Raw genomic sequence first — 57,139 nt, forward strand, 5'->3', positions numbered from 1 at the left:
GGCATCACACGCGCAAACCAATAACAAGCCTATGGCAACGGACAAAAGCGAAAACACGGTCACCAGCATCTATGAGCGCATCTACCGCGCCATCCTGGACAACCGGCTCAAGCCCGGCACCAAGCTGGTGGAAGAACGCCTGGCCGAGATCTTCGAGGTCAGCCGCCCGCGCATCCGCGAAGTCCTGGCGCGCCTCGCGCACGAGCAGATCGTGGACCTGTTTCCGCAACGCGGCGCCTACGTCGCCAAGCCCTCGATCGACAAGGCGCGGGATGTCTTCGAAGCCCGCCGGCTGATCGAACCCGCCCTCGTGCGCCGCCTGACCCAGAATCTCACCCCGGAAAAACTTGCCCGCCTGCGCGAGCACGTCGTGCGGGAGCACGAGGCCCGCAAGCGCGACGACAAACGGGCCATCATCCGGCTCAGCGGCGAATTCCACATTCTGCTGAGCGAGCTCGCGGGCAATGGCGAATTGGCGCGCACCATGCGCGAACTGTCCACGCTGACCTGTCTCGTCATCTTCCTGTACAACCTGCCCACCGCCACCAGCTGCCGCGACGACGAGCACGAGCTGATCACCGAGGCCATCGCCGCCCGCGACGCCCCGCGCGCCGAGGCGCTGACCCTGCATCACCTGGACCACATCGAGCAAAGCGTAAAACTGGACGCCGTGGAAGAGTCCGAGGCCCTGGAAGACGTCTTCAAGTTCTGACGCCGGCCCATGAAAAACCCCGGCGGGGCGCCATTCAGCGTCCCTGCCGGGGTTTTTTGCAACCCGCCGCCCGAATAATCAGCAGCCCTGCATTTCCAGCTTGCGGCGGCGCACGTTGCCGGCGCGCTGCAGCAGGACCAGCGTCAGGCCGGCCGCGGCGATGACGGCGCCGGCGATCGGCACGGCGGCGTAGCCCAGCCCGGCGGAGATCACCGCGCCGCCGGCAGCCGCGCCCACGGCATTGCCCAGGTTGAAGGCGCCGACGTTCACGGAAGAGGCCAGGCCGGGCGCGTCCTTGGCGGCGCGCATCACGCCCATCTGCAGCGGGGGCACCACCGCGAAGGTCGCCACGCCGAAGATCAGGAGGGCGACCGCCGCGCCGACCTGCGTGGAGGCGATCCAGGGAAAGGCCAGCAGGTCGGCGATGACCAGCGCCAGGAAGGCGATCAGCGTGCCGTCCAGCGAACGGTCCGCCATGCGGCCGCCCAGCCCGTTGCCCAGCGTGAAGCCCAGGCCCACCAGCACCAGCATGCCGGTGATGAAGGCGGGCGAGGCGCCCGTGATGTCGGCCAGGGTCGGAGCAATGTAGGTGTACAGCGTGAACATCGCGCCCGCGCCCAGCACGGTCGTCAGCAAGGCCGTCAGCACGAGCGGGCTCTTCAGCACGGACAGTTCGTGGCCCACGTTGGGGCGGCTGCCGGGTTCACCCGCCGGCAGCGCGCGCCACAGGGCCAGCATGGCGATCAGGCCCAGCCCCGCGGTGGCGGCGAACGACATGCGCCAGCCGATGGCCTGCCCCAGCCAGGTGGCGGCGGGCACCCCGCCCACGTTGGCGATGGTCAGGCCCATGAACATGGTCGCGACGGCGCTCGCCTGCTTGTGGCGCGGCACCACGCTGGCGGCGACGAGCGACCCCAGGCCGAAGAACGCGCCGTGGTTCAGGCTGGTCACCAGGCGGGCCAGCAGCAGCGTCGTGTAGTTGGGCGACAGCGCCGACAGCACGTTGCCGATGGTGAAGATGGCCATCAGCAGGATCAGCGCCTTGCGCTTGGACCAGCGCGAAAAGGCCAGGGTCATCAGCGGCGCGCCGACCATCACGCCTATCGCGTAGGCGCTGATCAGCATCCCGGCGCTGGGAATGGAGACATTCACGCCTTCTGCGATGACGGGCAACAGGCCCATGGGCGAAAACTCGGTCACGCCGATGCCGAAGGCGCCAACCGCGAGCGCCAGCAGTGGCAGGCCGGCCTTCACCGGTTGAGTATCTTGGGGGTTCATGCGGATTCCTCGGTTCGAAAGCGCCGACCGGGGTTCAACGGCGCGCCTGCAAAAGAGACTGGCGCTTGGGGAGGGCCCGATCGAAAGACAGGTGGCCAGTATGCCGGGTTCATCCTTGCGGAAATAGGGGTAAACCAGCGAAACACTTTTGACTGGGAATCACGAATACCCCAGCAACCGCTCCGTTTCTCGGGCCAGGGCGACCAGCCTGGGGCCGATGTCGGCCGCGCGCTCGCGGTAAGGCCCGTCGTTGACGGGCACGCCGCAATTGAAGACATAGAGCAGCGATTGGTGAGGCCGGCTCAGCGGAGCGGCGAAGCCATAGGCATCCGGACGCCATTGCAGGTTATTGCCGCAATAGCCCTTGCGCTCCAGGTCGCGGCGGGCGGCCGCCAGCATAGGGAAATGGGCCTCGTAGTGGGCGGGGTCGGCGATGCGCAACTGGTTCAGCACCGCCGCGCGCTCCTCATCGGAAGCCCTGGCCAGCCAGGCCTTGCCGGCGGCGCTGGACAGCAGGGGCAGCGAGGCCCCGATATCGGGGCGGGTCTGCAGGGTCTCGTTGGACCGGGCCGTTTCCACATAAACCATTTGCAGGCGGTCGCGCACCACCAGCGACACCGCTCCGCGCGCGTGGTCGGCAAGCTGCTTCATCAACGGACGCGCCAACTGGCGGATCTGCATGCTGGCCAGCAAGGGATAACTCAAGGCCAGCACCGACGCGCCCAGCCGGTAGCGCGCGGGCTCGCCTTCGCGCTGCAGGAAACCCAGCTCGACCAAGGTATGGGTCAGGCGGGCAACGGTGCTGCGCGACAGGCCGGTCTGCTGCGCGAAATCCCTGTTGGCCAGCACGGGCCGGTCCGCCCGGAAGCAGGCCAGGATATCGATGCCGCGCGCCAGCGTGGTGGTGAATTCGCGGTCGCGTTCATGCCCCATCGCCGCGCTCCAGCATTTTCTCGACGCGCGCGGCCAGGGTCAGCAGGCGTGGCGCGATGCGCCCGCGCAGGTCGCCGGGGCGCAGCCGCGCCACCGGCACGCCGCAATTGAAGACCAGCGCCTGGCCGTCGACCCGCAGGCGCATCGGCACCGCCACCGCATGCACGTCCGAATGCCAGTCGCCCTGCCCGACACAGTATCCGTGCTCGGCGTAGTCGCGCCGCGCCTGCGCCCAGTCCGGCGCATAGCGGCGCCAGGCCGCCGGATCCTGCCGCCGCAAGGTGTCCAGCACGGACTCGGCCTCGCCGCCCGCGCCTTGCGCCAGCCACGCGCGGCCCATCGCGGAGGGCAACAAGGGCAACAAGGCGCCGATGTCCGGCCGGAAAGACACGGCATCGTGTCCGCGGCAGGTTTCCAGGTAGACCATGTTCAGCCCGTGGTGCATCCCCAGCGACGCGGAGCCGCCCGCCGCGTCGGCCAGACGCTTCATCAGCGGACGCGCCAGCTGGCGGACCTTGATGCTGGCCAGCAGCGGGTAGCTCAGCGACAGCACGGCCGGCCCCAGGCGGTAACGGCGCAGGCCGCCATCGTAGCGCAGCAGCCCGCGCTGCATCAGCGTGGTGGTGAGCCGGGAGATCGTGGCCTTGGACAGGCCCGTGCGGTCCGCCAGTTCGCGGTTGCTGAGCGCGGGCTCGCCGTGGCGGAAGGCCTGCAGCACCGATAGCCCATGCGCCAGCGTGGTGGCGAAGGCGGGATCGGCATGGCGCTGGCCCGGGCGGGAAGTCATGGTCGCGGTCCTGGTGGCGGGGCCGCCGGAAAGCGCGGCCCGTAACGCCGATGATAGAGCAGCAGCCGCCGGCCAGCCGCAAGCGTCGTTCAAGATACCGAAACAGTTGTCTCGCATCCGCCGGCCTTTTGCTAGCCTGGATTCAACACGGCGCCAACACGGACAAGAATGGCACGGCGCCCCACGACACGGAGACCAGCCATGATCCGGGACCCCGACGGATTCCCCCAATTCCTCGACTCGCTGCGCCGCTACGTGCGCGAACGACTGGCGCCCCGCGAGGCCGAAGTCGCGCGATTGGACGAGGTGCCGCAGGATCTGGTGGCCGACATGGCCGCCCGGGGCCTGTTCGGCTATTCGATCCCCGAACAGTACGGCGGCGCGGGCATGACGACCGAGGAACTGGTCCTGGCTGCCATGGAACTGTCGCAATGCTCGGTGGCGTTCCGCGCCCGGGTCGGCACCAATACCGGCATCGGCTCCGAGGCGCTGGTGGCCGACGGCACCGAGGAACAGAAGGCCCGCTACCTGCCGCGCCTGGCCTCCGGAGAACTGACCGGCTGCTTCGCGCTGACCGAGCCGCAGGCCGGATCCGACGCCACCGCGCTGCGCACGACCGCGGTGCGCGACGGCGGCCACTACGTGCTGAACGGCGAAAAGTGCTTCATCACGAACGCGCCGCTGGCGGGCTTGTTCACGGTCATGGCGCGCACCGATCCCGACGCGCCGGGCGCCAAGGGCATCACCGCCTTCATCGTGGAACGCGGCGCGCCGGGCCTGTCCACGGGGCAACCCTACGACAAGATGGGCCAGGCTGGATCGCCCGTGTCTTCGGTGCATTTCCAGGACTGCCGCGTGCCGGCCGCGAACATCATCGGCGGCAGCGAGGGCATGGGATTCAAGACCGCCATGAAGGTCTTGAACAAGCAGCGCATCCATCTGGCGGCGCTGTGCATCGGCCCGGCGATCCGCATGCTGGACGACACGCTGCGCTTCGTGGCCGAGCGCCGGCAGTTCGGCAAGCCGCTGATGGATTTCCAGCTGATCCAGGCCATGGTGGCCGACTGCCAGACCGACATCCAGGCGGCGCGCGCGCTGGTGCTGCAGACCGCCCGCGAACGCGACGAAGGCCGCGACGTGACGCTGAACGCGTCGATCTGCAAGTACTTCTCGTCGGAGATGTGCGGCCGCGTGGCCGATCGCTGCGTGCAGATGCACGGCGGCTACGGCTACATCGCCGACCACGGCATCGAGCGCTTCTACCGCGACGTGCGCCTGTTCCGCCTGTACGAGGGCACCAGCCAGATCCACCAGTTGACCATCGCCCGCCATACGCTGACCCAGGCGGGTTACACGCCCGGCCGCTAGGCCAGCCACACCGGGACCGCAGCCCCGAGAAGCCGGCGGCCCGCCAGACCAAAGGAGACTTCCATGCTGCACAAGCACTTGCCGAAATGGATCGCGGCCATGGCCGCCGCGTTCACTTGCGCGGCGCTGCCGCCCCAGGCCGCGGCCGCCTATCCCGACAAGCCCGTGAGGCTGATCGTTCCGTTCGCGCCGGGCGGCTCCACCGACATTCTCGGACGCCTGCTCGCCGAAGCGCTGCATCCGATCCTGGGCCAGCCCGTCATCGTGGAGAACAAGCCCGGCGCCGGCGGCAACATCGGCGGGGACTTCGTGGCCCGGGCCGCGCCCGACGGCTACACGCTGCTTCTGGCGGCCGCCGGCCCCACCGTCATCAATCCCAGCCTGTACGCCAATATGCCGTTCAATCCGGCCAAGGATCTGGCGCCCATCAGCTGCCTGGAACGCGAGCACAACCTGATGGTGGTGACGAAATCCATGCCGGTGAAGAACCTGCAGGAATTCCTGCAATACGCGCGCAGCCATCCCGGCAAGCTGTCTTTCGGCTCCCCGGGCAACGGCTCGCCCGCGCAACTGGCCGGCGAACTGCTCAAGCAGCAGGCCGGGCTGCAGGCGGAACACGTGCCGTACAAGGGCACGGGGCCCGCCATCACCGACCTGGTGGCCGGCCATATCGACTTCATGATCGACAACATGCCGGCGCTGCTGCCGCAGGTCAAGGCCGGCAGCCTGCGCGCGCTGGCCGTGCCCAGCGACCAGCGCGCCACGGCCGCGCCCGATATCCCCACCTTCGACGAAGCCGGCCAGAAGGGCTTCGTGGTGATGGCATGGAAGGGCTTGATGGCGCCCGCCGGCACCGACGCCGCGGTCATCGAGCGGCTGCATGCGGCAGTGGTCAAGGCGCTGCGGGACCCGACGCTGCGCGCCCGTTTCCAGGAACTGGGCGCCGAGCCGCTGGGCAGTTCCCCGGCCGAATTCGCCAAGCAGATCGCGGATGAAACCGCCTGGTGGGGCAAGCTGGTGCAGTCCACCGGCACCCGCATCCAATAGGCGCGAGGCCTGGAGACAGCCATGCATTCCTTCGTCCGTACCCTGCGCGCCCTATGCGCGCTCGCCCTGGCCGGGATGGCCGGCGCGGCAGCCGCCGCCTATCCCGACAAGCCGGTCCGCCTGATCGTGCCCTATGCCGCCGGCGGCGGCACCGACACCGCGGCGCGCATGATCGCCCGCAAGCTCGCTCCCCTGCTCGGCCAGCCCGTGGTAGTGGAGAACAAGCCCGGCGGCGCCACGCAGATCGGCACCGCCTATGTCGCGTCCGCCGCCCCCGACGGCTACACACTGCTGATGGGCACGGCCAACCTGGCGACCAACAGCGTGCTGTACGCCAAGCTGCCCTATGACGTGACGCGCGACCTGGCCCCGGTGGTCTGGGCCACCGATGTGCCGGTCTACCTGCTGCTGCCGGCCGCCAGCCCCTGGCGTACGCTGGACGATCTGAAACGCGCCGCAGCCCAGCAGCAGGGCCTGACGTTCGCCACCGCCGGCACGGGCAGCATTCCGCACCTCGCGGGCGAACAGTTCTCGCGCCAGACGGGCATCGCGCTTCGGCACATTCCCTACAAGGGCAGCAGCGAGGCCGCTACCGCGCTGGTGGGCGGCCAGGTCCAGATGAGCTTCGACAACCTCCCGCCGGTGTACGCGCAGGTCAAGGCGGGCCGGCTGCGCGCCGTGGCCATCGCCGCGCAGGCGCGCAACCCCGAGCTGCCCGACGTGCCCACGCTGGCGGAACTCGGCGTGCCGCTGTCGGCCTCGTCCTGGTGGGGCGTCATGGCGCCGGCCGGCACGCCGAAGGATGTCATCGCCCAGTTGAACCGCCAGGTCAACGCCGTGCTGGCCGATCCCGAGGTGCGCGGCTATTTCACCGGCCTGGGGATGCAGCCCACGGGCGGCGCGCCCGAAGCCTTCGGCCGGCACATCGCGCAGGAAACCGACCGCTGGCGCGCCGTGGTGAAGCAGGCCGGCGTGAAGATCGAGGAATAGGCCATGAATGGCAAGCAGCAAGACACCGCCGACGTCCCGGAACTGTGCGAGCGCATGCGCCGCTTCGTGGACGAGGTCGCGATACCCGCCGAATCGCCCGGCATCGCGCGCGACGTGGCCGGGCTGGACCGTTGCGTGGCCCGCCTGCGCGCACAGGCCCGCGAAGCCGGGCTGTACGCGCCGCAGCTCCCCCGGGATTGGGGCGGACTGGGCCTGGGCTGGCGCGCGCTGGCCCTGGTGCTGGAAGAGGCCGGGCGCGGCTTCCTGGGGCCTGCCGCGCTGAACTGCGCCGCGCCCGATCAACCCAACATGCTGACGCTGCTGCGGCTGGCCAGCCCCGCCCAGCAGGAACGCTTCCTGGCGCCGCTGGTGCGCGGCGAGCAACGCGCCTGTTTCGCGATGACCGAGCCCGCTCCCGGCGCGGGTTCCGATCCCTCCATGCTGCAAACGCGTGCCGGACGCCGCGGCGGCCGATGGGTGTTGAACGGGCACAAGCAGTTCATCAGCGGCGGCGTGGGCGCGGATTTCGCGCTGGTGCTGGCGCGGGCGGAAGAAGGCGCCACCCTGTTCCTGGTGCCCTCGGACACGCCGGGCTACCGCGTCGTGCGCGATATCGGCATGGTCACCGGCTACCAGATCGGCGGCCACGCCGAGATCCTGCTCGAAGGCTGCGAGGTCGGCGACGACGCTGTGCTGGGCGAGCCCGGCCGCGGTCTCGAATACGCGCAACTGCGGCTGGAGCCCGCGCGCCTGTCCCATTGCATGCGCTACATCGGCCGCGCCCGCCGCGCCCTGGAAACCGCGCAGGCCTATGTCGTGAGGCGCGATTCATTCGGCTCGCGGCTGGCGGACCTGCAGCAGATCCAGGCGATGGTGGCCGATTCCCACATCGATCTGCACGCCAGCCGCCTCATGACGCTGGATTGCGCCAGCCGCATGGATGAAGGCCTGCCCGTGAAACAGCACAGCGCCATGGCCAAGGTCTTCGTGTCCGAGGCGGTGAACCGGGTGGCGGACCGGGCCGTGCAGATGATGGGCGCCTGCGGGCTGTCGGAAGACACGCCCGTGGCCATGATCTGGCAGGAACTGCGCCCCTTCCGCATCTACGACGGCGCCAATGAGCTGCATCGCGCCACCTTGGCGCGCCGGCTGCTGGCGCGCGTCTGACACTCCAAGGGAGAAGACCACGATGGACAATCCGACTTTCCAGGCCTACCGCCTGCACGCCGGCGCGGCGGACGCGCCTCCGCAGGGCCGCTTCGAGACCCTGGGCGTGGACGATCTGTCCGAGGGCGACACGCTCATCAAGGTGGCCTACGCGGGCCTCAATTACAAGGACGCGCTGGCCCAGGCCGGCCGTGGCGGCATCATCCGCGCCTACCCGCGCATCGGCGGCATCGATCTCTCGGGCACCGTGGTGCATTCGGCCGATCCGGCGCTGGCGCCGGGCCAGGAGGTCGTCGTGCACGGCTTCGGCATCGGCGTGGACTGCGATGGCGGCTACGCCGAATACGCGCGGGTCCCGCACGGCTGGGTGCTGCCCCTGCCCGCCGGCATCGGCCTGCGCGACGCCGCGGTGCTGGGCGCGGCCGGCTACACGGCCGCGCTGTCGCTGCACTGGATGGAACACTGCGGGCTGACGCCGGAGCAAGGCGAGGTGCTGGTCACCGGCGCGACCGGCGGCGTCGCGGGCATCGCCATCGACATCCTGAGCCAGCGTGGATACCGCGTATGCGCCATGTCCGGCAAGCCGGACGCGGAAGGCTATCTGCGGTCGCTGGGCGCACAGGAAGTGATCGCGCCGCCCGACCCGTCGGCCGCCATCAAGCCGCTGATGAGCGCCCGCTGGGCCGGCGTCGTCGATTCGGTGGGCGGCAAGGTGCTGGCCCATGCGCTGGCGAGCCTGCGCCCGGACGGCGTCGCCGCGGCCTTCGGCAACGCGGGCGGCGCGGAGCTGCCGTCCTCCGTCATCCCCTTCATCCTGCGCGGCGTCAAGCTGCTGGGCATCAACGCCAACAGCCCCATGCCCCTGCGCCGCCAGGTATGGAACAAGCTGGCCGCCGAATACCGCCCGGCGCGCCTGGACCTGATTTCCCGCGTCATCGAACCCTCGGCCCTGCCGCAGGCGCTGGCCGCCATGCTCGAACGCGGCAGTATCGGCCGCAGCGTGGCGCGCTTTTCCTGAATTCCTTTGCCCACATCATGACCCAGCTTCCCGACTCCTCCCTGTCCCGCCTTTTCGACCCGCAAGGCATCGCCATCGTGGGCGCCTCCGCCACGCCGGGCAAGATCGGCGCCATGCCCGTCACGCTGCTGCGCCAGCATGGCTACGAAGGCCGCATCGTTCCCGTCAATCCGCGGGCGGACGCCATCCAGGGCCTGCCCGCGGCGCCTGCCCTTGACGCGCTGGACGAGGACATCGACCTGGCCATCCTGGCCGTGCCCGCGGCCCATGCCGCGCAGGCGCTGGAACGCGCGCGCCCCGGCCAGCTCGGCGCGGCGGTGGTCTTCACCTCGGGCTTCTCCGAAACCGGCGCATCAGGCGCCGCGCAGCAGGAACGGCTCTGCACGATCGCCCGCGAGCGCGGCATCCGCCTGCTCGGCCCGAACTGCCTGGGCTTCATGAACGTGCGGCGCAAGGTCTACGCCACGTTCTCGCCGGCGCCCGCCAACGGCATCGTGCCGGCGGGAGGCATCGGCATGGTGTCGCAGAGCGGCGCGTTCGGCGCCTATGCCTACAGCATGGCGCGCGAGCGCGGCCTGGGCCTATCGCACTGGATCAGCACGGGCAACGAAGCCGACATCGACGTGGCGGACTGCATCGAATGGCTGGCCCACGACGCCGACACGCGCGTCATCATGGCCTACATGGAAGGCTGCCGCGACGGCGCCAAGCTGCGCCGCGCCCTGGCCGCGGCTCGCGCCGCCGGCAAGCCCGTCGTCGTCACGAAGATCGGGCGCACCCAGGCCGGGGCGCAGGCCGCCGCCTCGCACACCGCCGCGCTGGCCGGCGACGACGCCGTCTATGACGCGCTGTTCCGCCAGTACGGCGCCCTGCGCGCCCGCAGCATCGAAGACTTCTTCAACCTGGGCTACGCGCTGGACACCTGGAAGCGCCCTCCCGCCGGCAAGCGCCTGGGCATCTTCACCATCTCGGGCGGCGTGGGCGCCCTGATGGCCGACGAGGCCCAGGACGCCGGACTGGCCCTGCCGGAGCCCGCCGCCGCCGCCCAGGCTCGCCTGCTGGAACGCGTGCCTTTCGCCAGCGCCCGCAATCCCGTGGACGTCACCGGCCAGGCCGTGTCGGAACCCGGGCTGCTGCTGACGACGGCCGACGACATCCTGGCGGATGGCCGCTACGACGCGCTGGCGGTGTTCCTGGCCGCCGCCGGTTCGTCCGAAGCGCTGTGGCCCGCCTTCGAGGCCTTCGCGCGCGAGATGCAGGCCCGCCACCCCGGCGTGCCGCTGGCCATCAGCGCCCTGTTCCCGCCCGCCCGCCGCCGCGAACTGGAGCGCCTGGGCTGCCTGGTGTTCCCCGACCCCAGCGCCGCCATCCGAACCATAGGCGCCGTGGCCGGCCTGGCGGACCGGGCGGACGCGGACGCCAGCGCCATCGCTCCCGCGGCCCCGCCGGACGACGCCCCGCCCCTGCTGGATGCCTACAACGAGGTCCAGGCCATGGCGCTGCTGCGCCACGCCGGGCTTGCCGCCACGCCCTGCACGCTTGCCGCCGATGCCGGCGCGGCGGTGCGCGCCGCCGCCGCCCTGGACGGCCCGGTGGCGTTGAAAGTGGTGTCGCCCGACATCGTGCACAAAAGCGACGTGGGCGGCGTCAAGCTCAACGTCTTGGGCGAAGACGCGCTGCGGCGCGCCTATGCGGACATCATGGATGCGGCGCGCAGGCACTGCCCCGGGGCCCGCATCGACGGCGTGCTGGTCGCGCCCATGGCGCCCAAGGGCGTGGAGTGCATCGCCGGCGTGCATTGCGACCCGGTTTTCGGACCGGTGGTCATGTTCGGGCTGGGCGGCGTCTTCGTCGAGGTACTGAAGGACGTGAGCTTCCGCCTGGCGCCCTTCGGCCGCGGCGAAGCCCTGGCGATGATCCGCGAGATCAAGGGCTACGCGCTGCTGCAAGGCGCGCGCGGCGCGCCGCCCTGCGATATCGACGCCCTGGCCGACGCGCTGGCGGCGCTATCGCGCTTCGCCCACGCCCGGCGCGCGGACGTCAGCGCGGTGGAGATCAACCCCCTGCTTGCGCTGCCCGACGGCCAGGGCGCGCTGGCGCTGGACGCGGTGGTGATACGGAGCGGAAGTTAAGGCCACTGCGCCGGCGGCAGGCCCTGCGGGCAATCGGGGAGCTCAATCCAGCACGGTCCTGCCCACATTCCAATGCAGGGGCTTCGCCCCCGCCACGGGCGCCTGCCAGACCGAAATGCCCGTATTGAAGAGACTGCCCAGGTAGGCGGTGCGCAGCCCGGGCCCGCCAAACGCGATGCTGGAGATATTGCGCAAGCCATAGTGCTTGCCCGTGCTGATTTCCTCGAAGCCGAACGCGTTGGCGGCGAAGGCCCGTTCCGCCGCATCGATGGCGCCGTCGTCGCAGTCTTCGATGTGCACGGTGCAATGGCCGCGCCGGTCCACCTGCAGCACGCGGTTGCTGACGACGCTGGTCAGCCAGATGCCGCCCTCCTCGTCGAACTCCAGGCCGTCCGGCCAGGTGCCGCGCCCGAATTCGCACACGAGCTCCCGCTTGCCCAGGGCGGGACCTGGCAGGATCTCGAAGCGCGACAGGCGGCGGGCGATGGTCTCGTTCACGTACAGCCAGCGGCCCGTGGGATCTACCCGCAACTCATTGCTGAAGCCCAGCCCGCGCGCCACGATCTCGACTCGGCCGCTGCCCGGACGCATCACGCCGATCATGGCGTCCGCGTTGCCCGTATGGAAGGCCAGGCTGCGCGGCTCCCGCTGTGTGCACAGCGACAGCCAGACGTTGCCATGCTCGTCCGGGAACAGGAAGTTGAGCGGCGAGCGCGGCAGGCCCTGCTCTTCGGTCAGGAAGGGTTCTAGCTGGCCGGGCGCGACCAGCTTCCATGCGCCGCCGCGCGGGCCGACATTGGCGATCAGAAAGGTGCCGTCATCCAGCAGCGCAATGCCGTTGGCCACGAACTCTTGCGCCGGCCATTGCACGGCGGGCTGGCCGCCCGGGTCCCGGTCCACGCGCACCACGCCGCGCTGGCGGTCGCAGGCATAGAGGCGCCCGTCGGCAAGCGCGATCACCGATTCGGGCCGGTTCAGATGGTTGCCGATGAGCGGCAGGGGCTGCTGCAGGACTGTCATGTCGGGGGGTTCTCCTGGTGAACGCGGGCCGCGGCTCTCCGCGGCGCGCAACGATCCGCGCTACTCGATCTGGACGCGGGAGTTGCGCACGATGCCGCCCCAGCGCTGGTATTCGCTTTGCAGGAAGGCGCGGTATTCCTCGGTCTTCATGATCTGGGGCACGATGTACTGGGCGCGCAGGTTCTCCTGGACGGTGGCGTCGCGCATCACATTGCCGAGCTCGTCGTTCAGGCGCGCCAGGATGGGCGCGGGGATGTTGGCCGGGCCCAGCAAGCCCACGGCGCTGCGCAGGTCCAGGTCCATCCCCTGCTCCTTCAGCGTGGGCAGATCCGGCAAGGTGGCATAGCGCTCGGGCGAGCCCAGGCCCAGCATCCGGATCTTGCCGTCCTTCACATAACCGTCGGTGATCTGCATGGGCAGGATGGCGGCGTCGACCTGCCCCGAGGCCAGCCCCAGCAGCTCCGGCGCGGTGCCCTGGTACGGCACGTGCAGGATGTCCAGCCCATTCTCGGCCTTGAAGTTCTCCATCACCAGCTGCGCCGTGCTGCCGATGCCCCAGGTGCCATAGGTGTATTTGCGCGGAGACTTGCGGACCAGCGCCATGAACTCCTGCGCGCTGCGCGCCGGAAGGGACGGATGCACGGCCAGCCCGAACTGGAAATAGCCGATGGGCGCCACCGGCGAAAAATCCCGCAGCGCATCGTAGGGCGACTGCTTGTACAACTGCGGGAAGATGAAGTGCGAATCCGCAGTGGCGTACACCACGGTATAGCCGTCGGGCTTGCTGCGCGCCGCCTGGGCGCTGCCTATGGTGCCGGTGGCGCCGCCGCGGTTCTCCACGACAATGGGCTGGCCCACCCGGTCGCTCAGCTTGGTGGTCAGCATGCGCACCACGATGTCCCCGCCGCCCCCCGCGGCCCAGGGCACGATGAACGTGAGGGGATGGGACGGAAAAGTGCCCGCGCCGGCGCTGGCCCGGGCGGCCCCGGCGGCGAGCGAACCGGCGATGGAACCGGTCATCCAGGGCGCCAGGGCCAGGCCGCGCACGACCCGCCGGCGCGCCTCCATGAATGCGCGATGTGTCATGTCTCTCTCCATGCCCCGCATGGCCCGCGGGATTCTTATGGCGGAACAGGCTCGACGCCGCACGCGGCCGGCCGCTACCGTGGCAGCAATAATCGCGCAATTCCCAGCGCGGATGGCATCGTAAATTCTCGGGCCGCTATGGCAAACGGCGATGGCTTGCCGGCCCCCGGCGGCTGGATGCGTCCGGCGCGGGTCAAGCCTGGGGCGCGCGCAGGATGGCCTCGATGCGCGCGGCCTTGTCCGCGTCGATGCCACCCGCCGCCAGCGCCAGCGACACGCTGCGCAGGCACAGTTCGCGATAGAGCCGCGCCGTATCGCCGTCCAGTTCGCCCAGGGCGGCCACGTGCTTCTCGATGGTGCCCGCGTCGCCGCGCGATACCGGACCCGGCATGCCCCTGGCCAGCCCCGCGGCCTCGATGGAGGCCAGCGTGCCCCGCACCATGGGCAGGAGCGCCGGCAGGGCCTGCGCCTCGGTCGCGCCCCAAGACTGCCAGATGCGCACGGCCTCGCCCAGCACCACGTTGATGTGCTGGGAGGCGTGCCCCGCCGCGGCGTGGTACCTGGCCCGCATGCCCGGAGGCAGCTGGTTGGCGGCGCAGCCCAGGCGCTCGACCAGCCCCAGCAGGATGCGGCTGAGCTCGCCTTGCGCTTCTATCGTGATCGTGGAACCGGGCAGTGACCTGGCGGCCGCGGCCGGGTCGGCGAAGGTCTGCATGGGATGGAAGCCGCCGACCATGGCGCCGTCGGCGGCGGCCTTGGCCAGCGCCGAGACGTCCGTGGCACCGCTGCAATGCACGACGCCCTGGCCCTCGCGCCACTGGAGCTCGTCCGCGATCGCCTGGATGGCGCCGTCGGGCGTGGTGATGAACACCAGGTCGCATTCGTCGGCCAGCCGCTGCGCCGGATACCGGGCGCAATCCGCGATGGGCGCCGCCAGCTCGGCCGCGCGCGCGGCGCCGCGGCTGGCCACCGCATGCACCCGGCAGCCGGCCGCGTCCAGGCTCCACGCCAGGGCGCGGCCCAGGCGGCCCGCACCGATGAAACCGATCTTGAGTGCAGCAATGGAGGTTCGCGTGTGGGGCATGGCGGGCTCGGCAGGGTTCGGCAAGACGTCAAGCCCAAAGGTTAACGCCTGCGCCCGCCCGGACCCCTTTTTATTTTTTCCAGGCGCCATCGCCTGGCGCGAAGGCCGTGGAAAAAACAAGGGCCCCTGGCGCGATGCCAGGGACCCTTGCGCGCGGCCTGCTTGCCGCTTACTTCAGCAGCAGCGCGTTCAGGCGCTTCACGAACGCGGCCGGGTCGGCGATCTGCGCGCCTTCAGCGAGCAGGGCCTGGTCCAGCAGCAGGCGGGCCCATTGGTCGAACTCGCCGTCTTCAGCCGCGCGGATGCGCGCCAGCAGCGGGTGCTCGGGGTTGATCTCGAGCACGGGTTTCACATTGGGCGCTTCCTGGCCGGCGGCCTTCAGCATGCGCAGCAGGTGCGGGCTCAGTTCGTTCTGGCCCACCACCACGCAGGCCGGCGAATCCACCAGCCGCAGCGTCACGCGCACTTCCTTGACCTGGTCCTCCAGCGTCTTCTGCAGGCGCTCGACCAGCGGCTTGAAGTCTTCGGCCACCTCGGCCTGGTGCTTCTTTTCTTCCTCGTCGGCCAGCTCGGCCAGGTCCAGGCCGCCCTTGGCCACCGACACCAGCGACTTGCCGTCGAATTCGCGCAGGTAGGACAGCATCCATTCGTCCACGCGATCCGACAGCAGCAGCACTTCGATGCCCTTCTTGCGGAAGATCTCAAGGTGCGGGCTGTTGCTGGCCGCGGCGAAGGTGTCCGCCGTGACGTAGTAGATCTTGTCCTGGCCTTCCTTCATGCGCGACACGTAGTCGGCGAAGGACACGGTCTGGGCCTGGTCGCCGGTGTTCGTGGACGCGAAGCGCATCAGCTTGGCGATGCGCTCCAGGTTGGCGTGGTCTTCGCCCGCGCCTTCCTTCAGCACCTGGCCGAATTCCGACCAGAACGTGGCGTAGTCTTCCGGCTTGTTCTCGGCCATGTCTTCCAGCAGCGACAGGATGCGCTTGGCCGAGCCTTCGCGGATCGCGCGCACGTCGCGGCTTTCCTGCAGGATCTCGCGCGACACGTTCAGCGGCAGGTCCGCCGAATCGATCACGCCGCGCACGAAACGCAGGTACGACGGCAGCAGCTGATCGGCGTCGTCCATGATGAAGACGCGCTTCACGTACAGCTTCACGCCGCGACGGCCGTCGCGGTCCCAGAGGTCCATCGGCGCATGCTTGGGCACGTACAGCAGCTGGGTGTATTCGCTGCGGCCTTCCACGCGGTTGTGCGTCCACGCAAGCGGATCGTCGTAGTCATGCGACACCGTCTTGTAGAACTCGCGGTATTGCTCTTCGGTAACGTCGGACTTGCTGCGGGCCCACAGCGCGTTGGCCTGGTTCACCGTTTCCAACTCGTCCGTCTTGACCTGCTCGCCCTTCTCCTGGTCCCACTCTTCCTTGGCCATGCGGATGGGCAGGGAGATATGGTCCGAGTAGCGGCGCAGGATCTCGCGCAGCTTCCAGCCGTTGAGCAGCTCGTCTTCGTCGGCGCGCAGATGCAGCGTCACGTCGGTGCCGCGCGTGGCCTTCTCGGCCGCGGCGATGGTGAACTCGCCCTGGCCGTCGGATTCCCACTGGATCGCTTCCGTGGCGCCGGCGCGGCGGCTCACCACCGTCACCTTGTCCGCGACGATGAACGAGGAATAGAAACCCACCCCGAACTGGCCGATCAGCTGCGCGTCCTTCTGCTTGTCGCCCGTCAGCTGCGAGAAGAATTCGCGGGTGCCGGAGCGGGCGATGGTGCCCAGGTTGGCCACCGCTTCTTCGCGCGACAGGCCGATGCCGTTGTCCGAGATCGTGATCGTGCGGGCGGCCTTGTCGTAGCTGACGGTGATCGCCAGCTCGCCGTCGCCGCCCAGCAGCTCCGGACGGTCGATGGCTTCGAAGCGAAGTTTGTCGCAGGCATCCGATGCATTCGACACCAGCTCGCGCAGGAAGATTTCCTTGTTGCTGTACAGCGAATGGATCATCAGGTGCAGCAACTGCTTCACCTCGGCCTGGAATCCCAGGGTTTCGGACGTGGAAGGCGTGGCGGTTTGGCTCATGGTTCTACGTGGCTAGGTAAATAAATTAGGGACGGTTATTGGCCGCCGGGACGTTCAGCCCGCGCGGCGGCCGGGAAACCCTATTGATGTGGGGGCCAATCGCGCGCATTTCAAGACCCGGCCGACCGCCGGCAGCCGCCGCCCGGCCTCAGAAGATCGAGAAGACCCTGCGGTAGCGCGTCTTGGCCTCCAGCACGGTCTCGCTCTGCGGCACCGCCAGCTTGCCGTCCCGGATCAGCTTGCGGATATCGGCGGCCTTGATCTGCCGCGTCTCTTGCGAGCGCAGCAGGAAATCCGCCGCGGCGCGGTCCATGATTTTGTAGATCGGGTGGAAAACCAGCTGCGAGGGGCCCAGCTCATCGAGGTAATAGAGCGCCTCGCCCTTCTGCCAGACCGTGCCGAAGTTGTGATACACCGCGCCGCGCTTTTGCCATTCTCCGTCCGGCGCGCCCTCCAGCCGGTTGACCAGCGTAGAACGGGACACCAGCCCGCCGCCGCTGCCCCGCGAGGAGCGAGCCCAGACTTCCCTGGCCTGCAGGAACAGCGCCTGCCTGCCGTCCGTATACACGTAAGGCGACAGCGCGGTGTACGTTCCCGAGGCGTAGGGATCGTCGCCGGCCCGCTCCACCTGCCGCGTCTGCGTGTTGTAGAAATACATGCCGTCCTTGCCGCGGAACAGCGCCTGGTACACGTGCCGGCCCTGCTCGCTCAGCAAGCGGTACGGCGCATGCGCCGCATCGAAGGGCTGCGCGCCCACGTACACCATGCCGTCGCGCGGATCGTAGAGATAGGGCTGGCGGTACAGATCTCCCACCATGAAGGTATACAGCCCGGGATCGTCCGACAGCGGCAGCAACTGCTCGTGGAAATACACGCTCCGGCCATCGGCGAAGAAATCGTCGCTGGCCCGCACGTCGCCATCCCTGCCCGCGGGCAGGCGGCGCAGCGAGACCGGATCCGCCTGCGCCATTTCCTGGGCCCGGTAGAACACGCGCGCCCCATCGGTGGCCAGGTCGCGGTCCAGCAGCGCCCGGTAGGGCTGGGCGCTGGCCGGCAGGGCAGCGAACGGATACAGGTAAGTCTGCGGCTTGGGGCCGGCGTCCGCCCGGAACAGGACCTTCTGCCAGAACTCGTCCAGCCTGCCCAGCTCCTGGTTGAGCACGCTGTGCATCGAACAATAATAGGTGACGGCCCCGTCGGTGAAATAGCTATTTCCCAGGTAGCGCGCCGACGCCGGCTGCATGTCCGGCAGGATCCGGTTGCCGCAATACACATTGCGCCGGTCCCTGGCCGCCTGCCTGCCATCGAAAGCCCCCGTATCGAACGCCTCGAAACTGGCCGGGTCGGCCTCCGCCACCCGGTAATAGCCGTTGCTGGGAACGGCGGCATAAACGCCGTCCTGATAGTTCTTGTAGATGCTGCTGCCGTAGGACTGCCCGCGATCGACGGCCGCGAAATCGTCGTCGTCCATCAGCCAGAACAGCAGGAACAGCGGCAGCGCGGAGAAGACCAGGACCAGCGCGATCACAATCCATTTGGCGCGTTTTTGCATGGCGGGGGGCCCGGCAGGCCCATTATTGGCGACACGGGATTCTAACGAGGCCCCGGCCGCCACCGGGGCGCCGCCCGGGACGCGCGGGGCCTTCCCCGCTAAAATCCCGCACTTTCCTCTCCCATCCCGCCCCGGCCGGCCATTCCGCCATGCAACCCGCCTCCCTGACTCAACCCGCGCCCCAAGGCGCCTCCGACGCCGACGAACCCAGCTACGACCTGGTCTACGGCCCCGACGACCGACCCGCCCCGCCCGTCGCCTTCGTCGCCGCCCTGCAGCACCTGCTGGCCATCCTGGTCCCCATCGTCACCCCGGGCCTGCTCATCTGCCAGGCCCTGGACGTCTCCAGCCGCGACACCACCCTGATCGTCTCGATGTCGCTGGTCATCTCCGGCATCGCCACCTACGTCCAGTGCAAGCGCTTCGGCCCCCTGGGCGCCGGCCTGCTGATCGTGCAGGGCACCAGCTTCAACTTCGTCGGACCGCTCATCGCCGGCGGCTCCGTCATGGTCAAGCAAGGCACCCCGGTCGAGACCGTGATGGCCGCGATCTTCGGCGTCGTCATCGCCGGATCCTTCATCGAAATGGGCATCAGCCGCATCCTGCCCTTCGTCAAGCGCCTGATCACCCCGCTGGTCACCGGCATCGTCGTCCTGCTCATCGGCCTGACCCTGATCAAGGTCGGCCTCATCAGCATGGGCGGCGGCTACAGCGCCATGGGCAACGGCACCTTCGCCAGCGCCGAAAACCTGACCCTGTCCGGACTGGTCCTGGGCACCATCATCCTGCTGAACCGCGTGCCCGTCGTCTGGGTCCGCAGCACCGCCCTGGTCCTCGCCCTGGCCGTCGGCTACATCGCCGCCGCCGCCATGGGCCGCCTGGACTTCACCGGCGCCCGCGAAGCCTCCCTGTTCCAGATCCCCACGCCGCTGCACTTCGGCCTGGGCTTCTCGTGGTCGCTGTTCGTGCCCATGCTGATCATCTACCTGGTCACCTCGCTGGAAGCCATCGGCGACGTCACCGCCACCAGCAAGGTCTCCAAGGAACCCGTCGAAGGCCCCCTCTGGATGCAGCGCATCAAGGGCGGCGTGCTCGTCAACGGCGCCAACTCGCTCCTGGCCGGCGTCTTCAACACCTTCCCCAGCTCCGTCTTCGCGCAGAACAACGGCGTCATCCAGCTGACCGGCATCGCCAGCCGCCACGTCGGCATCTGGATCGCCGGCATGCTGATCCTGCTGGGCCTCTTCCCGCCCGTCGCCGGCATCCTGCAAGCCGTGCCCGAACCCGTCCTGGGCGGCGCCGCCATGGTCATGTTCGGCGCGGTCGCCGCGTCCGGCATCAACATCCTGGCCGGCATCCAGCTCGACCGCCGCGCGCTCCTCATCATCGCCGTCTCCCTGGCCCTGGGCCTGGGCGTCTCGCAAGTGCCCGAGATCCTCTCGCACCTGCCCCACGCCGTGAAGAACGTGCTGGAATCCGGCGTGGCCACCGGCGGCATCTGCGCGCTGGTCATGAACTGGTTCCTGCCCGAGAAGTAGTAAGCCCCGGCCCGGCAAGGGGCGGATCCGCCCTTGCCTGACAATTTTCCGCAGACCGCATATAATCGCCGTCTTCGCTTCTCCCGCGACCGTCATCTGGACGCGTCCGCGACCTCCTAGCCCGGGTGGTGAAATTGGTAGACGCAGGGGACTCAAAATCCCCCGCCGCAAGGCGTGCCGGTTCGATTCCGGCCCCGGGCACCATCTCCAAATCTTCTGATAATTCAAGCCATTAGAAGATTTCGCAGTACAAGCCCCGCACCGGGGGATTTTCCTAAAATTGTGGTCAGGTACAGTTTCGGTACAGTGATGCGGCGCTAGCCCCATACGGAGTACTCATGGCTACGATCGTTAAGACTTCCTCGGGCACTTGGAAAGCCCTCATCCGCAAGACAGGCTGGCCGGCCACGGCCAAGACGTTCCGCACCAAGCGCGACGCCGAAGACTGGGCGCGCCGTACCGAAGACGAAATGGTACGCGGCGTATACATCCAGCGGGCGCCGGCCGAGCGCATGACCGTCGAAGCGGCGCTGACCCGCTACCTCAAGGAAGTCACGCCCACCAAGCGGGCCTCGACCCAAGCCGGCGAACACAAGAAAGCACAGGTCATCATCCGCCATCTTGGCAAGTACTCGCTGGCCGCCCTGAACGCCGAGATCGTGGCGCAGTTCCGTGACATGCGACTGGCCGGCGACCCGGACAAGCATGGCAAGCTACGGCCTCGCAGTAACAACACGGTACGCTTGGAACTGGCGCTGCTGGGCCACCTGTTCACCGTCGCGATCAAAGAATGGGGCATCGGCCTGCCCTTCAATCCAGTGTCCAACATTCGCCGCCCTGCCCCCGGCTCGGGCCGCAACCGGCGATTGACTCCCGAAGAACAGACCCGCCTGCTGCAAGCCGTCGATAAGCACTCGAACCCGATGTTCGGATGGATCGTCCGTATTGCCGTCCAGACCGGCATGCGGCTGTCTGAAATTGCCACGCTGCGCATTCGGCAAGTGGACATCGAGCGGCGCGTCGTCCGGCTGGAACATACCAAGAACTCTTCGCCTCGCACCGTCCCACTGACTGCCGAGGCAACGCGCGTGTTCACTGAGGCACTGACCAACCCCTTGCGACCTGCCGAAACCGAACTGGTGTTCTTCGGCGAACCCGGCCGGGACGGCATACGACGCCCCTACCTGTTCGACAAAGCATGGACCGAAGCCAAGCGAGCAGCGGGCCTTGAAGACTTCCGCTTTCACGACCTGCGACACGAGGCTGTCAGCCGGTTCGTGGAAGCCGGCTTGAGCGATCAGGAGGTGTCGGCCATCAGCGGCCACAAGTCGATGCAGATGCTCAAGCGCTATACGCATCTGCGGGCCGAAGACCTAGTGCAGAAGCTGGACCGCCTCGCGCGGCGCACGCCGTCCGCTTCTAAACAACGAAGTGAAGCCGACTCCCAAACAGAGAACAACGCATAATCGCTCCATCGCGTTGCCATAATGAATAACCGATTGTCTTAACCTACGGAGGAAGCTAGTTTTGCATACCGCTATCAAGATCGTCGCCATCAGCAGCTTTGCCCTTACCCTTGCCGCGTGCGGCAGCGCCAAGGACGCTAACAAGAGCAACTTCAGCAAGGCCATACAGGCATACCTGGATACTCAGAAGGGCCTGTGCGCTGCGGTTCCTGCAAAGGGCTTGCCGTTCACCCTGGCGAATCAAGACATGCTGGGCGGTCAGAACAAGAAGCGCGCCGACGCGCTGGTCGATGCCGGGCTGCTGACGAAGCGAGACACCGAAGTCAAAGCCATGTTTGGCAACAAGATGGAGCCGGCCACCGAGTACCAAATCACTGACACCGGCAAGAAATTCCTCGTCGCCAATGGTGCCAATACGATGGCTGGACAAGATGCCTTTTGCACCGGCAAGTACACCGTTGTGGAAGTGAGCAACTTCACTGAACCCAGCGACATGATGGGCGTAAAGGTGTCGCAGGTGAACTACCGCTACAAGGTAGAAGGTGCAGATGACTGGGCCAAATCGGAAAGCATGCGTGCCAATTACAAGAATTTTGCGGAACAGACTCAGGGAGATATACAGGGTAAGGCGGCTGTCATTCTGACCAACGATGGATGGATGCACGAGCGCCTGTTCAAGCGCGGATAATAACCCTGAGCCAGCTGTAAAACGAAAGGCCTTTCACCTTGAGTGAAGGGCCTTCTCTTTGGGGCTACGCCAATCTGCGAGGCGGTTGGGGGGCGCGGAACCACCCAAACTGGTCAGCGAATGATTTATATGGAAATAAGCACATAACACCTTAATTAAGCCGACCCGCGAAGCGGGTTCGGCTTGAATAAATTGTTAGGCTGCATCTCGTGACCTTTCGATAGCTGCGATTGATTGAGCTACGTCGCTGCGGGAAGTAAATGCGCCCGACCAGGCTTCCTTGAACCATGCGTTTAATGCACCAATGTCGGTGCGGAAGCCAGTGATTAGCTTGCGCCTTGCGTAGGAATGCAGCGTTTGATCTTTGATGACGAATCTCAGCCGAACGAACACAGACTCATATGCTACGTAGATACTCATTGCCCAGAGAAGAGGAATGAATGCAATGTTGTAGATGACCGGTAGTATGAAATCACGCAACGTATCTAGATGGGCGATTGTGTCAAAACTTGTTAGAACCTTATAGCTTTCAAATACCAGAAATCCTAGGCCCATGACAATCAAAACTCCGTTGAGAAATTTGTGGGCGGGGGCATATTTATCATCGCTTTGTGCTACGGCCAGCAAGCCGCCAAGCAGCGCTGTAAATGGAACAAAGATGAGCTCGCCAAGCAGTGGAAGCTTGAAAAGATTGATAAAGAAATCTAGAAGCAGAGACAACTTGAAGTTCTTCGCAACAGCGGTTTTAAGCAAACTTGGATTTCTGCTGATTTCAGGGGTGTCCGCGAGGGCCGGAATACCGGCGACAACGAGCCATAGTGCCGTGATCTTGAATTGCTTGAGCGTCCACAAATCAAAGTGACGCAATATTACCGTCACGGCCACCAGATATGCTATTGCGAGAAAGAAAGCTATTACGATTGGGCGAGCAGTCGCCGCCGAAAGTACGCTTCCGAAGCTCTTGCGTACGCCTGGCTTTGTCAGGCACCAAACAATAAAAATACCGAGCCAAATCGCTGTTGCGAGTTCCCGTGAATCCAAACTTTTGAGGATTTCGATCACTTTCTATGCAACCTGACGAACAAGCCAAGCCGCCGCCGAAGGCGCTCGGCTTGAGCTAATGGTGAGGTAAATGCGGTGAACGTGCATTTTCTAGTCTTCAGGATGTTGTGGATCCCCAAGTCCAGTCTTGCCCTCCCACAACAACGAAAATCTCAGAGCGCAAGCCGCGAGCCTTGAAAGCGGCCTGCACCTTTGTGCGAACATGGTCTCGAACAGATGCTGCGCTCTCGCCGTTGTATGAGCCAAGAACCGTTGTTGTAGGAATAACAGTTTCACCTCCACTGCTATTTGCCTGTGCGCGCTTGAGGCCGAGCGCCTCAAGATCAGAATATGCATTTTGATAGTCCGTGCTGGATGCATTTTTCAGGTCAAAAGTGCAAACGACTCCGTAAGCCATTGATTTTTCCTTTTATTGAAACCCACTTGCACTGGGGTAAACCTAACGCACAAGGTATGCGGCTTGCGTAGCAAGTCCGCTTGACCGCCGGGTTAGGTGTTGAGATCTTCAACCCGGCGGGACGAAACTGAATGATAGCTGTAGGCGCTATGCTTGAGAAAGCCGCGACGCTTCAAGCCAAAACCTTTGCGCGAAGCGAATGAAACAGACCGAAAAAGCTAAGGGTTGAGAAGGTGCGGAGCGTGCCCGGACTTGCACCAGGATATGCGGTTATGAGCCGGACGACTCTACTGTCACAGCCTCCGCGAAAAATCTTCCACTGTCTCTTAAAACCTCAAGATCTACGGATGCCAGGACTGTCCGCTCTTGGCCGAACTCGGTCTTATGTCTTCCTGAGCGAATCAGCCCCACCTACGCGGCGACCGAGTGGCGTGGCCACCACTTAAGCGTGTGCAAATCCAGCAACGTGAACCGCCCCGCATCCTGCCATCCACCTGTATCGATGTAGTAAACGTTGCCAAGCTGTGCAGGCTTGCGTAGCGTCATATGTCCATGGACTACCGCACGTACATTGCGGACAGGCTGGGAATACTGCATTCGATAGCGGTCTACGGACCATAGGCAGGCATCCTCATCCTCCGGGCTGAAAGTAGCGCCATGAATGGCCTGCCAATCGTCATAGGGGAAGTCGGCGTGAACCATACCCACTACACCACTCGGCGTTTCCACCTCGATAGCCAGCGGCAAGGCTCTCAAGCAGGCCGCAATGCGTTCACGAACATCGCCGGCACAGGCATCCAACCATCCGCCGCCGTGCACGCGATGATCGACGTCCGGAATCGGATTGCCCATCGCCCGTCGCCACGTCATCAGGTCGTGATTCCCACAGATCGCGTGAAACCACGGGCGCTCCAACCATTTCAGAACATCGGCTGACTCAGGACCTCGGTCCACAAGGTCCCCCACGGAAAACAATCGGTCCTTTTCTGGCGAGAACCTTACGGCAGCCAGCGCGACCTCAAGGCGACCAAAATGACCGTGGATGTCACCCACCGCAAAATCACGGCCGCTGGCATTCAATTGAAAGCGCCGGACTCGGACATTACCGGACGTCATTCCAAGGTTCCATATAGCTCCCTAACGACTTGTCATGCATGTCCCATGATACTTGGCTCTTCACGACCGCGTGACACGTAATCCGCTGATCCTAGTGCCATCACTTCGAATGCGAGCCAACAGCGTGAGCATGCTCACATCGTTGGTAATTTTCCACAAAATTTTCCCCTGTCCGCCGACGCTTCAGACGCGGAAATCAGAGCACATCTCTGACCGCGCCTAAGCCCATGATTTCTAGATTTATTTTGCTTGATCGCTTCATCGCAAAAAAACCAATGTGCCATATCTTGGCATTTGGCGATGCCTAATCTTGGTTTTCATAGACACCCTATTTTGGTCTTTAAAATCAATGACTTAAGTTTGACAGTCATGCCTTCACGGTAAAGACTGGCATTACCTACGGTGAACTTGTGAGGCATAGGAATGACTACTGGAGAATATTTGTTGGGACGGTTTGGGCCGTTGATGAGCATCGTTGACGTTGCCACCTTGCTAGGCCGATCTCCGGATGGCGTCCGCATGGCGCTTTATACCGATACCGACTTTTCACGCAAGCTGAAACCAGCCATGCTGCGGGTCGGCCGCCGCGTTTATTTTCGGACGATGCAGGTCACAGAAGCCCTGAATCTGGAACAGCCGGCAGACGATGAAATCACGCCCGCAGAGGTCGCTACGCGAGGGCCGCGCGCATGAGTCGGCAAAGAACCATCAACGACCAGATATGGCGCTCAAATCGCCTGTCAGGCTGCACGGTCGAAGACCGCTATGCGCTGTTCTATTTCCTGACATCGCCATTCAGCAATGTCATCGGCGCCTATGAAATCGTCATTCGCGTTGCAGCCTCAGAAATGGGCTGGGACCCCGATTCACAACTAATGCCAGTGATGCGTCGTCTCATCGATGCTGGCATCTTGGATTTTGACCCGCAGGCGAATTACATTTGGATCAAAGATTGGTGGGACCACAATTCCGCCAAGATGGCAGTGGCAACAACCCTTAGGAAAAAGACACTCGAGCAAATAGCGGCACTGCCCCAAGGCTGGCGTGACGCTTACGTGAATGACTTTATCGATCGACTGCCTACCGAGGATCCGCTGCGCAATACGGTAGCCAAAGCCCTTGGATACGGTCCATATAGGCTATCGACACCCTATGCGGGCCCAGACGACGGCCGGACGTCCATTCCGGCCGAAGCAAAAGACATCCATAGAAATCAATCGATTAGCAACGGGCATACCCCAGCGACAGCCTATCACCAGGGTATGGGCAGGGGGCCGGGTAACACTACTACTAACACTAACCCTATCTATAACCCTACTACTACAACGAGAACCGACGACGATCTTCAGTACCCTACCGCGCTGGTCCCCGCTGAGAAACTGTCGATCCAAAACTTGCTTACCGACGTCCAATCAGCTGATGCGCAAGCATTGCTTGACGAACTGGACGGGGCCATCAAGACACCCGGAACCATCAGAAAGACGAAGGTCGCCTATTTCAAAGGAATCCTTGAACGCCACCGCACAGGGGGATTCGTGCCGTCTGCTGGCATCCCGATAGCGACCAGAAGAGAACGCCTGGCAGCGACCCAAGATATGTCGCGCGCTTCGGAATCAGCACCACTCAGCAAAGCTGAATCCCAAGCCCGGCTTCAAGAAATCAAAGCCCAACTGGAGCTGCATACGAGGATGCCGAAATGACGCGCAAGACCACACTCAGCATCCGCCTGGATGGTGATCTGAAGCAGCGTTGGCAGGCACTTTGTCTTCGACAAGGCAGCACGCCCAGCGACGGCCTGCGGCAGATCATTGTCCGCCTTCTCAACGGTTCGGCAACGGACGCTTCGCCCACTCCATCAAAACACGAGCAGCCTGATACTTCGCGTCGCCGCTTGGAACTCCGCCTGACCGAGACGGAATATGCCCGTATCGAAGCACTAGCCTTGCAGCAGGGCATGTCAGCCAATCGCTGGGTCATCCACCTGATACGGGCCAATCTCAGCGGCGAACCACAGTTCGGCATGACAGAGCTACGGACGCTGGGCGAATCGAATTCACGGCTGCTGGCCATCGGTCGCAACCTGAACCAGATCGCCCGGCATATGAACGCAGGACGCGCGCTGGAGACGGTGGTAACCGCTGAGCGTATCGACACACTGACCCGTCATATCAAAACCCACACCGCGCGGGTGGCAGACATCATGCGCGCCAACATTGACCGCTGGAGGCTGGAATGAGTCTGGTCATCGATGGAATTTTGAAGGACTGGGGCGAACGCATCTATACCAAGCCCGTGACCAGCCAAGGCATTAAGCGCACGGTGACGCGATCACGTACTTCGCCGCCCTCCAAGCCTCTGCTGCTGACCGGCAGCGCTCGGGTCCGTGACAAGTTGATGCTGACCACTCGCAAAGCGCCCGAAGTCATGGTGAAGATCTCCGGCGGCGGCAAAGGCATCGCGCAGGTGAAAGCGCACCTCGACTACATATCGCGCAACGGCCTGGTAGCGTTGGAGAATGAAGACGGTGAAGTCATCCTTGGCCGTGAGGCCGTGCAGGACGTGCGCGACGAATGGAAAAGCGGCCAGTACGGGTTGCCTGATAACGGCTCGCGCCGTGAAACGTTCAATATCGTGCTGTCCATGCCACCCGGCACCGATCGACGCGCCGTGAATGACGCTATCCGTGCATTCGCGAAAACGGAGTTCGGCGCCAACCACGCGTATGTCTTCGCCATCCATGACGACGAAGCCCATCCCCACGGCCACCTTTGCGTTAAGGCGCTCGGTCTCGACGGTAGCCGGCTCAACCCACGAAAGGCGGACCTGCAACGATGGAGGGAACGCTTCGCCGAGGCGCTGCGTGAACAAGGCATCGAGGCCAATGCCACACCGCGTAGGGCACGGTCTAACACGCACACTACGGTCAAGCAGGCGACGCGACATGCCGCCAAGCGCGGCAAGAGCACTAAGGCGGCCGAGCGGGAACAACGCAAGCTTTCCGGCGTTTCACGTACCATCAGGAATGGCTACGGGCACATTGCGAAAGCCTTGGCCGCTGGTGGCATGGAGGACAAATCGCTTGCCCTGGAAATTGTTCGGTTCCTTGATCCCTCGCAGGACAGGACGCTACAGGTCCCACAGCGTAGCCAGCGCAGCACAGAAGTGATCAAGGATGTCCAGCAACAGGACAAGACCAACCATCCAGGTAAAGGCGACCTGAGCCGTTGATTGATTGCGCAAGAAGGACCATAAGATGGCTTTACGCTACGACGCGCTGCAAGACTACTGTGATGATCCAGCGCGCACCGGTGATGTGCAGGTCGTTCTGTATGCGCACTACTGGAAGGGCTTTGCCTTGGCCGTGCAGGACGGCACTACAGAGCACCGCGTCATGGACGACAAGGGCCGACCGTACCGGTTCCGAACAGTAGAAATGGCCTTGGCGGAACTGGCGAACATCTCGTACCTGTCTGACCGCATCATCATTGACCGTCGCACGTGGTGGCCGTAATCGGGAAACTACTTTGCATTAACCGTAAGTACAATCAACTTCGGTTGTACCTTTAACCACAACGAACGTTGCACCGCCCTAAGGACGCCTAGCGTACCGGGCGCCGACCCGAAAAGAAGGGTTCCGACCGCCGAGAGCAGATCGGCCGCTTAGTCGCCCCAAGAACGCTTTGTCGTACTGGGCGCGGTCCCTGAACAGACCGACAGACCGGACAGCACGGTCCTACGTTCGCCCTCAACCTCTCAGGAGTGGCGAACATGAAGAAACTATCAGCCTCTTGCATTCTGGCCGTCGGCATTGCCGCGTCGTCGGCCGCCTTCGCACAAATCCCCGTGACAGATGGCGCCTCCATCGCCAAGAGCGTAGAAAACCAGATCGAAACGATGGCGAAGTGGAAGATGCAGTACGACCAGATGGTCAGCCAGATCGACCAGATGAAGCAGCAATACGCTGCGGTCACTGGCGCGCGCGGCATGGGCGAACTGTTCAACAACCCGCAGCTGCGTGACTACCTGCCGCAAGACTGGCAAGGGGTCTATGACCGCGTGAAATCAGGCGGCTATGCCGGCCTGAGCGCGCGCGCTGAAGCCATCTACCACAACAACAAGGTGTATGACGCATGCACCGGCTTTGCCTCGACAGAGCAGCGCACCAATTGCGAAGCGCAAGCCGTCAAAGGCGCGCAAGACAAAGCCTTTGCGCTCGATGCCTACGACGCGGCGAAGAACCGTCTCAGCCAAATCGACCAGTTGATGCGGCAGATCAACCAGACCCAAGACCCGAAAGCCATTGCGGAACTGCAAGGCCGCATCGCAGCCGAGCAGGCCATGATTCAGAACGAACAGACCAAGCTACAGATGTACCAGATGGTCGCGGCAGCCGAAGACCGCCTACAGCAGCAACGACGGAAGGAGATCAACGCAAAGATTGTTGATCAACGGGGCTACCCCACTCTTCAAGTCTTCAACCCGCTTGCACGCTAAGGAGAACATCATGGCTCCGTTCTACGCAATCACTCTGGTTCCAGTGGTAACGCTATGCCTTGCCATCTATCGCTTCTGGGCTTGCGCTCGCCGCCTGAGTCCCGAGTATTACCGAGAGCTTTTGCGGCGTGCGCCGCTGATGAGACCCCTTGATGTCGCGGCTATCGGTATGGCTGCTTTCACGGCCTACTACGCGTCTATGGGCTGGTTTGGATTCACACTGCCGTTCATTGATGAAGAACCGTTGCCGCCTTGGATGAACATCATCCTGTCTGCCGTCACATCCATTGCGTGCATCGGCATCGTTTTGACAAACGCGCCAAATCGCTTCACACAGCCGACATGGGGCGGCATGCGCGAAAGCGTCGTACGAACCCTTGCAGCGTTACGCATCATTGAGGCCGCCGAAGTGGCCCACGCACTCGACATCATCAACGCACGTGAGGCACACAAATGAAAAAAATCCTCTTCCCTTTCTTCATCGCGCTCACGCTGGCAGCTTGCGGGGACAACACCCCCATTCGAACCGTCGATTGGTACAAGGCGCATGCCCCCGAACGCAACGCGATGATCGCGAAATGCGAAGCCAGTCCTGGCGAGCTCGCCGCATCCGCCAACTGCGTCAACGCCAAGACAGCGGCAAACCATCTGGCCGTCGACAAGCGGGGCTATTTCGACCTGACACCGATCAATCCGCTCAAGGGAGGTCAATAACATGGGATTCGCCTTATTCCAGTGGATAGGCAGCAGCGTCGATGCGATGCTGAACACCTTCGTATCGGAAACCGCTTCGAACGTCATCCTCGGCTTTCAAATGCTGATGCTGACCGGCGTCACGCTGTATATCACCTTGACAGGCTACGCCATCAGCGCGGGCGCGGTTGAAGCTCCCTTTCAGACCTTCATCAAGCAGTGCATGAAGATCCTCATTATCACAGCATTCTGCATGACGGCTGATTCTTACACCGCCACTGTTGTGTCGGCCATTCAAGGGCTGGAGACAGGTCTGGCCGACGTCATGTCTACGTCTAACGCTCAAGCGACAAGTATCTATCAGGTTCTGGACAACTCGGCGGACAAAGGGCTTAACGTGGCTTACGACATGCTAGGCAAAGTCGCAAAGCGCGAGTTCTACGAACTAGGTCATATGTTCTGGGATGCCCTGAATGCACTCATGATGGCCATTGCCGTGCTTCTTATTCATTTGCCTGCGGCCGCGACCATCATCATGGCAAAGCTCGGTCTCGGAATAATGCTTGGTCTCGGACCACTGTTTATCGCGGCGCTAATGTTTCCAGTCACCGCGAAATGGTTCGACAAATGGTTTGAGCAGGCACTGGCCTATATCCTTGAAATTGCCATCACAATGGTTGTCGTGTCTGTCGGTGTGGCGCTATTCAAGGCGCTGTTCGACAGGGTAATAAGTACGACCACGGACAATCCCATCAATTCGTTTGTGCAGATCATCGTTCTTGCCTTGATCATCTTCTTCGCGCAAAGAAAAACGAGTGGCCTAGGGGCGAGACTGGCTGGCGGCATCGCCTTTGACGCTGTGACATTCAAGAGCATGGCGCAGGGTATTGGCAACGTGGTGAATCCTAAGACGACTCGCCGCGATATGCAGTCGGGCATGATGGTTACTGCTGGCCGAACCAACCACATGATCGCAGGCAACACCATGTGGAATCCAGCCTATCGGCAACACGTCTTGCAGAACATGGGCAAGAACTGGGGATCGGCAACGGGCGGCTCCGTCAACGGTAAGTGATGTGCATGTTGGGTCCGTAACGGCCTCGCCATCAGCGAGGCCTTTTCATTTATGGCCGCACATATCTCCGCGCTACGCTTGGGCAACCCCTTCGGTTGCATCCCGCGTCCGTTCTTGCCGGACTGGCCGCGGGGGCAGGCCCAGCGGCTTCGCCTTGTTCCTCCCCCGGCCGATAGGCTGCATGGCTTCCAGAGGCATCAAGGGTGAAGGCCTCGCCCGGGATCCTCACCCGTTCCCTGCGCTGCGCTTCGGGCTGCGGCTTCCGGTCCCGCCCTTGACGCCTCTTCCGGCCAAACGGTGTCAGTAGCGGTGCTGCCAAGCGGATGACGGGTCAAGGGGTTGGTGCGGCCCGCAGCCCACAGGGCGAGGACACGGCCCCTTGACGCGGCAGGAGCGCCCCACGCTATGCCGGGGGCAGGAGTTCCGGGCCAAAGGCCCGCAACCCCTGCTCCCGAGGCTCCCGCCGGCGAGGGTGGAGAGTCCAGAGAGGCAAAGCCTCTTTGGAAACTACGGCTAGTACGCAGCCGATATTGGCGTCCATAGCAGGTAAAACAAGACAATTTCAGCGCACCACCTCTGTGGCTGCGCGTACCTAAACCAATTTACCCATACTTCTTGTAAGATCGAGTTACCTACAGCAAGGAGACACCATGGCTGGCAAGGATAAATGCACGCAACAGCCCCATAAAACCATATCGGATACCGAACGCAGCCGCCGGCAATCGGCAGTTAACTATGCACGGGCCTCCGTCGGTCTAGAAGGTTTCTCGCTCAGTGAAGCAGATGAGGCCCACGCTCAGCGTTTCGCCGATGGTCAGATGAGCCTGCAAGAGTTTGTGCAGCCGCGCGCTGACGCATTAGCACTCCCAAAGTCTTCGTCATGACGAAAAAATTTAGGATTTGGGGACTAGTGCAGGATAGGCTGTCGCCGGTTTTTGCAGTACATGCAGGCCTAAGTAAGTGAATATAACGACGCAAATACAGGGATGCCCGTTTCGAATTGTCTGGCTCTGCTCAATCGCAATCCCTCGGCTCCAAGGAAGCTGGGTGGGATCATTTTTTCTATGGCTGGGTAGGCTTGGTTATAAGGGTCGGTGAAAATGCGCGTTATCAATCTGAAGATTGAGAATTTCCGGGGTGTGAAGTCTGCTGACCTTACGTTTGACGGACATACCCTGCTGGTAGGGGGCAACAATGTCGGAAAGAGTACGATCTGCGAGGCTTTGGATCTTGTGCTCAGTCCGGATAGGCTTTCTCGCTTTCCCCCGGTTCAAGAGTTCGATTTCTACAACGCCTCCTACCTCGATGCTGACGGGACCACTCCCATAAAGATCAAGATCGAAGTCATGCTAGTGGATCTCAGTGGCGAGTTAGAGCGCATATGCGCCGCTCACACCGAGCTGTGGCATGTTAAAGAACAACGTCTGTTGGAGGCTGGTGAGGTAGATGCCGCAGTTCCTCCCGATGTGATTCGATGCCTGCGCATTGAGACCCAAGCGTTCTACAACGCAGAGGAGGATGAGTTCGAGGCTGATACGTTCTTTTCATACAGCCCCAGTCTTGAAGCAGGTGAGCTGCAGCGTGTAAAGAAACCAGTGAAGCGGCTCTTCGGATTCCTCTACCTTCGAACTCTGCGAACAGGCTCACGCGCGCTTAGTCTAGAGCGAGGCTCTCTGCTAGACCTTATCCTCCGGTTGCAGGGTGTTCGAACCGGACTTTGGGAAAAGTCTATCAAGCGGCTCCGTGAGCTAGATCCTCCGATTGACGCTGATGCCGCCGACCTTCGGCCCGTGCTGGATTCCATTGAAGAGCGGCTTGTCCAGTATATTTCCATAGGCCGCGCGGGCAACGCAACGCAGCTATTCGTTTCGCAGCTTACGAGAGAACATCTGCGCAAGACGATGTCGTTCTTTCTCTCCGTCACTGCGGATCAAAAGCCAGTTCCCTTCCAGCATGTCGGGACAGGCACCCTTAATACCCTCGTGTTGGCTCTATTGTCGTTCATCGCCGAGGTAAAAAAGGACAATGTGATTTTCGCTATGGAAGAGCCCGAGATAGCCCTGCCGCCACATACGCAGCGCCGGATTGCAAAGTATCTTTTGGAGGAGACAACTCAGTGCTTTGTGACCTCACATTCGCCGTATGTCATCGAACGATTCGATCCATCACAGATCAGCATCCTGCGGCGTAGCGGTGACGCAAAGGTGGAGTCGACGACCGTAGCGTCTGGCACAACGCTGAAAGGCAAAATGTACAAGCGTCATGCAAGAAGAGGCCTAGCGGAAGCGATGCTGGGCCCCGGGGTGATTGTTGCGGAAGGGATCACGGAGCATAGCGCCTTGACCACGGTCGCAGAGAAGATGGAACAGGCCAATCCGGATCTGTTTGCTCTGGACTTGGCGGGCATCACGATCTTCCCCGTCGAGGGCGACGGTTCTTTGCCTAATTTCGGCGCTTTCTTCAAGGCACTTGGTCTTCGAACATATGCGTTCTATGACTACAAGCCACGCAAGGCAGAAGAAAATCAGAAGTTTGCGGAAGCCTTTGATTTCCCGAACGAAATTCCTTTCCCGAACATCGAACAGCTTCTAGTCGCACAAACGCCCGTTAGCCACCAATGGACGTTCCTTTGTGCGCTTCGTGATTCAGGGGACCAAGGGAACATTGGCATACCGGCCGAGCGCCCTGATGACAAGGGGGTAGTGGATTGCATGCTCAAGGCGCTCAAGAGCAACAAGGGCAACGGATATGCAGCCCGGCTACTGGATCTTTGTGCGGTGCATGAGCTACCTGTCGGCATCACTGACTTCCTCACTCGCGTTTACAGCGACTTTCCAAAACCTGTCCCTGTGGCTCCGCCTAAGGACGAGCCGGTAGGGGAAGAGGACCTGGTCGGCGACTTATGATCATCTGCGAGCGGCGTCAAAGGATTTTGAACGAAGATGGCCACCTTCTAATTGTTGGAGGGCCTGGCAGCGGTAAGACCACTATCGCCCTGCAAAAGGCCACGAAGATTATTGCTGCTGGGTTGCAACCGGGGCAGTCGATACTCTTCCTCAGTTTTTCTCGGGCAGCCGTGGCAAGGATCGCAGAGGCATCGAGTTTGCTTGTCGATAAGACCGTACGTTCGCAGCTCAGCCTCCAGACCTTCCATTCCTTCTGCTGGTCATTGCTCAAGAGCCATGGCTACCTACTCGGCTCTCCGAAAGGCAAACTCAAGATCCTGCTGCCTCAGGATGAAAAAGCCTTGTCCGGTGGAGTGAAAGCACCGAAGAAGGGGGAGCGAGAGACAGCCGAGTGGCTTGTATGGCAAGCCGAGCGAGAGCGACTGTTCGCGGAAGAGGGGCAAATCTGTTTCGACTGGTTTGCTCCCAAATCCAGTGAGCTGCTGGGAAGATGTCAGTTGCTACGGGAGCTGGTGGCAGACACTTACCCCGTCATTATCGTTGATGAAGCTCAAGACACTGGGGATGCGGCTTGGAGTTGCATCGAGAAGTTGGCAGACCTTTGCCAGATCATCTGCCTAGCTGATCTTGATCAGCAAATTTTTGATCACCTGGACGGTGTAGGTCCGGAGCGGATTGAGCGCATCAAAGATGCCTTAACTCCGGTTTTTGTAGATCTTGGCTCCGACAACAATCGCAGCCCTGGCACTGAAATCGCGGTTTTTGGCAATGACATCTTGGCGAAGACGCCGAGAAGGGCCCCATATGCTGGTGTAGGCCGCATCCTGTATGACCCCAGAAAGGACCCTGCCCAGTGGATACGTATGGCGCTCGGTCGATTTTTCAGAGGCGCTAAAGCTGACGGACTGGAAATAGAGAACTTAGCCATCCTTGCAACCACCGGCAGTGGCGTTGCCAAAATTTCAGCCGCCCTGAATGGGGGCGAGAAACCTATTCCCCACCAGGTTCTGTTCGACGAGGCAGCAGTACTATTATCAGCCCGATTGGCAGCATTTCTTCTGGAGCCCAAGCTCCCAGAGCGGCGCGCAGTTGATATCGCAACCTGCCTTGAATTGCTAGCCTCAATCAGGCGTGCAGATGGTAGTGCGACGGCAATCAGGGAGGCAGCAACCTATATGACGTGGAGTGCTGGCATCGTAGCAGGCAAGTTCCCCAAGACCAATCTCGTCAGGAACGCAGAAGCACTTATCAATGGCGTTGCACACCTATCGCTTACCGGTGACCCTGGCAGGGACTGGATTCAGATAAAAATGCAGCTCTACCGAACCGACGTTACCGAGTTCAAGCAGGTAGCGAGGGCCCTCGACTATTTGATCGCTTTCAATCGTGGGAGGCGAATCAGCGCGAACTTGTCGGAGATGTGGATGACGACTGGTGCCTACACTACCGCCCGTCAGGGGCTCGATAACGCTTTGGTGCAGGATCAACTGTTGGCTGAGGGATACGATACCCAAGGTATACACGTCATGACCATCCACAAATCCAAGGGCAAGCAGTTCGATGCGGTAATTCTGATTAGGGAGAGCATTAGGCAAGGAGCAAGGCAGTTCCGCTCTTCATTGGTCTGGCGAGGTGATGCACCGCCCTATGACCGCAGCCGGAAAATTCTTCGCGTTGGAATCACTCGCGCGCGGCGTTACGTTCTGATGCTCGAACCCACGTTTCCGCGCTGCCCCATCATGTCGGAGCATATATTGTGAGGTGTAGCGTTCACATGTCTGATTTTATCTGTCCCATATCTCGGTGATCGCTTAGTATGGGTAACGGTCGCTACGCGCTGGCGATTCCTCTCGTCAGTACTGTATCTAAATTTCGGTACAGTACAGGTACAATGACCAGCTTCCACCAATTCGGTTAAAATTCTCTAACCTACTGATTTGAAACTGGTTTTACCTATTTCAACCTACGCTAGAATTCGCCTCAATTCCCTGTAGCAACACTGTAAATCACCGACTCAAAATCGCCCGCCGCAAAGGCATGTCGGCTCCGTTCCAGCCCCCGGACACCAGAATTCAAAAAGCCGTTGACGTTCACCGTCAACGGCTTTTCTCTTAATCTTGCCTTAGACCACCACCGTAAGCGGCTTTCAGTGCGCCCCGCGTTCACCGATAACGCTTCGGCGTCTCTACCGCCCCCGTCCCACCCCAAGCAGCAAAGCCGGTCAATTGACGGTCACGCCCGCCTCGCGCACCACATCGCCCCACGAAGAAATCTCCTTGACGATCTGATCGCGAAAGGCCTGCGGGCTGCCTGGCGCGGCTTGTTCCCCTGTTGCCTTGAGACGGTCGGCCATTTCGGGCATCACGACGGCCGCATTGATCGCGGCGTTGAGCTTGGCCTGCACCTGCGGCGGCACGCCCTTGGGCGCGATGATGCCGTACCACACCGTCACGTCGTACGGCACGCCGGCCTCGCGCACCGTCGGGATATCCGGCGCCGAGGATACGCGCTGCGGCAAGGTCACGGCCAACACCTTCAGGCGCTTGTCCTCGCGATAAGGCAGCGTCGAACCCGCGGTGGTCAGCATCGCGTTGACCTGGCCAGAGACGGTGTCCGTCAGAGCCGGGGCGGACCCCTTGTAGGGGACGTGGACCATGGTGATGCCGGCGGTCTTCAAGAAGGCCTCCATCGCCAGGTGCGATATCCCGCCCGTGCCGGACGAGGCATAGGTCAGCCCGCCCGGTTTCTTCTTGGCCAAGGCTACCAGGTCGCCCAGGCTGTCCACCGGTACGCTGGGATTGACCGACACGAAGAAAGGCGCCCGGGCAATCATGCCGATCGGCGTCATGTCCTGGACCGGATCGAACGGCAGCTTGTACAGGCTGGGGTTGACGGAATAGCTATTGGAAATCAAGGTCAGGGTGTAGCCATCGGGCGCTGCCCTCAGGCCCTGCTCCACGCCCAGCTTGCCGCCCGCGCCGGGACGGTTCTCCACCACCACGGGCTGCTTCAGGCCATCGGACAGCAACTGCCCCAGGAGACGCGCGATCCCGTCATTGCCGCCTCCGGCGGCGAAGGGCACGATCAGCTTGATCGGCTGCGAAGGATAGTCGTCCGCGCGCGCATTCACTGCCGTTGCGGCAAACGCGACGGCAGCCAGCGTCATCCCCAATACCGCCCTGCCCAGCCTGGCGCCGGATAGCATCGTCATATTTGTCTCCTCCTTGATCGGCCGCTGCGCGGCTAGGTTGAACGGCGAATGGCGCCAGGCTACAACTTAACGGGTGAAGTTGTAGCCCGGCACTGGTATTTCCAGATCTCTCGATTGCATGGAACGGGTTTCTTCATGTTGTATGCGTAGCCTGAAGCGCGTGATCCCGAAACCGCTCCACCAACGTTGCCACCGCGGATTTGTCCAGCGATTGCACCGCGTAGCAAAGCCCGATGCGCCGTGACATTTCCAGCCCTTCCAGCGGCCTGATCTCCACGCCGGCCTGGCTGCGGACGAGGGACTCCGGCGCCACGCATATACCAGCGCCGGCCGCCGTCAACGCCAATGCCAGGCGCAGCGATCCCGCATGCGCGGCCGGCGAGTTCGCCGCCGCGCCGTAGAAAGGAAGCAGGCGCTGATGCGTCGGATGATTCGGGCACACGATCCACGGCAATGCGGCATCGGCGCCGCTACCTGCGGGGATCGCCAGCACGTAGCGGTCCACGGACAGCGGCAGGAACAGTTCGTCCTCGCAGCGCTCGTCTTCGGTCGCCAGCCGGGCGTCGCCGTCGCACCCCTCGATCAGGCTGACGAAAAGCGCCGGCGCGACTTCCCGCGCCGCTTGCATGAAGGCGGCGATGTCCTGGCCGGCGATATCCGCCTCGACGCCGATTTCGATACGCGACGCGCGCGGGCCGTGGCGGAACTGGTGCGTCATCGAGTCCGTTTGCGACAGGATGCGGCGCGCCTGCGGGTACAGGATACGGGCGTCCTCCGTTACCGCCACACCCCGGGCCTGCCGGGTGAACAACTGCGTGCCCAGCAAGTCCTCCAGGCTTTTGATCGTGCCCGACAGCGCGGGCTGGCTCAGATGCAGGCGGCGGGAAGCGGCCGTGATGTTGCGCTCTTCGAAGACGGCGACAAAGGCCTTGAGTTGGCGGCTATCCATAAGATTTTCCGATTTCTTCCAAAGAAATAAACCATTTCTCAGGGATTTTTCGCAGGCATAGAATCTTTTCCGACACTCAAGCATACCTAAAACCGATACCTGGAGCCCACCATGTCTTCCTTGAAAAAACCGCTCATCATCATCACCGGCGCCAGTTCCGGCATCGGCCTGGCCACCGCCCGTCTGTTCTCGGCGCACGGCCACCCCCTGCTGCTGCTGGCGCGCCGGCTGGACAAAATGCAGGCGCTGAACCTGCCCGACACCCTGGCGCTGTCCGTGGACGTGACCGACCGCGCCGCGCTGGCCGCCGCCGTGCGGGAAGGCGAAGCGCGCTTCGGCCCGGCCGATGCGCTCATCAACAACGCGGGCGTCATGCTGCTGGGCGACATCACGCGCCAGGACCCGGATGAATGGGACCGGATGCTGGACGTGAACGTCAAAGGCGTGCTGAACGGCGTGCATGCGGTCGCGGCGGGCATGGTCCAGCGCAAGCGCGGCAGCATCATCAACATCAGTTCGGTGGCCGGCCGCAAGACCTTCCCCAACCACGTGGCCTACGTGGGCACCAAGTTCGCCGTGCATGGCTTGTCGGAAAACCTGCGCGAGGAATTGTCGGCGCACAACGTGCGCGTGACGACGATCGCGCCGGGCGCGGTGGAAACCGAGCTGCTGGGCCACACCACCGACGCGGACATCAAGACGGGCTATGAAGCGTGGAAGGCCGAGATGGGCGGCAAAGTGCTGGCCGCCGAGGGCGTGGCCAACGCCATCCACTACGCCTATGCGCAGCCGGACGGGGTATGCGTGCGTGAGATCGCGCTGGCCGCGACGCGCCAGCAGGCGTGATCGCGAACTGCCGCGGGCGCATGCCCGCTTCTCCATGACCCGCTCGGCCGTCTCTTCGGCCTTCCCGCACAGCGTGCACACGGCAAAGCCGGCCAGGCCGCGCGTGTGGGGATGAGAATGCGAGCAGGCGATGAAGGCATTCAGCCTATCCCGCTCGGGGACGAGCCCGAGCTTGATCATTTTCTGCAGCGCCCTCCCTGCGCGGCAGCCCGCAGGCCCTGCTCCCTCAATAGATCCCAGAGCCCATAGGCGCCGGTTGGCGCCTCGCGGTGCAACCGGGCCGTCAGCCCCAGGGTCTGGCGATGCGTCAACTGGGGTCTAGCGGACATGGGCACACGCTAACCGTGGCCAAGGCCGGCGCAAATTAGTTATGTTATAACATAACGAAAATTGATTGCGGCTGCCACGGCCTGTTCTGGGGCCAGGCCGATCTTCCCGCGCGCCGCCGCGTATTGCGCGCGTCTCGTACCTCTTGACCTATTGGGGCCTCACCATGGCGCGAATTCCCGTCACCATCCTTACCGGCTTTCTGGGCAGCGGCAAGACCACGTTGCTCAACCGCATCCTGCAAGAGAACCACGGCCACCGCATCGCGGTGATCGAGAATGAGTTCGGCGAAACCGGGATCGATAACGAGCTGCTCGTGCAGGAGGCCGACGAGCAGATTATCGAGATGAACAATGGCTGCATCTGCTGCACCGTGCGCGGCGACCTCGTTCGCATCCTGGGGGACCTGGCGAGGCGGCAGGCGGCGGGCGAGGCCGCGTTCGAACGGGTCATCATCGAGACCACCGGCCTGGCCGACCCAGCCCCGGTCGCGCAGACTTTTTTCGTCGACGACGAGATTGCCGACGCCTACCTGCTCGACGCGATCGTCACGGTGGTCGATGCCAAGCACGCCCCCCAACAGTTGGACGAACACCACGAGGCGCAGGAACAGGTCGGGTTCGCGGACCGGATCCTGCTATCGAAGACAGACCTTGTCGGCGCCCGGGACGCGGAAGGCCTGGAGCAACGGCTGCGGCGCATGAACCCGCGGGCGCCGATCTCGCGTGTCCACTTCGGCGCAACCGCGATTGCCGAGATCCTGGACATCCGGGGCTTCAACCTGAACGCCATCCTCGACATCGAACCGGCGTTCCTGACCGACACGGACCATGAGCACGATGACGATGTCGGCAGCTTCGTCTTCGCGTCGAAGCAGCCCTTTGATCCCCTATTGCTCGAGGATTTCTTCGGCGGTCTCGTGCAGGTCTATGGCAACGACCTGCTGCGCTACAAGGGCGTGCTCTCGGTAAAGGGCACGAATCGACGCGTCGTATTGCAGGGCGTACACATGATGGTGGGTTCCGAGCCCGGGGCGCCCTGGAAGCCCGGCGAACCCCGGGAAAGCCGCATCGTTTTCATCGGCCGCCGGCTGCCTCGTGAAGTGCTCGAGCGCGGCCTGACCCGGGCCCTGGCCGCTTCTGTCTAGCGCCTAAGAAAGGCCCGCTCCATGGGCCTTCACGAACCCCACACGAAGTTATGCGAATCATCGGTATTGCCGCGCTGCTCGGCAGCGGCGCGGCCCTGGCTCAGGAAGGCCCCGCGCCGGCGACGATGCTGGCCCCCGTCGAAGTCCATGGCGTGTACGCCACGCCGGGCAGCTCGCTGGGACTGGATATCCCGCAGCAGGTCGGATCGAGGCTGGGATTGTCGCCGCTGGACACCCCGGCCAGCGTCAGCGTCATGCATAGCGACGAGATGGCGGACCGCGGCCTCACCCGCGCGCAGGAGGCAGCAATACGCATGCCGGGCATCAGTGAAGCCCCCGCCCCGGGCAATGGGGGAACGTCCCTGGTGGCAAGGGGCTTCGTGGGCCATAACTCGGTCGCGCAGCTGGTGGATGGAACGCGCCAGGTCGTCGCCGCCGGCACGGTTACCTACCCGTTTTCGACCTGGCCGCTCCAGTCGGTGGAAGTCCTGCGCGGCCCGGCGTCGGTGCTCTACGGAGATGGGGCCATCGGCGCCGCGGTGAACTACGTCACCAAGAAACCGGTCTGGGGCGAGACGCAACGCGAGGCCTTCCTGGGCGTGGGCTCGTACGGCGCGGTGCAGGGCGGCGTCGGCCTGCGCGGCCCCATCAACGATGTGGTGGCGTACTCCATGTATGTCGATGGCGAACGCAGCGACGGGTACCGAGCGCTGGAGGACACCAGCCGACGCAACTATGCGCTCGCGCTTTCAGTCAAGCCGGCCTCGCGATGGAAGGCCACCTTCTCGCTGGATGGCGGGGTCAACGACGATGCGCGCTACTTCGGCACCCCGCTGCGCGATGGCGGGCTCGACAACAGCCTGAAACGCATCAATTACAACGTGTCCGATGCCGTGGTGCATTACGACGACCGCATCTGGCGCGCCAAGGTGGAATATGCGGTCAATCCCCATGTGCAGCTGCGCAACGAGACCTACTACCTGACGTCCAAACGCCACTGGCGCAACGCGGAGTCCTATGGATTCGACCCCGCCGGCGCGTCGATCGTTCGCGAAGACTATCTGGAAATCCTTCACGACCAGGAGCAGACCGGCAACCGGTTCGACATGACGCTGGACGGCCGGATCGGCGGACTGCGCAATCGGCTGGTTGCCGGCGCCGACTGGTACCGCAGCACCCTGCTGCACTCGAACAATTCCCCGTATGGCGGCAGCAGCACCGTAGACCCCTACGATGTCGACCGGGGAGAATTCGACAGCCCCGACCCCACCACGCGTGGGCGCCGCGCCACGTTGCAGACCACCGCGCTCTTTCTCGAGAACGCACTGGACCTGACCCCGCAATGGAAGCTGGTGGGTGGCCTGCGCCACGAGCACATGCGGCTGGACGACAGCAATCTGCGCACAGGCGTGCGCCAAGGCAAATCCTATGACCCCACGACCGGCCGGGTCGGCATCGTCTGGGCCCCAAGCGAGACGCTGTCCTTCTACGGACAGTATTCCACGGGCACGGACCCGCTGAGCGGCGCGCTCTCCTTGCCGGCTGGCGGCACGGATCTGGACCTTACCCGCGGACACCAGGTCGAAGCCGGTGTCAAAGGCCTCGTGCCATCGATACGCGGCCAATGGACTGCGGCCGTCTACCGCATCGAAAAGCGCCATCTGCTCTCTCGCGACCCGGAGGATCCCACGATCACGCAGCAGGTCGGCCGGCAGTCGTCCACCGGCATCGAACTGGCCTTTGCGGCCGAGCCCATCCCGGGCTGGACCGTCGATGCCAACATCGCGCTGCTCCGCGCGCGTTACGACGACTTCGGTGAGCTGGCTTCCGGCGTATTGGTCTCCCGCGACGGCAACGTGCCCACGGGCGTCCCCGAGCGCATGGCCAATCTCTGGACGACCTGGCGGTTTGCGCCGCAGTGGAAAATCGGCGCGGGCGCGCGCTATGTCGGCCAACGGCCCACCAATGCCGCCAATTCCCGCTGGCTGCCCGGCTACACCGTCGTGGACGCGGCGCTCACTTATGACTACTCGCCCGCACTGAGTTTCATGCTGACGGTGAAGAATCTGACCGACCGCGAATATGCCGTGTCGGGCTCGGACGCCACCTGGCTGCTGGGCGCGCCGCGGACCGTCCTGCTGACGACACGCGCCACGTTCTAGGTGGGCATGCCCGATCCTGGGTGAGGGCCGGAGGGGAAGGCGCCAGCCCGCGGCGGCGGGCTGCCTCCTCTCCGTCACCTCCCCCAGCGCAGCACCAGCGGATCCAGCCGCCGCGCGGTGGCCAGCAGCCCCTTGCGGGTTTCGGGATGCAGGGCCGGCCACGGATGCCGCGGGGCATCGCAGTCGATGACGCCTCCTTCCTTCATCAGCGCCTTGGCCGCCAGAAAGCCCGCCTGCCTGTTTTCGTAGTTGATCAGGGGCAGCCAGGCCTGGTATTGGGCGAAGGCCCGGTCATGGTCGCCCTCGCGGTGGGCTTCGATGATGGGCTTGATGCCGTCGACGAAGCCGCCGCCCGTCATCGAACCCGTGGCGCCCGCGTCGAGATCCGCCAGCAGCGTAATACCCTCTTCGCCATCCCACGGGCCCTCGATGGCGTCGCCGCCGAGTTCGATGAGTTCGCGCAGCTTGCCCGCGGCGCCCGCCGTCTCCATCTTGAAGTACGAGACATGCTCGATCTCCCGGGCCATACGGGCAAGAAATGCCGGCGGCATCGGGGTTCCGGCCGCCGGCGCGTCCTGGATCATGATGGGGATAGTCAATGCGTCGGACAGGCGCGCGTAGAACTCGTGGATCTGGACCTCGCCCACGCGGAAGGTTGCGCCGTGATAGGGCGGCATCACCATCACCATGGCCGCGCCCATCTCCTGGGCGCGGCGGCTGCGTTCGATGCATAGCCGGGAGCTGAAGTGGCTGGTCGTCACGATCACCGGAACGCGGCCGTCGACGGTTTCCAGTACGTGGCGGGTCAGGATTTCGCGCTCGTCGTCGGCCAGCAGGAACTGTTCCGAATAGTTCGCCAGCACGCACACCCCGTCGGCGCCCGAATCGAGCATGAAGTTGACGCAGCGCCGCTGCCCCTCGGGATCGAGCGAGCCGTCCTCCTTGAAGATCGTCGGAACGACGGGATAGATGCCGCGATAGCGCGGGTTCTTGTGTCGGGCCATGAGGCTCCTCCGTGAACGATTGGAAGTCGGCGGATCAGGTAATGACGCTGGTCTGCCAGGGAACGAATTCTTGCTGTCCATAGCCGTGAAGCTCGCTGCGCGACCGCTTGCCGGAGGCGGTTTCGAGCAAGCGCTGGAACAGCACTTCGCCAAGCTCGGCGATGCTGCGGGTGCCGTCCAGCACGCCACCGCAATCCAGGTCCATGTCGTCGGCCTGCCGCTGCCAGAGCGCGGTGTTGGTGGCCAGCTTGAACGAGGGCGCAGGCGCGCAGCCGTAGGCCGAGCCGCGGCCGGTGGTGAAGCAGATGAGATTCGCGCCGCCGGCCACCTGGCCGGTGGCCGACACGGGGTCGTAGCCCGGCGTGTCCATGAAGACCAGGCCGCGCGCGCGCACCGGCTCGGCATATTGGTACACCTCCACCAGGTTGGTCGAGCCTGCCTTGGCGATGCCGCCCAGGGATTTCTCCAGCACGGTGGTCAGACCGCCCGCCTTGTTGCCGGACGAGGGGTTGTTGTCCATCGAGGCGCCATTGCGGGCGCAGTATTCCTCCCACCAGCGGATGCGCTCGACCAGCTTGCGGCCGACGTCGGGAGTTTGCGCGCGCCGGGTCAGCAGATGCTCGGCCCCGTAGATTTCCGGGGTTTCCGACAGGATGGCGGTGCCGCCGTGCTGCACCAGCAGGTCCACGGCCGCGCCCAGCACCGGGTTCGCCGAAATGCCGGAGTAGCCGTCCGAGCCCCCGCACTGCAGGCCGATGCGCAGATGGCCGGCGGCTACCGGTTGCCGCGAGACGGCGTTGGCCTGGGGCAGCATTTCGCGGATGAGTTCGATGCCGCGGGCGATCGTGCGCGTGGTGCCACCGGTGTCCTGGATGGTGAAGGTATGCAGGTTGGGGCCGTCGCTCAATCCCTGGGTGGCCAGCAGGCCGGGGATCTGATTGGTTTCGCAGCCCAGGCCGATGATGAGCAGGCTGGCGAAATTGGGATGGGTCGCGTAGCCGCCCAGGGTCCGCTGAAGCATCTTCAGGCCATCGCCCGCGGCGTCCATGGCGCAGCCGCTGTGGTGAGTGAGGGCCACGACACCATCGACGTTGGGATAGTCGGCAAGCGCCTGCGGATGGATGTCGCGGCGGAAATGGTCGGCAATGGCGCGAGCGACCGTGGCCGAACAGTTAACGCTGGTCAGGATTCCGATGTAGTTGCGCGTGGCCACCCTGCCGTCGGCGCGGACGATACCCTGGAATGTGGCGGGCTCGGCCGCCATGGCGGTGGGGCGGGCGTCGGCCGCATGGGCATAGTCGCGCGCAAAATCGCCGATGGACAGGTTGTGCGTATGGACGTGCTGCCCGGGACGGATAGGCTGGGTGGCGAAGCCGATGATCTGGCCGTAGCGGCGCACGGCCTCTCCCTGCGCGATGCTGCGGGTCGCCATCTTGTGACCGGGCGGAATCAGGCCCGCCACGGTCACGCCTTCGCTGGCCACCGGCGTGCCGGCGATCATCTGATCCAGCACGACGACCACGTCGTCTTGCGGGTGCAGCCGGATCACGCGCACCGTACCCTTTGATGGCTGCAGGTTTCCCGCATGGTTGCTGAGCATGGAATTCTCCTTGGCGGTCAGCGTTGCATGTCGGCGGGCAAGGGCATGCCGAAGTAGCGCTGGTAGATCTCGTTGAATTTGCCGTTCTTCAGGTTCGCCTCGACCCAGCCATCGAGCCACTCCTTCAGTTCGGGTTCGTTCTTGCGCAGCCCCACGGCGTAGGGATACGACTTGGCGATGAACTTGGGCACGATGTCGCGCGCGGGATTGGCCTTCTTGATGGCCGGCAGCACGCTTGGCGCGCCGACCAGGAAGTCCTGCTGGCCGGTGGCGACGGCGGTGTTCGTCGTGGCATCGTCCTCGTAGCGGACGATCTGCGCGCCGGGGATGTCTTTCAGGCCCCGGGTGAGTTCCTGGTCGCTGGTGGTTCCGCGCGTGACGGCGATCGTCTTGCCGGCGAGGTCGCTGAAGCTGGCGACCGAAGCCGAACCGGGCCCGGCGACAAGAACCGGAACCACCCCATACGGCGCGGAGTACGCAACGACCTTCTTGCGCTCCTCGGTGATGGAGAAGGACGCCAGCACCACGTCCACCTTGCGGCTCAACAGGAACGGGACGCGGTTGGGGCCGTTGACCGGAACGATCTCCAACGCGACGCCCAGGTCCTTGGCCAGCAATTGGGCCGCTTCGACGTCGGAACCCGTCTGGCGCGCCTGCCCATCCAGCATGCCGTATGGCGGCGCGCTGATATCGACGGCCACGATGATCTTGTTGCGCTGTTTGATCGCTTCCAGGGTATTGGACCGGGCGGCGAAAGGCGCGGCCAGCAGGAGAGAAGCCGCAAAGGCGGCGAGGAACCGGGGCAAGGCATTCATAGGGAGTCTCCCAAGAGTTTTTAGTGGTGCGTATGAGTGATGGGCGGCCCGTTCCAGGGCTGCTACAGGCCGTTCGCAACGAACTGCTGCAGTTCGGCGGTACGTGGTCGGGACAACATCTGGCCGTCGCCCTCCTCCCAGACCACGCCCTGGTGCATGAACAGGATCTGGTTGGCGACCGATTTGGCGAAGGCCATTTCATGAGTGACCAGGACCATGGTCATGCCGTCGCTGGCCAGGTCCTCGATAACGCGCAGCACCTCGCCGGTCAGCTCCGGATCCAGCGCCGACGTGACTTCGTCGAACAGCATCAGCTTGGGTTGCATCGCCAGCGACCGGGCAATGGCAACGCGCTGCTGCTGTCCGCCGGAAAGCTGCTCGGGGTAGTAGTGGGCGCGGTCCTGCAGCCCGACCTTGCCCAGCATCTGCATGGCCAGGGCCTCGGCCTCGGATGCCGCGACTCCCTTGACCTTGCGCGGCGCGAGCGTGATGTTCTGCAGCACCGTCAGATGCGGGAACAGGTTGTAGGCCTGGAAGACGATGCCCACCTCCTGGTGCAGCGCCAGGAGGTCGACATTGCCGCGCTCCAGGGACCGGCCGCAGACCTGCAGCTGGCCGCCCTGGATCTCCTCCAGCCCGTTGATGCAGCGCAATGCCGTGGTCTTGCCCGAGCCGCTGCGGCCGATCAGGGCAACCACCTGCCCACGCCCGACCGAGAAGCTGACGCCCTTCAGCACCTGTACATCGCCGAAGGACTTGTTGACCTGCTTGAAGCAAATGATCTCGTCCATGAGACCGGTCTCCTTTGTTTGATTTTCTGGTGTGCGCCTATGCGCGCTTCAGGCGCTTTTCCAATCGGTACGACAGCACCGACAGGGGGTAGCAGATGGCGAAATAGAGAACGGCCGCGATGCTGAACACCGCGAAGGGTTCGAACGTCGAGTTGTTCACCACCCGCGCCGAATAGGTCAGGTCGAAGAATCCGATGACCACCGCATACGAGGAGTTCTTGACGATCTGCACCAGGAAGCCGACCGTGGGCGCGACGGCGATTCGCGCGGCCTGGGGCAGCACGACGTACCACACGCGCTGAAGCGGGCGCAGCGCCAGGCATTCCGCCGCTTCCCATTGGGTCTTCGAGACCGCCTGGATACAGGCCTTCCAGATTTCCGCGAGAAACGCGCCGGAATACGCGGTCATCGCCAGCCCGGCCGCCACCAGGCTCGGCAGGTCGTATCCGGCGATGCTGATGCCGAAGTAACAGAGGAACATCAGCACGGGCAACGGAATGCCCTGCACCAGCTGGATAAGGCCGCCCGTTATCACCCTCAGCATGCGCCCGCCACGGCTGCGGGCAAGCGCCAATGGCAGGCCCACCATGGCCCCGCCCAGAAAGCCCATGGACGAAAGCAGCAAGGTCCAGCCAGCGCCCCGCAGGATGAACTGCAGTTGTTCGAGGGAAATGCCAAGCATCGCCTGTTCCTTGGAGGGAGAAAGAGGGGGATTTACAGGGAAGTGCCGAGACGGCGGCGACGGCTGAATGCCAGTTGCGCCAGGCCGGCCATCAGCAGGCGCAGCAGCCAGGACATGACCAGGTAGAGCGCGGCGACCACCAGGTAGATCTCGAAACCGCGAAAGGTCTCCGACTGGACGCCATAGCCGGCGGAGGTCAGTTCTTCCACGGAAATCTGCGACATGATCGAGGTCGCCAGCATCATCAGCACGAACTGGCTGGCCAGCGCCGGATACATCCGTTCCACGGCCTGAGGCAGGATCACCAGGCGCAGGACTTTCCAGCGGCTCATCCCCAGACAGGATGCCGCCTCGATCTGGCCGCGAGGGATCGATTCGATGCCGGCGCGCATGATCTCGGTCGTATAGGCCGAAACGTTGATCGTCAGCGCGATCACCGCCGCGGCGATGGCCGGCACGCGAATCTGCAAGGACGCCAGGCCAAAGAACAGCCAGAACGCCTGGATCACCAGGGGCGTGTTGCGGATCACGTCCACGTAGACGGTGACAGCCCGCCGCGCCCAGTTCGGGCCGTGGGTGCGCAGCACCGCCAGGATGGCGCCAAGCACAAACCCCAGGACGATGGTGGCGAGGGACATGCGCACCGTCGACCAGGCCCCGGCAAGCAATACATCCCAGTGCGTGGGCAGGAAGCTGAAATCGAAGTCGTAGGCCATGGTGTCGTGACGAAAGGGAATTGCGGCTGCGGCGCATAAATGAACAATGCCGACAAAAACCAAAGTAAACGAACTTTGCCGACAACAACCATTCGCGTTTTCCCTAGCGTCGAACCTGAAGGGGACGGACTACCGTACGATGTGAGCAGATACACAATCGTTCGCCACCGTGAAGCAACAACCGACCGCCGCCTCTCTTGAAACGTCCCCTCTCGGAGCCAATTCCCGGACTCCTCTCTATGCCCGGGTCGCCGACCTGCTGCGCGGCGCCTTGGCCACAGGCACGCTTCCGCAAGGCATCGTCCTGCTCGAAGGGCCGCTGGCAGAGCTGCTGGGCGTGACGCGCAGTCCGGTACGCCAGGCGCTGCGCGAACTGGAAGCCGAGGGGCTGGCAAGGCGCTTTGACGGCAGGGGCCTTCTGGCGGGCGGCGACGCCGATCCCGGCTCCCCGGTACGGCTCCCCTTGTCCGCCGACATGCTGGGCCTGGAAGCGGCTTCGGAACCGGTGCGCAAGCCGCAAGGCTGGGAGAACATCTATCACGCCGTCGAGCATGACGTCGTGCATCTGTCGGTATTCGGGTCCTACCGGCTCAACGAGGTCGAGCTGGCGCGGCACTTCGGGGCTGGCCGAACCGCCGCGCGCGACGTGCTGCTACGGCTGGAAGGCCTGGGGCTGGTAGGCAAGGACGACCGGCAGCGCTGGACGGTGACCCCGTTGGACGAACGGCGCATCCGCAACCTCTATGAGCTGCGCTGGCTGCTGGAGCCCGCGGCGCTGGCGGGCGCCGCCGGCAAGATTCTCCCCAGGGAGCTTGCAGGCATGGCGGAGCGGCTGCGCAAAGCCAAATCGCGGTACCCCAGGCTCACGCGCGCAGCGCTGGACGGCATGGAGCACGATCTCCACGTCGAACTGCTGAGCCACTGCCCCAACGACAGCATTCTCGAAAGCCTGCAGCGAACCCGCTGCATTCTCACGCTCAGCAAGCACGTGCTGGGCGCGGCCGCCCCCATGCCGAATCTCGATCCGTTCATGCAGGAGCACCTGGAAATAATCGAGGCGCTGGAACAGGGATGCCTGGCACAAGCCCAAGAGGCGCTGAGGCTCCACCTGGAAGCCTCGTGCGAGAAGGTGGTCGAGCGGGTTGGCCTGGTACAGCAACGGGTGCCGCCGCCGCGGCTGTCGTACGTCAGCTGATGAATGCCGTTATCTCACCGGGCCTAGGTGAGAGCGCCATTCAACACTCGCTCATACTGGGCAAGGTCTTCCGCCGAAAAGCAACAGAAAACCACCTCCTGGACCGGCGAGCCGCCAGATAGGCTTTCGCGAACGCTCTTGACGGCCACCTCCGCCGCCAATTCGATCGGATAGCCGTATACCCCGGTGCTGATGCTAGGAAACGCAATCGAGGCAACCGCATTCCCTTCGGCCAGCTCGATGCACCGGCGATAGCAGCTGGACAGCAATTCCGGCTCTCCGCTGCCTCCGCCCCTCCATACCGGGCCCACAGTATGAATGACGTATCGAGCAGGAAGGCGGTAGCCCTGGGTCACCTTCGCATCGCCGGTCTTGCAACCACCCAGTCCCCTGCACTCCTGCAACAGCTCGGGACCTGCTGCGCGGTGGATGGCGCCATCGACTCCTCCTCCGCCGAGCAATGAGGAGTTCGCGGCATTGACAATGGCTTCCACGTGAAGCTTCGTAATATCCGAATGGATGGCACGCAGGCGTGTGGGCATGTTTTGCTCCTCGCAGGAATGAACGGCGTTGCCGCAGCAATCAGGAAGCCGCTTCGCGCGCGCAGGCGCTGCTTTCGGTGCCCCGGCGGCTCTGCGTTCATGCTACCCCTCTAGAAGCGATAAGCGAACTTCGCCGCGATATTGTGCGATTTCGCTTCGCTGCCCAGTTCGGCGTCGTACCGTATCTGCAGATCCACCTGCTTGTTCGCAAACAGCTGCGCGCCGGCCCCCAGGCGTAGCGCGGCGCGATCCAGCGGGGCCTGCATGCCGAAGCTCGGTGAACGTTCTCCGCCGATGAACGACGCGCGTCCCTCCCACTCGTCGTTGGACCGGAGGCTCACCCCGGCGAGCGCGAAGGTCCGCAGGACGCTGCCGCCTTTCAGGTCGATACGGCCGCCGACTTCGATTTCGGGCGTGAGGATCGCGGTGTTGTAGCTTGAGGACGCGATCTTCAGGCCCAGGTCGCCCGCTCCCTTCTCGTTGAACGAGCTGCTGCGGGCATGCACCAGGTCGAGATTCACCGATGGGCGCAGATAAAGCCGTTCCGTGCCGGTGGTGTAGGCAACGCGGCCACGCGCGCCGAGCGAGTACATGGGCGCTTCGCCCTTGGCGGTCGCGGAGAAGCCGGGCGCGCCGATATGGCGTTTGGTGTCGAATTCGCCGTAGTTGCCGAACACGGCGCCGCTCACTTGCCAGGCGCCCAGATTTTTCTTCAAGGTGATGGCGCCTTGCACGCTGTTGCCGTCGGCGGAGACGCCATCGTGGCTGCTGAAGCTGTCCGCCTGGTAGGCCAGCGATCCGCCCAGCAAGAGCCCGGCGCCGACCTCGCGCTGCCCGCCGCCTTGCAGCGCAAAGGACTTCAGGCGCGAGCTGCCGCGGTCCGCATCGCCGCTGAGGGAGGTCGTATTGCCCCGCACGGTGACGTACCCGCACTCGCCTTCGACGAGGATGGCGTCCGCCTGCCCGGAACCTGAAGCGAACTCGGGGCAGCTCATCGAGGCGTCCGCGATCCGCGATGCGTCTGCCGCCACGCGCGAAAACAGCGTCATCGTGCTGCGCGGGGACAATTCGCCTATCGCGTCGCGATAGTCCGCCAGACTCGCCCTGGCCGTTGCATCCAGTTCCGCGAAGAACGGCCCCAGCGCCGCATTGCCCGAAGCAAAGACGTTTTCCAGCGTGCGCGCGACGCCGCCTTTGTGCTTGTTCAACCCCAATGCCGGCGCGTTGAAATGCGTGCCGGTGATCGCGACGTCACGCCGGTTTCCGGTCTGGCGCGTGGTGTACGCAAACAAGGGGCTATCCGGCGTGCGCAGCGTTCCGGTGGTGGGCCCCTCGGTGGTGAATACCGGCAGATACTTGTCCGGCATCGCGCTGGCAAGCGCGGGTTCGATCGTTCCGGCAAGCGTGGCGGAACCGGTGACCACATACTGCCCGCTGATGTCGTTGCTGTAATCCAGATGCGGAACGATGCGGCCGGCGGCCGTCTGGACCAGATGGCCGTCGACATAGGAGACCTTGCCCGGCATGGCGACCAGGGAGCCGGCGTTGGTCAATGTGCCGCTTTGCGCGCCGGGAGGCGTCCCGTTGGGATTCTGGAAGTTGCCCGAGATCGAGCCGCCCTGGAGCCAGGTGTTTCCATAGATCTGGCCCTGGTTGTCGACATCGACCTTCTGAGAACCGTACGTTCCAATCGTTTTGATGGCGCTTCCCGAAGCGGCCCAAATCCAGGATCCCTGGCTGATAGTGACCTTGTTGCTGCTGTTGCCGCCCACCACCAGGATGCCGACGCCCTGGTCGCCGGAGCCGCCCGACACCGTGCCGGGGCTGGCGCCGCCCACGTTGACCGCTATGGTTCCGTTGCCATTGCTTTGCGCGAGGACGCCAATGCCATTTTCGCCGCTTGCGGTGACCGATCCTTGAACATTGACCGTTACGTTTCCGGACCTCCCCAAGCTGGAGGTGGTCAAATCTCGGCCGAGGGAGACACTGCCGTCCGACGTGAGCAGGCCGCCACTGCCTGCGATGGATTGGGCAACCACGCCATAGGCGCCGGCGCCTGCCACATTGATCTTCCCATTGGTAGACACGGAGACGGCGCCGGCATTCCCAGCCGAACTCGACGAGCCAAAAAATGCCGTATCGACGAGCTTGGGCGTCTGGCCGTACCGGTATGACGTGACGACACCGCCGCCGCTGCCGATCGACTGCGCAAGAATGCCGTGGGCTCCCGTTCCCACAGTATTGATCGTGGTATCCGCGGGCAGGGCAATGGAAACGGCTCCGGCGCTGCCTGGAGACGCGTATTGGTCTCTACTATAGTCAAGCACGCCGATCATCGAGTAATCCAGCGCAACACCCTGACTGACGCCCACCAGGCCGCCTCCGCCGCTAATACTTTGCGCCAGAATGCCGAAGGCACCGTTCCCCGAAGTTGTAATGTCAAGTGTCGCGCCCTGGTCGTAGGTGAGTTGCACTGTGCCGCTACCGAGCGTCGACGGTCCCGCGATCGTCGCGCCAAGCTGAACTGCGATTTTTCGGCTGGAGCCATCGGGTACGTTGACGGCTGACGAACCAAAATTGGCAACGCCGCCACCGCCGCCGATCGACTGCAGCACCGCGCCGTGGGCGCCATCGCCATAGGTCTGGATGCTGGTGCCGTTGCCCCCTTGCCCGACGTGCAGCGTCACCGCATGGCCGGCGCTGTCCGCGAGGCTCGGGGCTTCGTCGTTTCCGTCCCAAGAGTAGTTCAGCCCCAGCGTTGCCGAGCCATTGGGATCGGCGGAGCCGTCTATCGCCAAGCCCCCGCCACCGCCGATGCTCTGGGCCAGAACGCCATAGGCATGAAGGCCGCTGTTCGGCGTCGACGAAGTCGGGCCGTTGGCGCTTTGCCGGCCGGTCGAAATGGTCGCACCGTTCAGGACGACCTGTACCTCATTGCCATGCCCCAGCGTCGGCACCGAGTCTCGTTGGTCGCTGATGATGCTCCCGAGCGTAAGGGAGGTCTTGACCGATAGCTGGGCGGCGCTGTCGAGCGCACCACCGGTCTCCGCGCCGACGGTCACGACGCGGGCGCGCCCACCGCCGCCGCCCAGGCTCTGGGCGATCACGCCAGTGGAATAATCGCCAATCGTCGCGATCTTTCCGCCGGTGCTATTGACATCGACCGAGCCCGCGCTGCCGGTGTTCAACACCGTGCCGCCCATGTTTATCGTGCTGGTTATGTTGACGGGAACCGTGACCGTTACCCCGTCGGTCACCAGGTCCTGAACCGCGGAGGTGAGGGGCATACCTGGAAGCACTCCCGTCGTAGCGTCGGCGCCGGCCGATCCGGCGGAACCTCCGCCGCCGCCAATGGATTGCGCGACGATACCGGCGGAGTCGATGCCGTACGTGTTGATGGACCCGTTGTGCGTTACGGTCACCGTGTTGGCGTGTCCGCTGGCACCATTTTGGGCTGCGACGTTGATCGTGCGATTGAGGTTCATGCCGACGGCGATCTTGTTGCCGTTGTCGTCGACCTCGTTTCCGACAGGAATGTTGGCCACGGCCGTCGCCCAGGTATGCAGCCCGGAGACATTGATGGCCGACCCGGAACCCACGCCGCCACCGCCGCCGATGGACTGCGCGAGCATCCCGTCGGAGCCATGGCCACGGGTGGTAAGGGTGCCATTGGCGTTGACCGTGGCATAGGCCGAGCCGCCGTCGCCGCCGTTGCCGCCCTTGCCTCCCACGCCGATGGTGAAGTCCGCGTTCTGGCTGGTCGACCAGCTATTGACGGCGGCATTGCCGATGCCGCCATTGCCGCCGCCCCCACCGATCGACTGGATCAGCGCGCCGATGGCTCCATCGCCCGAAGTCGTAACGTCAGAGGTCGATTGGCTGCTAGTGTCGCCCAGCGTGAAAGAGGTGGTTCCCCCGTTGCCGCCGGATCCGCCCGAGCCGCCGACGCTGTGCGACACATTGATTGCGTTGGTCGAGGGCGTGATTTTGGTGCTGAGGAACGGTATCGGTATGCCGTAGCCTATCGTGGCGGCCATGGCCGAGCTGTCGCCCCCATTGCCGCCGCCCCCGCCGATCGAGTGGACGATGACGCCGATGCTGCCATCGCCTGCCGTCGTGACCGTGGAGCCGTCGCTGATGGTGGCGGTCGCGTGACCGCCGCTGCCGCCCGAGCCTCCCGAGCCGCCGGTGGAGAAAGCTCCGGAGAAGGTGATTTTCGCGCCGGGATCTTCCGAACCATTGGGAATCGCGATGGCGTACGACGCCGCCGAGCCGGCGCCGCCATTGCCGCCGCCGCCGCCGACCGATTGGGCGACGACGCCATGGGAATCCACGGCCGGCAGGTTTACTGTCGTTACCTCGCCATTCCTGGTGATCTGGACGTCCTGGCCGCCCCCGCCCGTCGAAATGCTGGAATTCTGAACGGTGACGGTCGCGGCGCCCCCGCCGCCGCCGGTATTGGCCGTGCCGCCGACCGCCACGGCGATATCCAGGAGCGGGCCCGCGGACGTGGAATAAGCGCCGCCGCCCGCCCCCCCGCCGCCGCCGATCGACTGGGCGAGCAAGCCTGTTGACGCCGTTCCCGCCGTGTTCAACGTCAGCGCGCTGGTCGCGATCTTCGCGGAACCGCCCGCGCCGGCGATACCGCCGTTGCCGCCTATCGTGCTGGCGCCGATGGCGCCGGCGCCCGTGGCGACGCCGCCCATGCCACCCCCCCCGCCGATCGACTGCGCGACCACGCCTTGCGAAAGCTGGCCGCTGGTGCTGATGGCGCCGGCAAGGTTGGTGATGTTGACGCTGCCGCCATTGCCGCCGACCCCGCCGGTGCCTCCGTCGATGTCGATCATGCCGCCGGCATCGCCGCCCATGCCGCCGCCCCCGCCCAGCGACTGGGCGACGATGCCCTGCGAGTTCGCGTTGCGGGTGGTGATGGTGCCGGAATTCGTGATGTTGATCGTGCCGCCGTCCGGGGTCGTGCCGCCCTTCCCGCCGTGGGCATCGAATAGACCCGATGCGCTGCCCCCGATGCCGCCGGCGCCGGATACCGATTGCCCCAGAATGCCGGGAGCGTAGCTGCCAGTGGTGCCGATCTTGCCCGTGTTGCCGACGGAAAGCTCGCCGGCGGTGCCGCCATTGCCGGCGGCCCCCGCATGGCTGCCCCCGGCGTCCTGGGAATTGCCGCCCGCGCCCCCGCTGCCCGTTATGGACTGGGCGAAGATTCCGATGGCGCCGGTGCCGGACGTGCTGATGGCGCCCCCATTGCTCACGGAGACCGTCTGCGTAACGCCGCCATTCCCGCCCGTTCCGCCCTTGCCGGTGCTGACCGGGCCCGCGGCCGAGGTGCCATCGCCGCCATTGCCGCTGACGCCACGGGCGACGACACCGATGGCGTTGGTGCCGGAGGTGGTAATTGCCATGCCGCCGCCCATGGTCACGTCCACCGTGCCGGAATTGCCGCCATGGCGGCCATTGGACAGGTCATCGAAGTCGATGACGATGTAGTTGGTGCCGTTGGTGCCCGTGCTTCCCGCAATGGAGGTTGCCTGCACGCCGAAAGCATTGGTGCCGGAGGTCGATATCGTGCCCGAACCTTGCGAGAAATCGACGGTAACGTTCCCCCCATACCCGCCATAACCGCCGAAGTAGCCAGGGCCATCGCCTTCGGATCCCGCGAACCCGCCCTGCCCGCCGGTGGATGTCGCCTGGACGCCGATTGCGTTGTCGCCCGTTACGGTGACGCCGACACGCCCGGCTCCGGTCACGCTGACGACTCCGCCCGCGCCGCCATTGCCGCCGCCTGGCCCCGTATCGCCGACACCCGGCACGCCGTTCGCGCCAGTGCCGCCCGCGCTGTTGGCCCGCACGCCTGGCGCATTGCTGGTGGCAATGTCGACGCCTGTCGAACTCCCCGTAAGCCCGACCGTCACGCTCCCCGCCGCCTGCCCGCTCTGCCCGGTGTTGGCCGGCCCGCTACTGCCGGTTTCGCTCCCCCCCGCGGTAGACGACCGGCTCCCGTCTGTGTAGTTGTAGACGGCATCCGCGGCATGAGCCGGAGCCGAGACGGCGAGCGACAACAACAAGGGGGACAACGTGCGTTTCATTTCCAAGCCTCCGGCAAACGCGCGGCGGACGCCTGCAAGGGCTTGTTCCGCGTTGAATACAGACCATTGCGGCGCCCGGAATCCGGCGGGCACGCGCAGCGCGTTATCGTCGTTTCCGTCCGCCGCGCCGTCTATCGGTTCCCCGCCGCCGGCTATCGGAAAAGCGCTCTTTTCGTCGCGGTGCGATAAATGCCCAGTAATATGTGGAGACCCTGCCCACGTGAAATCAGATGACCGCTGCCCTGTTTGCCCAAGTGCCGTTCGAGCAGTATCGGATCGTGAATACCGCCGACCTCGACGAGGCCCGGCAGCAGATCGGCCAGGTGCTCAATTCGTACCGTTTGCATGTCATTCGCGGGCGCATCGTCCACAGCCGGCTTGAGCTCGTTCCTTGCGGACGCCTGTCGCTGCTGAAACTCAGGCATGGATATGGGGCGGACATCGGCATCGACCCCGACTGCGACGGCCTGGACGGCTATTACCTGCTGGTGCTGCCCACCCAGGGGCGCGCGGAGTTTCATTTCGACGGGCATCGCATCGAGGTGTCGCCCGACAAGGCGTTTCTCCTCAGCCCCGACAGGCCGTTTCACTTCACGGCCAGCCACGACTACGAACAGGTTCTGCTGCGCCTGGACAGGGCGGCCATCGCCGATGCCTGGCACCGCCTGACCATGCAGGAACAGCCGCCCGATATCTGCTTCGATGCGGTCATTCCCTTGCATACCCCCGGCTGGCAAGCGTTGATGCCCATGCTGCAGTGGGTGGCGCGGTGCTCCGGACTGGACCAGGGCGCGACTGTCTCGCAGGCGGCCCTGCTGGCCCAGACCGAGATGCTGGTCGCCACCACACTGTTGCTGCACCAGCCGCATAGCATGGCCGCGCACCTGTGGCCGGCGCCGCCGCCTTCCGCGCCGCAAGCCATCCGCCGCGCGCAGGGCTACATGCTCGAACACCTGGGCGAACGCCTGCCCGTAGCCATGGTCGCCAGCCATTGCGGCCTATCGGTCAGGCGCTTGCAGGCCTTGTTCCGGGACGAGTGCGGGCAATCGCCGTTGCAGTGGTTGCGCATGCAGCGCCTGCGAGCGGTGCGCCAAGCCTTGTCGCAGGACCGAAATGCGGACAAGGTCAGCGACATTGCGGCGCGCTTCGGCTTCACCCATCTGGGCGATTTTTCGCGGGCCTACCGCCAGGCTTTCGGCGAAACGCCGCGGCAGACGCGCCGCATGTAGCCTCCGTTGCGCGCCGCGGCGACTCATTTCACGCCTCGCCCCCCGGCAATGCCCTCCTCACCTCCGCGCGCAACGCCCCCGCGACGCGCTCGGCTTCATTTCGCCGTTCCGTCCAGTCCTCGTTCCCGCCTTCCAGATACGCCGA

At 64.1% G+C, this 57,139-nt stretch carries 49 protein-coding genes and 1 tRNA gene (1 of these 50 running past the window's edge); 28 read left to right on the plus strand and 22 right to left on the minus strand.

The window, feature by feature from the left end; genetic code table 11:
- Positions 1-31 precede the first annotated feature (31 nt).
- Positions 32-712 carry a GntR family transcriptional regulator gene (locus tag ACN6PJ_RS05220; RefSeq protein WP_427994838.1) on the plus strand — a complete coding sequence of 227 codons (681 nt, stop codon included), beginning with the start codon at positions 32-34 and terminating at the stop codon, positions 710-712.
- Between the two features lie 78 nt (positions 713-790).
- Here ACN6PJ_RS05220 and ACN6PJ_RS05225 read toward each other — a convergent pair whose 3' ends face one another.
- The 3 genes from ACN6PJ_RS05225 to ACN6PJ_RS05235 all read right to left on the minus strand — a co-directional run bounded on the left by ACN6PJ_RS05225 (position 791) and on the right by ACN6PJ_RS05235 (position 3,710).
- Complete coding sequence (locus tag ACN6PJ_RS05225) at positions 791-1,990, minus strand: MFS transporter (RefSeq protein WP_427994839.1); 1,200 nt, start codon at positions 1,988-1,990, stop codon at positions 791-793.
- 159 nt (positions 1,991-2,149) lie between these two features.
- The gene (locus ACN6PJ_RS05230) at positions 2,150-2,923 is read right to left on the minus strand and encodes an IclR family transcriptional regulator (protein ID WP_427994840.1); all 774 of its coding nucleotides are present in this window, start codon (positions 2,921-2,923) and stop codon (positions 2,150-2,152) included.
- Entirely contained in the window at positions 2,913-3,710 is a 798-nt protein-coding gene (locus tag ACN6PJ_RS05235) for an IclR family transcriptional regulator (protein WP_427994841.1), read from the minus strand. Before ACN6PJ_RS05235 ends, ACN6PJ_RS05230 begins: the two co-directional genes overlap by 11 nt.
- A 201-nt stretch (positions 3,711-3,911) precedes the next feature.
- On the opposite strand from ACN6PJ_RS05235, the gene ACN6PJ_RS05240 reads away from it, so the two are divergent.
- From ACN6PJ_RS05240 to ACN6PJ_RS05265, 6 genes are all read left to right on the plus strand, one after another.
- Entirely contained in the window at positions 3,912-5,078 is a 1,167-nt protein-coding gene (locus tag ACN6PJ_RS05240) for an acyl-CoA dehydrogenase family protein (protein ID WP_427994842.1), read from the plus strand.
- A 63-nt stretch (positions 5,079-5,141) separates the two neighbouring features.
- The gene (locus tag ACN6PJ_RS05245) at positions 5,142-6,125 is read left to right on the plus strand and encodes a Bug family tripartite tricarboxylate transporter substrate binding protein (protein ID WP_427994843.1); all 984 of its coding nucleotides are present in this window, start codon (positions 5,142-5,144) and stop codon (positions 6,123-6,125) included.
- 21 nt (positions 6,126-6,146) lie between these two features.
- Complete coding sequence (locus ACN6PJ_RS05250) at positions 6,147-7,115, plus strand: Bug family tripartite tricarboxylate transporter substrate binding protein (RefSeq protein WP_427994844.1); 969 nt, start codon at positions 6,147-6,149, stop codon at positions 7,113-7,115.
- A gap of 3 nt (positions 7,116-7,118) precedes the next feature.
- Positions 7,119-8,282, plus strand: coding sequence for an acyl-CoA dehydrogenase family protein (locus ACN6PJ_RS05255; RefSeq protein ID WP_427994845.1), 1,164 nt, complete (start codon positions 7,119-7,121; stop codon positions 8,280-8,282).
- 22 nt (positions 8,283-8,304) lie between these two features.
- On the plus strand, positions 8,305-9,300 hold the full coding sequence (locus ACN6PJ_RS05260) for an acryloyl-CoA reductase (protein ID WP_427994846.1): 996 nt from the start codon (positions 8,305-8,307) through the stop codon (positions 9,298-9,300).
- Between the two features lie 17 nt (positions 9,301-9,317).
- Positions 9,318-11,432, plus strand: a complete 2,115-nt coding sequence (locus ACN6PJ_RS05265; RefSeq protein WP_427994847.1) for an acetate--CoA ligase family protein — start codon at positions 9,318-9,320, stop codon at positions 11,430-11,432.
- 42 nt (positions 11,433-11,474) lie between these two features.
- Here the strand turns inward: ACN6PJ_RS05265 and ACN6PJ_RS05270 are convergent, their stop codons facing one another.
- The 5 genes from ACN6PJ_RS05270 to ACN6PJ_RS05290 form a co-directional block, all read right to left on the minus strand.
- The gene (locus ACN6PJ_RS05270; RefSeq protein WP_427994848.1) at positions 11,475-12,452 is read right to left on the minus strand and encodes an SMP-30/gluconolactonase/LRE family protein; all 978 of its coding nucleotides are present in this window, start codon (positions 12,450-12,452) and stop codon (positions 11,475-11,477) included.
- 60 nt (positions 12,453-12,512) lie between these two features.
- Entirely contained in the window at positions 12,513-13,538 is a 1,026-nt protein-coding gene (locus ACN6PJ_RS05275) for a Bug family tripartite tricarboxylate transporter substrate binding protein (RefSeq protein WP_427994849.1), read from the minus strand.
- Between the two features lie 193 nt (positions 13,539-13,731).
- The gene (locus ACN6PJ_RS05280) at positions 13,732-14,622 is read right to left on the minus strand and encodes a Rossmann-like and DUF2520 domain-containing protein (RefSeq protein WP_427994850.1); all 891 of its coding nucleotides are present in this window, start codon (positions 14,620-14,622) and stop codon (positions 13,732-13,734) included.
- 169 nt (positions 14,623-14,791) lie between these two features.
- Positions 14,792-16,690: a molecular chaperone HtpG gene (gene htpG, locus ACN6PJ_RS05285; protein WP_427994851.1), complete on the minus strand. Its 1,899-nt coding sequence runs from the start codon at positions 16,688-16,690 to the stop codon at positions 14,792-14,794.
- A 148-nt stretch (positions 16,691-16,838) separates the two neighbouring features.
- The gene (locus tag ACN6PJ_RS05290) at positions 16,839-18,242 is read right to left on the minus strand and encodes a DKNYY domain-containing protein (protein ID WP_427994852.1); all 1,404 of its coding nucleotides are present in this window, start codon (positions 18,240-18,242) and stop codon (positions 16,839-16,841) included.
- A gap of 149 nt (positions 18,243-18,391) precedes the next feature.
- Between ACN6PJ_RS05290 and ACN6PJ_RS05295 the strand changes: the two genes are divergently transcribed.
- The 4 genes from ACN6PJ_RS05295 (at position 18,392) to ACN6PJ_RS05310 (ending at position 21,934) form a co-directional block, all read left to right on the plus strand.
- Positions 18,392-19,780 carry a uracil-xanthine permease family protein gene (locus ACN6PJ_RS05295; RefSeq protein WP_427994853.1) on the plus strand — a complete coding sequence of 463 codons (1,389 nt, stop codon included), beginning with the start codon at positions 18,392-18,394 and terminating at the stop codon, positions 19,778-19,780.
- Positions 19,781-19,899: 119 nt separating this feature from the next.
- A tRNA-Leu gene (locus tag ACN6PJ_RS05300) sits at positions 19,900-19,984 on the plus strand.
- A gap of 134 nt (positions 19,985-20,118) precedes the next feature.
- On the plus strand, positions 20,119-21,246 hold the full coding sequence (locus ACN6PJ_RS05305) for a site-specific integrase (protein WP_427994854.1): 1,128 nt from the start codon (positions 20,119-20,121) through the stop codon (positions 21,244-21,246).
- Positions 21,247-21,307: 61 nt separating this feature from the next.
- On the plus strand, positions 21,308-21,934 hold the full coding sequence (locus ACN6PJ_RS05310) for a hypothetical protein (RefSeq protein ID WP_427994855.1): 627 nt from the start codon (positions 21,308-21,310) through the stop codon (positions 21,932-21,934).
- 195 nt (positions 21,935-22,129) lie between these two features.
- On the opposite strand, the gene ACN6PJ_RS05315 is transcribed toward ACN6PJ_RS05310, so the two are convergent.
- The 3 genes from ACN6PJ_RS05315 to ACN6PJ_RS05325 all read right to left on the minus strand — a co-directional run bounded on the left by ACN6PJ_RS05315 (position 22,130) and on the right by ACN6PJ_RS05325 (position 24,509).
- The gene (locus ACN6PJ_RS05315; RefSeq protein ID WP_130357495.1) at positions 22,130-22,996 is read right to left on the minus strand and encodes a hypothetical protein; all 867 of its coding nucleotides are present in this window, start codon (positions 22,994-22,996) and stop codon (positions 22,130-22,132) included.
- A gap of 97 nt (positions 22,997-23,093) precedes the next feature.
- Complete coding sequence (locus ACN6PJ_RS05320) at positions 23,094-23,393, minus strand: hypothetical protein (RefSeq protein ID WP_080564224.1); 300 nt, start codon at positions 23,391-23,393, stop codon at positions 23,094-23,096.
- Between the two features lie 411 nt (positions 23,394-23,804).
- Positions 23,805-24,509, minus strand: coding sequence for a metallophosphoesterase (locus ACN6PJ_RS05325; protein ID WP_427994856.1), 705 nt, complete (start codon positions 24,507-24,509; stop codon positions 23,805-23,807).
- A 465-nt stretch (positions 24,510-24,974) separates the two neighbouring features.
- Here ACN6PJ_RS05325 and ACN6PJ_RS05330 point away from each other — a divergent pair, with 465 nt between their 5' ends.
- The 12 genes from ACN6PJ_RS05330 (at position 24,975) to ACN6PJ_RS05385 (ending at position 35,437) form a co-directional block, all read left to right on the plus strand.
- On the plus strand, positions 24,975-25,202 hold the full coding sequence (locus tag ACN6PJ_RS05330; protein ID WP_006385718.1) for a hypothetical protein: 228 nt from the start codon (positions 24,975-24,977) through the stop codon (positions 25,200-25,202).
- Entirely contained in the window at positions 25,199-26,209 is a 1,011-nt protein-coding gene (locus tag ACN6PJ_RS05335) for a hypothetical protein (RefSeq protein WP_080969338.1), read from the plus strand. The genes ACN6PJ_RS05330 and ACN6PJ_RS05335 overlap by 4 nt, the downstream gene beginning before the upstream one ends.
- Entirely contained in the window at positions 26,206-26,745 is a 540-nt protein-coding gene (locus ACN6PJ_RS05340; RefSeq protein WP_033457332.1) for a plasmid mobilization relaxosome protein MobC, read from the plus strand. The genes ACN6PJ_RS05335 and ACN6PJ_RS05340 overlap by 4 nt, the downstream gene beginning before the upstream one ends.
- Positions 26,742-27,737: a relaxase/mobilization nuclease domain-containing protein gene (locus ACN6PJ_RS05345; RefSeq protein ID WP_047991963.1), complete on the plus strand. Its 996-nt coding sequence runs from the start codon at positions 26,742-26,744 to the stop codon at positions 27,735-27,737. Before ACN6PJ_RS05340 ends, ACN6PJ_RS05345 begins: the two co-directional genes overlap by 4 nt.
- A 25-nt stretch (positions 27,738-27,762) precedes the next feature.
- Complete coding sequence (locus ACN6PJ_RS05350) at positions 27,763-28,020, plus strand: hypothetical protein (RefSeq protein WP_235442350.1); 258 nt, start codon at positions 27,763-27,765, stop codon at positions 28,018-28,020.
- A gap of 257 nt (positions 28,021-28,277) precedes the next feature.
- Positions 28,278-29,003, plus strand: coding sequence for a P-type DNA transfer protein VirB5 (gene virB5 / locus ACN6PJ_RS05355; protein WP_047991965.1), 726 nt, complete (start codon positions 28,278-28,280; stop codon positions 29,001-29,003).
- Between the two features lie 10 nt (positions 29,004-29,013).
- On the plus strand, positions 29,014-29,460 hold the full coding sequence (locus ACN6PJ_RS05360; RefSeq protein ID WP_047991966.1) for a hypothetical protein: 447 nt from the start codon (positions 29,014-29,016) through the stop codon (positions 29,458-29,460).
- The gene (locus tag ACN6PJ_RS05365) at positions 29,457-29,717 is read left to right on the plus strand and encodes an EexN family lipoprotein (protein WP_047991967.1); all 261 of its coding nucleotides are present in this window, start codon (positions 29,457-29,459) and stop codon (positions 29,715-29,717) included. Before ACN6PJ_RS05360 ends, ACN6PJ_RS05365 begins: the two co-directional genes overlap by 4 nt.
- A 1-nt stretch (position 29,718) precedes the next feature.
- Positions 29,719-30,771: a type IV secretion system protein gene (locus ACN6PJ_RS05370; protein ID WP_047991968.1), complete on the plus strand. Its 1,053-nt coding sequence runs from the start codon at positions 29,719-29,721 to the stop codon at positions 30,769-30,771.
- Between the two features lie 650 nt (positions 30,772-31,421).
- On the plus strand, positions 31,422-31,655 hold the full coding sequence (locus ACN6PJ_RS05375; RefSeq protein WP_427994857.1) for an antitoxin VbhA family protein: 234 nt from the start codon (positions 31,422-31,424) through the stop codon (positions 31,653-31,655).
- Between the two features lie 216 nt (positions 31,656-31,871).
- Complete coding sequence (locus ACN6PJ_RS05380; RefSeq protein WP_269887727.1) at positions 31,872-33,677, plus strand: ATP-dependent nuclease; 1,806 nt, start codon at positions 31,872-31,874, stop codon at positions 33,675-33,677.
- Positions 33,674-35,437, plus strand: a complete 1,764-nt coding sequence (locus tag ACN6PJ_RS05385; protein WP_427994858.1) for a UvrD-helicase domain-containing protein — start codon at positions 33,674-33,676, stop codon at positions 35,435-35,437. The genes ACN6PJ_RS05380 and ACN6PJ_RS05385 overlap by 4 nt, the downstream gene beginning before the upstream one ends.
- Positions 35,438-35,898: 461 nt before the next feature.
- On the opposite strand, the gene ACN6PJ_RS05390 is transcribed toward ACN6PJ_RS05385, so the two are convergent.
- Entirely contained in the window at positions 35,899-36,888 is a 990-nt protein-coding gene (locus ACN6PJ_RS05390) for a tripartite tricarboxylate transporter substrate binding protein (RefSeq protein WP_427994859.1), read from the minus strand.
- 133 nt (positions 36,889-37,021) lie between these two features.
- Positions 37,022-37,837: a LysR family transcriptional regulator gene (locus ACN6PJ_RS05395; RefSeq protein ID WP_427994860.1), complete on the minus strand. Its 816-nt coding sequence runs from the start codon at positions 37,835-37,837 to the stop codon at positions 37,022-37,024.
- 111 nt (positions 37,838-37,948) lie between these two features.
- Here ACN6PJ_RS05395 and ACN6PJ_RS05400 point away from each other — a divergent pair, with 111 nt between their 5' ends.
- From ACN6PJ_RS05400 to ACN6PJ_RS05410, 3 genes are all read left to right on the plus strand, one after another.
- Entirely contained in the window at positions 37,949-38,683 is a 735-nt protein-coding gene (locus ACN6PJ_RS05400) for an SDR family oxidoreductase (protein ID WP_427994861.1), read from the plus strand.
- Positions 38,684-39,176: 493 nt separating this feature from the next.
- Positions 39,177-40,157 (plus strand): CobW family GTP-binding protein, encoded by a 981-nt coding sequence (locus tag ACN6PJ_RS05405; protein WP_427994862.1) that lies wholly within the window; start codon positions 39,177-39,179, stop codon positions 40,155-40,157.
- 50 nt (positions 40,158-40,207) lie between these two features.
- On the plus strand, positions 40,208-42,319 hold the full coding sequence (locus ACN6PJ_RS05410; protein ID WP_427994863.1) for a TonB-dependent receptor: 2,112 nt from the start codon (positions 40,208-40,210) through the stop codon (positions 42,317-42,319).
- A gap of 74 nt (positions 42,320-42,393) precedes the next feature.
- On the opposite strand, the gene ACN6PJ_RS05415 is transcribed toward ACN6PJ_RS05410, so the two are convergent.
- From ACN6PJ_RS05415 to ACN6PJ_RS05440, 6 genes are all read right to left on the minus strand, one after another.
- Positions 42,394-43,323 (minus strand): dihydrodipicolinate synthase family protein, encoded by a 930-nt coding sequence (locus ACN6PJ_RS05415; RefSeq protein WP_427994864.1) that lies wholly within the window; start codon positions 43,321-43,323, stop codon positions 42,394-42,396.
- A 34-nt stretch (positions 43,324-43,357) separates the two neighbouring features.
- Positions 43,358-44,923: a UxaA family hydrolase gene (locus ACN6PJ_RS05420; protein WP_427994865.1), complete on the minus strand. Its 1,566-nt coding sequence runs from the start codon at positions 44,921-44,923 to the stop codon at positions 43,358-43,360.
- A 17-nt stretch (positions 44,924-44,940) separates the two neighbouring features.
- A complete protein-coding gene (locus ACN6PJ_RS05425) occupies positions 44,941-45,738 on the minus strand; it encodes a transporter substrate-binding domain-containing protein (RefSeq protein WP_427994866.1) in 798 nt (265 codons plus the stop codon).
- A gap of 62 nt (positions 45,739-45,800) precedes the next feature.
- Positions 45,801-46,529 (minus strand): amino acid ABC transporter ATP-binding protein, encoded by a 729-nt coding sequence (locus tag ACN6PJ_RS05430; protein WP_427994867.1) that lies wholly within the window; start codon positions 46,527-46,529, stop codon positions 45,801-45,803.
- 37 nt (positions 46,530-46,566) lie between these two features.
- Positions 46,567-47,211: an amino acid ABC transporter permease gene (locus tag ACN6PJ_RS05435; RefSeq protein ID WP_427994868.1), complete on the minus strand. Its 645-nt coding sequence runs from the start codon at positions 47,209-47,211 to the stop codon at positions 46,567-46,569.
- Positions 47,212-47,243: 32 nt separating this feature from the next.
- Positions 47,244-47,927 carry an amino acid ABC transporter permease gene (locus tag ACN6PJ_RS05440; RefSeq protein ID WP_427994869.1) on the minus strand — a complete coding sequence of 228 codons (684 nt, stop codon included), beginning with the start codon at positions 47,925-47,927 and terminating at the stop codon, positions 47,244-47,246.
- Positions 47,928-48,096: 169 nt separating this feature from the next.
- Here ACN6PJ_RS05440 and ACN6PJ_RS05445 point away from each other — a divergent pair, with 169 nt between their 5' ends.
- The gene (locus ACN6PJ_RS05445; protein ID WP_427994870.1) at positions 48,097-49,122 is read left to right on the plus strand and encodes a GntR family transcriptional regulator; all 1,026 of its coding nucleotides are present in this window, start codon (positions 48,097-48,099) and stop codon (positions 49,120-49,122) included.
- 23 nt (positions 49,123-49,145) lie between these two features.
- On the opposite strand, the gene ACN6PJ_RS05450 is transcribed toward ACN6PJ_RS05445, so the two are convergent.
- Together ACN6PJ_RS05450 and ACN6PJ_RS05455 are read right to left on the minus strand one after the other, a co-directional pair.
- Positions 49,146-49,664 (minus strand): O-acetyl-ADP-ribose deacetylase, encoded by a 519-nt coding sequence (locus ACN6PJ_RS05450; protein ID WP_427994871.1) that lies wholly within the window; start codon positions 49,662-49,664, stop codon positions 49,146-49,148.
- 110 nt (positions 49,665-49,774) lie between these two features.
- Entirely contained in the window at positions 49,775-55,765 is a 5,991-nt protein-coding gene (locus ACN6PJ_RS05455; protein ID WP_427994872.1) for a hypothetical protein, read from the minus strand.
- A 230-nt stretch (positions 55,766-55,995) separates the two neighbouring features.
- On the opposite strand from ACN6PJ_RS05455, the gene ACN6PJ_RS05460 reads away from it, so the two are divergent.
- On the plus strand, positions 55,996-56,994 hold the full coding sequence (locus ACN6PJ_RS05460) for an AraC family transcriptional regulator (RefSeq protein ID WP_427994873.1): 999 nt from the start codon (positions 55,996-55,998) through the stop codon (positions 56,992-56,994).
- A 28-nt stretch (positions 56,995-57,022) separates the two neighbouring features.
- Here ACN6PJ_RS05460 and ACN6PJ_RS05465 read toward each other — a convergent pair whose 3' ends face one another.
- Positions 57,023-57,139: the end of an aminoglycoside adenylyltransferase family protein gene (locus ACN6PJ_RS05465; RefSeq protein WP_427994874.1), read on the minus strand. 672 nt of this gene lie beyond the right edge of the window; only the last 117 of its 789 coding nucleotides appear in the window; the start codon falls outside the window, past its right edge — the gene reads right to left on this strand; it ends in the stop codon at positions 57,023-57,025.

Source organism: Achromobacter sp. (assembly GCF_050285585.1).
Classification (GTDB): domain Bacteria; phylum Pseudomonadota; class Gammaproteobacteria; order Burkholderiales; family Burkholderiaceae_B; genus Achromobacter.

Excerpts from the sequence above, each read along its gene's own strand:
- ACN6PJ_RS05220 (WP_427994838.1), top strand. The coding sequence starts at position 32 with ATGGCAACGGACAAAAGCGAAAACACGGTCACCAGCATCTATGAGCGC.
- ACN6PJ_RS05225 (WP_427994839.1), bottom strand. The coding sequence starts at position 1,990 with ATGAACCCCCAAGATACTCAACCGGTGAAGGCCGGCCTGCCACTGCTG.
- ACN6PJ_RS05230 (WP_427994840.1), bottom strand. The coding sequence starts at position 2,923 with ATGGGGCATGAACGCGACCGCGAATTCACCACCACGCTGGCGCGCGGC.
- ACN6PJ_RS05235 (WP_427994841.1), bottom strand. The coding sequence starts at position 3,710 with ATGACTTCCCGCCCGGGCCAGCGCCATGCCGATCCCGCCTTCGCCACC.
- ACN6PJ_RS05240 (WP_427994842.1), top strand. The coding sequence starts at position 3,912 with ATGATCCGGGACCCCGACGGATTCCCCCAATTCCTCGACTCGCTGCGC.
- ACN6PJ_RS05245 (WP_427994843.1), top strand. The coding sequence starts at position 5,142 with ATGCTGCACAAGCACTTGCCGAAATGGATCGCGGCCATGGCCGCCGCG.
- ACN6PJ_RS05250 (WP_427994844.1), top strand. The coding sequence starts at position 6,147 with ATGCATTCCTTCGTCCGTACCCTGCGCGCCCTATGCGCGCTCGCCCTG.
- ACN6PJ_RS05255 (WP_427994845.1), top strand. The coding sequence starts at position 7,119 with ATGAATGGCAAGCAGCAAGACACCGCCGACGTCCCGGAACTGTGCGAG.
- ACN6PJ_RS05260 (WP_427994846.1), top strand. The coding sequence starts at position 8,305 with ATGGACAATCCGACTTTCCAGGCCTACCGCCTGCACGCCGGCGCGGCG.
- ACN6PJ_RS05265 (WP_427994847.1), top strand. The coding sequence starts at position 9,318 with ATGACCCAGCTTCCCGACTCCTCCCTGTCCCGCCTTTTCGACCCGCAA.
- ACN6PJ_RS05270 (WP_427994848.1), bottom strand. The coding sequence starts at position 12,452 with ATGACAGTCCTGCAGCAGCCCCTGCCGCTCATCGGCAACCATCTGAAC.
- ACN6PJ_RS05275 (WP_427994849.1), bottom strand. The coding sequence starts at position 13,538 with ATGACACATCGCGCATTCATGGAGGCGCGCCGGCGGGTCGTGCGCGGC.
- ACN6PJ_RS05280 (WP_427994850.1), bottom strand. The coding sequence starts at position 14,622 with ATGCCCCACACGCGAACCTCCATTGCTGCACTCAAGATCGGTTTCATC.
- htpG (WP_427994851.1), bottom strand. The coding sequence starts at position 16,690 with ATGAGCCAAACCGCCACGCCTTCCACGTCCGAAACCCTGGGATTCCAG.
- ACN6PJ_RS05290 (WP_427994852.1), bottom strand. The coding sequence starts at position 18,242 with ATGCAAAAACGCGCCAAATGGATTGTGATCGCGCTGGTCCTGGTCTTC.
- ACN6PJ_RS05295 (WP_427994853.1), top strand. The coding sequence starts at position 18,392 with ATGCAACCCGCCTCCCTGACTCAACCCGCGCCCCAAGGCGCCTCCGAC.
- ACN6PJ_RS05305 (WP_427994854.1), top strand. The coding sequence starts at position 20,119 with ATGGCTACGATCGTTAAGACTTCCTCGGGCACTTGGAAAGCCCTCATC.
- ACN6PJ_RS05320 (WP_080564224.1), bottom strand. The coding sequence starts at position 23,393 with ATGGCTTACGGAGTCGTTTGCACTTTTGACCTGAAAAATGCATCCAGC.
- ACN6PJ_RS05325 (WP_427994856.1), bottom strand. The coding sequence starts at position 24,509 with ATGACGTCCGGTAATGTCCGAGTCCGGCGCTTTCAATTGAATGCCAGC.
- ACN6PJ_RS05330 (WP_006385718.1), top strand. The coding sequence starts at position 24,975 with ATGAGCATCGTTGACGTTGCCACCTTGCTAGGCCGATCTCCGGATGGC.
- ACN6PJ_RS05335 (WP_080969338.1), top strand. The coding sequence starts at position 25,199 with ATGAGTCGGCAAAGAACCATCAACGACCAGATATGGCGCTCAAATCGC.
- ACN6PJ_RS05340 (WP_033457332.1), top strand. The coding sequence starts at position 26,206 with ATGACGCGCAAGACCACACTCAGCATCCGCCTGGATGGTGATCTGAAG.
- ACN6PJ_RS05345 (WP_047991963.1), top strand. The coding sequence starts at position 26,742 with ATGAGTCTGGTCATCGATGGAATTTTGAAGGACTGGGGCGAACGCATC.
- ACN6PJ_RS05350 (WP_235442350.1), top strand. The coding sequence starts at position 27,763 with ATGGCTTTACGCTACGACGCGCTGCAAGACTACTGTGATGATCCAGCG.
- virB5 (WP_047991965.1), top strand. The coding sequence starts at position 28,278 with ATGAAGAAACTATCAGCCTCTTGCATTCTGGCCGTCGGCATTGCCGCG.
- ACN6PJ_RS05360 (WP_047991966.1), top strand. The coding sequence starts at position 29,014 with ATGGCTCCGTTCTACGCAATCACTCTGGTTCCAGTGGTAACGCTATGC.
- ACN6PJ_RS05365 (WP_047991967.1), top strand. The coding sequence starts at position 29,457 with ATGAAAAAAATCCTCTTCCCTTTCTTCATCGCGCTCACGCTGGCAGCT.
- ACN6PJ_RS05370 (WP_047991968.1), top strand. The coding sequence starts at position 29,719 with ATGGGATTCGCCTTATTCCAGTGGATAGGCAGCAGCGTCGATGCGATG.
- ACN6PJ_RS05375 (WP_427994857.1), top strand. The coding sequence starts at position 31,422 with ATGGCTGGCAAGGATAAATGCACGCAACAGCCCCATAAAACCATATCG.
- ACN6PJ_RS05380 (WP_269887727.1), top strand. The coding sequence starts at position 31,872 with ATGCGCGTTATCAATCTGAAGATTGAGAATTTCCGGGGTGTGAAGTCT.
- ACN6PJ_RS05385 (WP_427994858.1), top strand. The coding sequence starts at position 33,674 with ATGATCATCTGCGAGCGGCGTCAAAGGATTTTGAACGAAGATGGCCAC.
- ACN6PJ_RS05390 (WP_427994859.1), bottom strand. The coding sequence starts at position 36,888 with ATGACGATGCTATCCGGCGCCAGGCTGGGCAGGGCGGTATTGGGGATG.
- ACN6PJ_RS05395 (WP_427994860.1), bottom strand. The coding sequence starts at position 37,837 with ATGGATAGCCGCCAACTCAAGGCCTTTGTCGCCGTCTTCGAAGAGCGC.
- ACN6PJ_RS05400 (WP_427994861.1), top strand. The coding sequence starts at position 37,949 with ATGTCTTCCTTGAAAAAACCGCTCATCATCATCACCGGCGCCAGTTCC.
- ACN6PJ_RS05405 (WP_427994862.1), top strand. The coding sequence starts at position 39,177 with ATGGCGCGAATTCCCGTCACCATCCTTACCGGCTTTCTGGGCAGCGGC.
- ACN6PJ_RS05410 (WP_427994863.1), top strand. The coding sequence starts at position 40,208 with ATGCGAATCATCGGTATTGCCGCGCTGCTCGGCAGCGGCGCGGCCCTG.
- ACN6PJ_RS05415 (WP_427994864.1), bottom strand. The coding sequence starts at position 43,323 with ATGGCCCGACACAAGAACCCGCGCTATCGCGGCATCTATCCCGTCGTT.
- ACN6PJ_RS05420 (WP_427994865.1), bottom strand. The coding sequence starts at position 44,923 with ATGCTCAGCAACCATGCGGGAAACCTGCAGCCATCAAAGGGTACGGTG.
- ACN6PJ_RS05425 (WP_427994866.1), bottom strand. The coding sequence starts at position 45,738 with ATGAATGCCTTGCCCCGGTTCCTCGCCGCCTTTGCGGCTTCTCTCCTG.
- ACN6PJ_RS05430 (WP_427994867.1), bottom strand. The coding sequence starts at position 46,529 with ATGGACGAGATCATTTGCTTCAAGCAGGTCAACAAGTCCTTCGGCGAT.
- ACN6PJ_RS05435 (WP_427994868.1), bottom strand. The coding sequence starts at position 47,211 with ATGCTTGGCATTTCCCTCGAACAACTGCAGTTCATCCTGCGGGGCGCT.
- ACN6PJ_RS05440 (WP_427994869.1), bottom strand. The coding sequence starts at position 47,927 with ATGGCCTACGACTTCGATTTCAGCTTCCTGCCCACGCACTGGGATGTA.
- ACN6PJ_RS05450 (WP_427994871.1), bottom strand. The coding sequence starts at position 49,664 with ATGCCCACACGCCTGCGTGCCATCCATTCGGATATTACGAAGCTTCAC.
- ACN6PJ_RS05455 (WP_427994872.1), bottom strand. The coding sequence starts at position 55,765 with ATGAAACGCACGTTGTCCCCCTTGTTGTTGTCGCTCGCCGTCTCGGCT.
- ACN6PJ_RS05460 (WP_427994873.1), top strand. The coding sequence starts at position 55,996 with ATGACCGCTGCCCTGTTTGCCCAAGTGCCGTTCGAGCAGTATCGGATC.